Origin of the sequence: Ferrovibrio sp., assembly GCF_002796975.1 — a bacterium.
Classification (GTDB): Bacteria; Pseudomonadota; Alphaproteobacteria; order Ferrovibrionales; family Ferrovibrionaceae; genus Ferrovibrio.
In genome coordinates, this window is sequence record NZ_PEKV01000019.1 from 1 (window position 1) to 51,082 (window position 51,082).

The window sequence follows — 51,082 nt, forward strand, 5'->3', positions numbered from 1 at the left end:
GGCAAGGTGGCCGGCCAGGCGCATGCCGCCTGCCTGATCCTGAATCATTTCGTGCCGGTCGATTTCGATTCTGCCGCACTGATGGCAGAAGTCCGCGCCGACTATGCCGGCCCGGTGCTGATCGGTGAGGATCTAATGGAGTTTGATGCCGCCACCAGGATTGTCAGCCATGGCGATGCAAGGGTGGCTCTGTCATTGTAGCCGTTTCCTCGGATTCGGTTCCGGCGGGCCGGCCCAAATTCCGTTATTCACCTGCCTGAGACGCTGAGTGCATTGCAAAAAACTCCGTCCACCGAGATTTCTTGTTGGGCCCGGACGGTTCTATTAGTATGACCATCCAACAAATACATAAACAACGGAGGAAACAATCATGACCCGACATATGCATCGACTTGCCGGTGCCGCCATGCTGGCGGCAGCTGGATTGTTCGCAGCTGGCACTGCCACCGCGGCCGATATCACGCTGAAGGCCTCACACCAGTTCCCGGGCGGCAAAGGCGACGTGCGCGACGAAATGGTGCAGATGATCGCCCGTGAGGTGGCCAAGGCCAATGTCGGGATCGACGTCAAAGTGTATCCGGGCGCCAGCCTCGTGAAGGCCACTGAACAGTGGAATGCCATGCTCAAGGGGCAGATCGACATCACGTCCTTCCCGCTTGACTACGCCTCCGGCCAGCATGCCCAGTTCGGCGCCACCCTGATGCCGGGCCTGGTCAAGAACCATGACCATGCCAAGCGCATGAACTCCTCGCCCTTCATGCAGGACATCAAGAAAATCATCAATGATGCCGGTGTCGTGGTACTGGCCGACGCATGGCTTGCCGGTGCATTCGGTTCAAAGAAGGGCTGCATTCTCGAGCCCAATGATGCCAAAGGTCTGAAGGTGCGTTCGGCGGGCGCGACATTTGCCGAAATGTGGGCCGGCGCCGGGGCTTCGATCGTGTCGATCCCCTCGAACGAAGTGTACAACGCGCTGCAGACTGGCGTCGCCGACGCCACAGACACCTCCTCGGGCAGCTTCGTGTCCTTCCGCCTCTATGAGCAGGTCGCCTGCCTGACTGCCCCGGGCGACAACGCCCTGTGGTTCATGTACGAGCCGGTGCTGATGTCGAAGCGCAGCTTCGACAAGCTGAACGATGCCCAGAAGAAGGCCATCATGGCTGCGTCGAAAAAGGCCGAAGATTATTTCGCAGCCGAATCCAAGAAGCTGGACGATGAACTTGTGGCCGCCTTCAAGAAGGCCAACGTCAAGGTCGTGACCATGACCGAAGAGCAGGCTGCAAAGTGGCGCGAAGTGGCGAACAGCAGTTCGTATCGCACCTTTGCCGACAAGGTGCCGAACGGCAAGGCGCTGATCGTCAAGGCCCTGCAGGTGCGTTGAGTCTATTCAAATGAATCGCTTCGTATCCCTGGTACGAATGCTGTCGCGAGTCAGCGGGGCGGTTGCCGTCCTGCTGACTCTGCTCAGCATCGGGATTGTTTGCCAGATGATCTTCCAGCGCGCCGTCCTGGAGCAATCGACGATCTGGCAGACGGAATTCGTCATCTTCGCGCTGATAGCAGCCACCTTCGTTGGTGCGCCATATGTTCTGCTGACTCGCGGCCACGTGAATGTAGATCTTCTGCCATTGATGGCTGGGCACAGAACGCGTGTGGCAATGGCCTTGGTCTCGTCAGTCCTGGCCCTCGCATTCTGCGCGACTCTGTTCTGGAGCTCGATCTTCTGGTGGCATGACGCTTATGTCACCGACAGGCTGACTAGCTCGATGTGGCGCGCCCGCGTCTGGATTCCCTATCTGTCCCTGCCGGTCGGCATGGGATTGCTCTGCCTGCAGTACATCGCCGACATCTGGGCCATTGCCACAGGTCGCGATATGCCGTTCGGCCTCAAGCCCGAGGACCGCCCGTGAATGAACTTCATCTCGGCGCACTGATCTGCGTCGTCGCTCTTGCAGTCCTCGCTACCGGCATTCCGATTGCGTTCGGCCTTGGCATCGTCTCGCTGTTTTTCCTGATCACACTGGAAGGCTGGGGAAGCATCGACTTCCTCGCCGATACCATCTTTGCCGGCCTGGACGACTTCACCCTCGTTTCGATCCCGATGTTTGTGATCATGGGAGCTGCCGTTGCCTCGTCCCGGGCAGGTGCCGACCTTTATGAAGTCCTGAATCGGTGGCTCAATCGCGTCCCCGGTTCGCTGGTGATTTCGAATATCGGTGCCTGCGCACTCTTCGCCGCCCTGACAGGCTCATCGCCGGCCACCTGCGCCGCTATCGGCAAGATGGGTATTCCGGAAATGCGAAAGCGCGGCTATTCCGCCGATCTGGCGACCGGCGCGATTGCCGCCGGCGGCACGCTGGGCATCCTGATTCCGCCCAGCGTGACGATGATCCTCTACGGCATTGCTTCCGAAACCTCGATCGGCAAACTGTTTTTGGCCGGCGTGCTACCCGGCCTGCTGCTAACTGGCCTGTTCATGGCCTGGGCTCTGTTCATCAGCTGGTACCGCGGCGAGAAGCTGGCTGATTTCGGCCGGCGCTATTCGCTGGCGGAAAAGCTGGAATTGCTGCCCCGCGTCATCCCCTTCGTGCTGGTGATCGCCGGCGTCGTCTACTCGCTCTATGGCGGCATTGCGACGCCGTCCGAGGCCGCAGGCGTGGGCGCCATGCTGTGCCTGCTGATGGTGGTCGTGATCTATCGCGTCTGGCATCTGCATCAGCTCTGGGAAATCCTTCGCGACGGCATGCGCGAATCCGGCATGCTGCTGATGATCATCGGCACGTCGATCCTGTTCAGCTATATGATGTCCAGCCTCTTCGTTACGCAGTCGATCGCGCAGTGGATTGCGGCTCTGGAGGTGAATCGCTGGATTCTGATGCTGTTCGTCAACTTATTGCTGCTTGTGGCCGGTTGCTTCCTGCCGCCGGCCGCCATCATCCTGATGACCACGCCGATCCTGGCTCCGATCATTGCCAATGCGGGTTTCGACCCGATCTGGTTCGGCGTCATCCTGACCATCAACATGGAACTGGGGTTGATCACGCCGCCTGTCGGCCTGAACCTTTTCGTCATCAACGGTATCGCGCCGGACGTTCGGTTGCCCGTCATCCTGAAGGGTGCCATTCCGTTCATGCTCTGCATGGTCCTGGCCATCTTCCTGCTCTGCCTTTTCCCTGGCATTGCCACCTGGTTGCCTGACACGATGATGGGAAAATGATTCTCCTGGTGCCCTGATGCCCGTTGCCTGGCGCATTCTGTTCTGCGCCTGCCTCAGCTATACGATCAGCCAGTTCTACCGGTCGGCAAACGCCGTCATCGGGCCGGATCTGATGGTCGAACTGGCCCTGACGCCCGAGGATCTCGGTATCCTCACGGGAGCATTCTTCCTCACCTTCTCCGTGAGTCAGCTCCCTGTCGGTATCGCGCTCGACCGCTGGGGGCCGCGCCGCACCATCATCGCCACATTAGTGATCGCCCTGATCGGTGCGCTGGCTTTCGCCTTCGGCCGCAACCTCACCGAACTGACGCTTGCCCGCATCGTGCTGGGCTTCGGCTGTGCCGCACTGTTGACCGGCCCGATGGTACTGTTCTCGCGCTGGTTTCCGCCTGATCGCTTCGCCACCATGTCCAGCATCCTGATCGCAGTCGGCAATATCGGCGTCATCGCCTCGACCGCGCCGCTGGCATGGCTCGCAGAAGCCTATGGCTGGCGTGCCGCCTTCTTCATCACGGCAGCACTCACCGTCTGTCTGATCGCGCTGTCATACTGGGGCCTTGAGGATCATCCTGATCCGGCCAAGGCACGCAGTGGCGCAAATGAATCACTGGCCGAAACACTGCGCGGCATCGGTGCGGTGATCCGTCATCCTGCCTTCCCCAACCTCTTCGTCATCATCGCCTCGGCCTACGCCACCTTCATCACCATTATCGGCCTGTGGGGTGGCCCTTACCTGCATGATGTGCATGGCATGGATGCGGCAGCGCGCGGCAATGTGCTGATCTTCATGGCGGTAGGTGCAGCAGCCGGCTACTTCATCTGGGGCCCGCTCGACCGGGTGTTCAACACGCGGAAATGGCTGCTCGCAGTCGGGTTGGGCAGCCAGCTTTGTTGCCTGCTGGCGATCATCCTGGTGCCGGGTCTCGGCATTGTCGTGATCACAGCGCTGTTCTGCTTCATGGGCCTGATGAACGGCTGCATTGTCATGATCTTCGCCCATGCGCGTTCGGTCTTCCCGGCCGCGCTGATCGGCCGCGGCATCACGACGCTGAATATCGGCACCATGGGCGGTGGCGCCTTCCAGCAGTTCTTCACCGGTTGGCTGATGGGCCGCATGGTACCGAAAGGCACCGTGCCAACCGAACTGGATTATCGCATCATCTTCGGCGTGCAGTTCGCCATCCTGCTCACCGCGCTGCTGTTCTATCTGCGCACGCCCGATGCCAAACCGCACCAGACCGCATCATGACCGAGACAGTTCCTTTCCGCTTCAATCTTGCCCGTTATTGCCTGGCTGAGAACGCCCGGCTGCAGCCAGACAAGACGGCAATGATCCTGGTCGGCGCCGATGCTGAAGTCCGCATGAGCTTCGCCGAGGCCGACCTTGCCGTGCGCCGGCTGGCGGCCGGACTGCAGAGTCTGGGGCTGCCGCCGCAGAGCCGCATCATGATCCGCATGGCCAATGATGCGGATTACGCCCTCACCTATTTCGCCACCATGGCGGCCGGTTATGTCGCGCTGCCGTCCAGCGCGCAGCTGACGGCGAACGAGGCTGCCTATCTGCTGGAGAATTCCGGCGCCGCTGCTGTGGCTGCCAGTGCCGAACTTGCCGCCGACCTGAGCCTCCCGTCTGGCGTGCTGTTGCTCGATCCAATGAGGCTGCAGCAGCTCAAGCAGTTCGAGCCGCTGCCGGATTTTGCCGATACCGCCGCCGATGATCCGGCCTATCTGGTCTATACCTCGGGCACCACCGGCCGGCCGAAGGGCGTACTGCATGCCCATCGCGCCGCCTGGGGCCGTCGTCCGATGCATCAGGGCTGGCTGGGCCTGCGCGACAGCGACGTGATGCTGCATGCCGGCGCTTTCAACTGGACCTATACGCTGGGTGTCGGTCTGGTCGATCCCTGGGCGGTCGGCGCCACGACGGTGCTGTATAACGGCCCGCGCGATATCAATGTCTGGCCGCAACTGCTGGCGCGGCATCGCGCCACGATTTTCGCCGCCGTACCGACACTGTATCGCCAGATCCTGAAATACTGCGATCTCGACGCTTACGACCTCACTGCCCTGCGACACGGTGCGACGGCCGGCGAAGCACTGCCGCCGGCGCTGCTGCAGGAATGGCAAGACCGCACCGGCAAGCCAATGTATGAAGCACTCGGCATGTCGGAAATCTCGACCTACATCTCCACCGGCCCCGGCATGACGATCAAGCCGGGCAGCCCCGGTCGCCCGCAGCCCGGCCGTCGTATCGCCATTCTGTCACCGGACAGCGACGACGCCACGCCGCTGTCGCAAGACGAAATTGGGCTGCTGGCAGTGCATCGCAGCGACCCGTCGATGATGCTCGGTTACTGGCATCGCCCCGAGGAAGAAGCGCTGGTGTATCGTGGCGACTGGTTCTGCGGCGGCGATCTCGCCAGCTTGGATGCCGATGGCTATGTCTGGCACCATGGCCGCAATGACGACGTGATGAATGCCATGGGCTATCGCGTCTCACCGGTGGAGGTGGAGATGGCTTTGGCAGATCATCCCGCGATTGCCGAAGTGGCGGTCACCGAAATCAAGGTCCGCGCCGATGTTTCGGTGGTGGCGGCCTTCATCGTATTGCGCGAAGGCATGACGACCGATCCGGCCGAGCTTGACCGCTTCGCCGAAGGTCGTCTGGCGGGCTACAAATGCCCCCGTGAATGGCGCTTCGTTCCCGGCCTGCCGCGTACTGCCAATGGTAAGGTACAGCGCAAGAAACTGGCGGAAACCAGCCTGAAATAATGTGGCACGCGCTTTGCGACTGTCCCCTCAAGAGCAATCTATGGGGTCAGTCATGAATGCCTTAGCCACCGCATCCTCCAAAGCCGTTTTCGGCGACCTGATGACTGCACACCAGACCGTCGCCAGCAATACGCCGGCCAAACTGGCCGCAACGAAATTCGCGGATTACCTTGAAGAAAAGCAGTCGGCCAACCGCCTGCCCAGCGTATCGCCCGGCCAGCATCCGAGCCCCGAACTGCTGGGCAAGGTGCTGTTCGGCAATGCCTGGGATGCCGATACCAAGACCATCCGGCTCGACAAAATTGCCGCCGACATCCAGAAGCTCACGGCAGAATTTGCCGGGCAGTTCAGACAGGCGCTGGCGAACCGTGGCATCGACCCGAATATCCCGGCCGAGCTGAGCGTCGGCGGCGATGGCCGCATCATCGTCGACAACGGACATCCGCAGGCCGCCGAGATCAGCAAGCTGTTCGCGGCCGATCCGCAACTGGCCCAGGCCTATCGCGATGTCGCCACCCAGAACGATCACCTCACCCTGATGCAGGCCGGCGCCGCCTATGTGAAGGACTGGAATGCCGCCAAGACTGATGGCGAACGCACTGCGCTGTGGAACCGCTACAGCACGCTGATGGACAAGATGATCAGCATGTTCAGCGGCCGCATGACATTCGCTCCCAATACCGTGGTTGCCGAAAGCCAGCAGATGCTGCGCCGGATGGATCTGTCCTGATCGGTCAGGTGACCGACAGCCCGTCGTCGGCTGCGATAATCGCGCCGTTGATGAAACGCGCCTCGCCTGAAGCCAGGAGCAGCACCAGCCCGTCCAGATCCTTCACGTCACCGATACGCCGACGCGGCAACATCTCGATCAGTTTCTTGCCGCCCGGCGTCGCCCAGTAGTCGCGATTGATCTCGGTTTCAATATAGCCGGGGCAGATCGCCGAGGTGTTGATGCCGTAGCGCGCCCATTCCAGCGCCATCGCCTTGGTCATATGCACCACGGCCGCCTTCGACATGCAGTAGACCGATAGCTGCCCCAGCACCCGCATGCCGGCAACCGAGGCGATGTTGATGATCCGGCCTTCGGCCTTGCGGTCGATCATGTCCCGCGCCGCCGCCTGAGCGACAAAGAAGGCGCCCTTGGTATTGGTGTTCATGTTGAAATCGTAATCGTCAGGCGTGACGTCAACGATGCGGCCCTGCTTGCTGACGCCGGAGTTGTTGATGAGGATATCGGTGCCGCCGAGTTTCTGCCGGATTTCGGCAAAAGCCGCCTGGATATTGTCATAGTCATTCACATCCAGCTTCACGGTGATTGCCGTCCCGCCCGCGGCGCTAATCCGGTCGGCCAGTGATTTCAGCCGGTCGGTCCGGCGGGCCGCGAGGGCGACGCTCGCCCCGGCAGCGCTCAGGATTTCGGCGAACCGTTCACCCAGGCCGCTGCTGGCCCCGGTCACCACCGCCACCTTGCCCTTCAGATTGATCCCGGCGCCCATCAAATCCTCCCTGATTTTCCAATAGTTGAATGCTGGGCGGGCTGTTGCGTTCGGTCAAGGGCTGGCCGGATCGCCTGGGCTGCGCTACCGTTACGGCATGCGCATCGAAATCGTCTCCGACGTCATCTGCCCCTGGTGTTTCATCGGCAAGCGCCGCCTCGAACAGGCTATGGGTCAACGCCCCCAGATTCAGTTCGAGATCGGCTGGCGGCCGTTTCAGCTCAACCCCGACATGCCGCGCGAGGGGGCCGATCGGAAGAGCTATCTCGAGGCCAAATTCGGCGGACCGGAGCGTGCCCAGCAGATTTACGCCCGTGTCACGGCAGAAGGGGCTAAGGAAGGCATTCCCTTCAATTTCAACGGCATCAAGCGCACGCCCAACACGCTGGCCGCCCATAGCGTGCTGCGCTGGGCCCTGAATGCCGGAGTACAGAGCGAGCTGAAAGAGCGCCTGTTCAATTTCTATTTCATCCAGGGCCGCGATATCGGCAATCACGAAGTGCTGGCCGATGCGGCTGCGCTCGAAGGCATGGATGGCGCATTGGTGAAACAGCTGCTGGATGAAGGTCGCGATGCCGATGTCGTTCAGTCGGAAGACATGACGGCGCGCGAACTCGGCATCACCGGCGTGCCCTTCTTCATCTTCGAAGGCAAATACGGTGTCTCCGGTGCACAGCCGCCAGAGGCATTGCTGCAGGTGATCGATAAGATCACTGCCGAACCGGTGACCGCCGACGAGGCCTGATCGTGGTGCTGCCCCGCCCCCAGAGCACGATACCGCTTGGGCAGCCCAGCATCGAATTTATTACAGACGCCAGCCGCATCAGGGATGCCGATGTCAGGCAGTTCCTGGAATTGTGGTGGACGGCCCATATCGGTGGCCACGCGCCGGACAAGTCCTTTCTCGATCCGCTGCGCCTGCGATTCCTGCTCGGTTCGCTGTCGCTGCTCGAGGTCGAACCCGATCCGCCGCATTTCCGCTACCGGCTGGTCGGCACCGATATCGTGCAGCGGCTGGGCCGTGACCTGGCCGGNNTGCTGGAAGTGGTGGCCGTGCCCCTGCTCGGACCCGATGGCGAAGTGGCCTACGTCGGCTCGGGCCAGAACTTTCCGCCCGGCAAAACCGAGCCGTCCGGCCACGCCTGAGCGGTATCAGGCTTTCCTGACGATCCGCGTTTTCGCCTTGGTGGCGATCTCCGCCAGCCGCAGCGACGCATGCAGCACGCCCTTCAGGCGATCCTGCGGCTCCGGCCAGTCGCGGATCAGCACCACCTTGTGATCGGGCCGCAGTTTTGCGCCCCGTTCCGACTGGATGAACAGCACCAGACCTGCCGGATCGGCAAAAGTGTTGTCGCGGAAGGTGAGCGTCGCGCCCTTCGGACCAGCTTCGATCTTCAGGATATTCGCTTCCAGGCAGAATTTCTTGATCGCCACAATGTCGAGCAGATGATGGACTTCCTCAGGCAGCGGCCCGAAGCGGTCGATCAGCTCGGCAGCAAAGGCATCGATATCGGCGCGGTTCTCCAGATCGGCGACGCGACGATAGAGCTGCATGCGCAGATTCAGGTCGGCGATGTAGCTGTCCGGGATCAGCACTGCCGTACCGATCTGGATCTGCGGCGACCACTTCTCGCTCAGCGCGCTGGCATCGCCGCGTGCCGCAGAGCGCGCCGCCGCAATCGCCTCCTGCAGCATCTCCTGATAAAGTTCAAAACCGACTTCGCGGATATGGCCGGACTGTTCCTCACCCAGCAGATTACCAGAGCCGCGCAGATCGAGATCATGCGAAGCCAGACTGAATCCCGCGCCCAAGGTATCCAGACTCTGCAGCACATGCAGGCGCTGCTCTGCCGAAGTGCTCAGCAGGCGGCCGGGCTGGTAAGTGAAATAGGAATAGGCACGCAGCTTGGAGCGCCCGACGCGACCGCGTAGCTGATACATCTGCGCCAGGCCGAACAGATCGGCGCGATAGACCACCAGCGTATTGGCCGAGGGGATGTCGAGGCCGCTTTCCACGATATTGGTCGCCACCAGCACATCATAGCGTCGGTCGTAGAAGGCGTTCATCACGTCGTCCAGATCCGTTGGCGCCATCTGGCCATGCGCCACCACGGCTTTCAGTTCCGGCACATCGTCGCGGATGAAAGCCATCACGGTATCGAGATATTCGATGCGCGGGCAGACGAAGAAGCTCTGGCCACCACGGAAATGCTCGCGCAGCAGCGCCTCGCGGATTACCACGCCGTCGAAGGGCGTGACGAAAGTGCGCACTGCCAGACGGTCGACCGGTGGCGTGGCGATCAGGCTGAGCTCGCGCACGCCCGACAAGGCCAGCTGTAGCGTGCGCGGGATCGGCGTCGCCGACATGGTCAGCACATGGACTTCAGCTTTGAGCTGCTTCAGCCGTTCCTTGTGCTTGACACCGAAATGCTGCTCTTCGTCGATAATCAGCAGACCGAGCCGCTTGAACTCGATACTCTTCGACAGCACGGCATGCGTGCCGATCACAATGTCGACCGTACCGTCGCTCAGGCCCGCCTTGGTGTCCTTGGCTGACTTGGCCGTCACCATGCGCGACAGTTGTTCGATACGCAGCGGCAGGCCGCGGAAACGCTCGAAGAAGGTGCGGTAGTGCTGGCGGCAAAGCAATGTGGTGGGGCAGACCAGGACGACCTGCTGACCCGACATGGCAGCCGCAAAAGCAGCACGCAATGCCACTTCGGTCTTGCCGAAACCGACATCGCCGCAGATCAGGCGATCCATCGGTTTGCCGCTGGACAGGTCGTCCAGTGTTTCGTTGATGGCGCGTTCCTGGTCTTCAGTCTCGTCGTAAGCGAAGCGGGCGCAGAATTCTTCGTACAGGCCTTCCTGCGGAATGACCCGCTCACCCTGCCGCAACTCCCGCTCGGCCGCGATCTTCATCAGCTCGCCGGCCATATCCTTCAGGCGCTTCTTCATGCGCGCCTTACGGTTCTGCCAGCCGACACCTCCGAGCTTGTCGAGCGTTACTTCGGCTTCCGGCGAACCGTAGCGCGACAGCATCTCGATATTCTCGACCGGCAGATACAGCCGGTCGCCGCCTTCGTAATGCAGCAGCAGGCAGTCGTGCGGCGCGCCGGCCACATCCAGTGTCACCAGATCCTTGTACTGGCCGATGCCGTGGTCGATATGCACGACATAGTCGCCCGGCTGCAGCGCGCTGGCCTGGGCGATGAAATTCTCGGCCCGACGCTTCTTCTGGCGCGGCCGTACCAGACGGTCGCCGAGGATATCCTGCTCGGCCACCACACAGAGGTCGGCAGCTTCGAAACCATGCTCGATCGGCAGCACGGCAATCGCCGGCGTCGCCTTGGGCAGAGTCTCGATCTGGCTTGCGACTTCAATGGCCTGCGGCATCGGCAAACCATGGTCTTTCAGCACCAGGGCGAGACGCTCGCGTGCACCGGCCGAGAAAGTGGCGAATAGAACTCGCCGCCCTTGCGCGATCTGCTTCGCAACATGGCCGCCCAGCGCGTCGTAGACGCTGACGACCGAAGCCTTTTTCTCGGCCACTTGCGCCGCCTGGGTACGTTCGGGCGCAAAATCGCGACCCGGCCGGGCCGCCAGATCGACCACCTTCACATCCGGGCCACCCACGGCTTCAAATGGGAATAGCGAGCCAACCGGGAATTTCTCCAGTCGCGCGGTCCATTCGCCGGCGGTCAGATACAGCCGGTCCGGCGGCAGCGGCTTGTAAGGCGAACCGCCCTCTTCCAGCCCGCGCTTCATCGCCGACTTGCGCGCATCGTAATGATCGGCAATCGCCTTGAACCGCTCGTCGACAGCGTCGCCGGTCAAGTGATCCAGCGTCACTGCTGCTTGCGGCAGATAGTCGAAAACCGTTGCCAGCCGTTCGAAGAACAGCGGCAGCCAGTGTTCCATGCCGATCTGGCGCCGGCCGGCCGACACCGCCTCGTAGAGCGGGTCTTCCTTGGTGACCGTGCCGAAGAGTTCGCGATAGCCGCTGCGGAAGCGTGCGATCGACTCTTCGTCCATCGGAACTTCGCTCATCGCGGTGAGCGAAAGCTCCGCCACCGCATCGATGGTGCGCTGGGTAGCGGGATCGAAGCGACGGATGTTCTCGACCTCATCGCCAAAGAAATCCAGCCGATACGGCGCCTCGGTGCCGGGCGGGAACAGGTCAACCAGGCCGCCGCGTACAGCATATTCGCCCGGCTCGTTCACCGTGGAGACACGGCTGTAGCCGTTGCGGCCGAGATACCCGATCAGGGTTTCCGGTTTGACGCGGCCGCCCTTCGCGGCATTGAAGCCGGTGCCCTTGAACCAATCCGGCTGCGGCAGGCGCTGCAGGGCCGCATTCACCGTGGTCAGCAGCAGCCAGGGTACATCCGGCCGCTCGCCCGACAGGCGGTTGAGCGTATCCATGCGCCGGGCGGCGATCTCGGCATTGGGCGAGACACGGTCGTAGGGCTGACAGTCCCAGGCCGGCAGCGTGAGAACCGGCAGATCGGGCCCGAAGAACCTGAGCGCGGCTTCCAGCGTGGCCATACGGGCGTCATCGCGGCAGATATGCAGCACGCCGCGGCCCTTCTGCCGCTGCGCCAGCGCCGTCAGCAGGCGCGCATCCTGCCCTTCCGGGCTGCCGGCCAATGCCCAGCGGCCCGGCCGGGTCAGGATATCCGGCAGCACAAAAGTCATTAGATCAGAAGGGCAGCTTGTAGGACTTGAGAAGTTTCATCACCCCGGTATCGAGATGCGGCGGCACCGGATCGCGTCCAATCGCCCAGGCATAGATCTGCGGATCGTCGTAATTCTCCAGCAGTGCCTCATACTGGTCGAGTTCGACCTCGGTGAAAGTCTGCAGATGCCGCCGGGCAAAGCTGCCGAGCAGGATGTCGACCTCTTTCATGCCGGTATAGAGGCTGCGATGCAGCAGGCGCTTGCGGCGGATTTCGATATCCTCGGCCATGGGGCGACAGTCCTTGGGGGTGTTTCCAGAACGTGGGCAGGATATAGTACGTGAAGTGCCAGATTCTCAAGAATCCCAAGGAATTTTTCCCACCTCATGCGTCCGGAATCGCTGTTTACCGCCTTCGCGCCGATCACCAGCCTGAAAGGCTGCGGCCCCAAGCTCGCCCCGCTGGTGGAAAAGCTGGTCGGCGGCGGCCGCGTGCTGGACCTGTGGTGGCATCTGCCCAGCGGCCTGATCGACCGGCGCTACCGCCCGGCAGTGGCCGAGGCCGAGCCCGGTCGCATCGCTACGCTGCAGGTCACAGTGGACCGGCATCTGCCGCCGCGCAACAACCGCATGCCCTACAAGGTGCAGTGCCATGACGGCAGCGGCCGGCTGACGCTGGTCTTCTTCAACGGCCGCGAAGACTTCCTCCGGAAGAGTTTGCCCGAAGGGGAAACGCGTGCCGTCAGCGGCATGATCGAACTGTTCGACGGCCAGGTGCAGATGACGCACCCGGATCGCATGGGCACGCTGGAAGAGATCGAGCAGATGGCGGCCGTCGAACCGATCTATCCGCTCACTGCCGGCGTGGCGCCGCGGACTCTGGGCAAGATCATCGAGGGCGCCCTGACGCGGGCGACCGATCTGCCCGAATGGCTCGACCCGGCGTATCAGCAGCGCGAAGGCTGGCCGGCCTGGCGCGACGCGCTGCTGGCCGCGCACCGGCCCGAGGGCATGGCGGACCTGGAAAAAGATACGCCGGCCCGACAGCGGCTCGCCTTTGACGAACTGCTGTCGAACCAGCTGGCGCTGCTGCTGGTGCGGCGGCGACTGAAACGCCAGACCGGACGCGTGTTGACGGGCGACGGGCGGCTGCGGGACGCGCTGGAAAAGCTGCTGCCCTGGCCGCTGACCAATGCCCAGCGTCAGGCCAATGCCGAAATCGCCGGAGACATGGCGAGCGAACGCCGTATGCTGCGCCTCCTTCAGGGCGATGTCGGCAGTGGCAAGACTATGGTGGCGCTGAATGCCCTGCTGCTCTGTGTGGAAGATGGCGCGCAGGGTGCGTTGATGGCGCCGACCGAAATCCTCGCCCGCCAGCATGCCGAAACACTGGAACCTTACTGCGCTAAACTTGGTGTGAAGATTGCACTGCTGACCGGCCGCGACAAGGGCAAGGCACGCGCAGCATTGTTGCAACGGCTGGCCGATGGCGAAGTGAATATCCTGATCGGTACACATGCCCTGTTCCAGGACGATGTGGTGTTCAAGGATCTGGCACTGGCGGTGATCGACGAGCAGCATCGCTTCGGCGTCAGCCAGCGGCTCGGTCTGGCCGCCAAGGGCCAGCGCGACCCCATTTCTTCAGAGAGAGGGGGCGGTGTCGATATCCTGGTGATGACGGCAACCCCAATCCCGCGCACGCTCTCGCTCACCGCCTATGGCGACATGGATGTCTCAAAGCTGACCGAGAAGCCGCCAGGCCGCAGTCCGGTCGACACGCGCACCGTGGCATCGGACCGCTATCTCGACGTGGTCGCCGCCGTGACGCGCAAGATCCAGTCCGGCGAGCAGGTCTACTGGGTCTGCCCGCTGGTGGAGGAAAACGAACAGCTCGATCTGGCCGCCGCAGCTGAGCGCCATTCGGCCCTCAGGCTGGCGCTGGAACCGGAACTGGGCGACGGCAGCATCGGGCTGGTGCATGGCAAGATGACACCGTCCGAAAAAGACGCCGCGATGGAGGCCTTCTCCGCCGGTCGCTCAAAACTGCTGGTGGCCACCACGGTGATCGAGGTCGGCGTCGATGTGCCGAATGCGACCCTGATCGTGATCGAACATGCCGAACGCTTCGGTCTGGCCCAATTGCACCAGCTGCGCGGCCGGGTCGGGCGCGGCGGCAAACCCGGCGCCTGCCTCCTCGTCTACAGCGGACCGCTGGGTGAGACGGCGAAATCCCGTCTGAAGATCATCCGCGAAACCGATGACGGCTTCCTGATTGCCGAGGAAGACCTGCGCCTGCGCGGTGCGGGCGAAGTGCTGGGCACGCGCCAGAGCGGCCTGCCGGACTTCCGCGTCGCCGATCTGGCAGCCCATGCCGACCTGCTGGTAGCGGCGCGCGACGACGCGCGGCTGATTCTCGAACGCGACCCGAAACTGGCCAGCGAACGCGGCAAGGCCTTGCTGACGCTGCTCTATCTGTTCGAGCGCGACGCCGCCATCCAGTATCTGCAATCCGGCTAAACAGCGCCCATCAAGGCATGCCGCGCGATTGATCGCTGGTATCCTTCGGCCGCATAGACGCGGCTGCCACCGGCAGGAACTCCTTTACCGTGTAGCCACCGGCCTGCTGCTGCACGGCGTATCTCACATAAATCGAGAAAGGCTGCAGGCCACCGGTGTAAATATTCCGGGGGAAAGGATAGCTCCCGTGCAGTACGAACACGGCCTCAATATCTCCGGTATCTGTAACCGAAACCGGATCGTAGTAGTTCACCACGTTGACCCTCAGAGGATAACTCGTCATCACCTGGATATGGCTGGCATAGAACCATTTGTTTTCGGGATCGTCGAAATGCGTCCGCACAGCCTGCTCGATCGCTTTCCAGTTTGACTTCATCTCGACGCCGGGCGCCTGCCTGTTCACGGTCGATACCGGTGCCGAGGACAGCGATGCAGTCTGCACCGGTGCGGTGGCAGTGGTGATTTTCGCCTGCGCCGTCTGGCTATCCTTGGCAGCTTCGGCTTCGCGCCGCTGCGCCTGCAACAAAGCCTCACGCGCCGCCTTATCGGCGGCGTCTCGGGCGACGCGGGAAATCTCCGTCTCCCGCACCGACGTCAATATGTTAATGCGGCTTTGCGCCAAGCTGGCATAGAAGCCCTGCGGAAAATTCTTCAGATATGTTTCATAGTCTGCCGGGTTGCCACTGTCCTTCACCGCCGACCAGAAAGTTGCGTCGGCGGCGCTGACAACCGGAGCAACAGCTTGAGGGCGAAAAATAAAGTCACCGATAACCGATGATGACTCCCAGGGGGTCTGCTTGCCGGACGATTTCGTCACCACTTCCGCGCGGGCGTATTTGAATGTCTGCTCCAGCGGCAGATTGGCCATCTTCAGCGCATTGACCAACTCGCCGGTATAAAGCCCGTTGGTGCCCTGCCCGTCTGCTGCCACGGAACCGGGCGCAGTGGCATAGGCGATCAGCGTGCCACGCGGCGCACTGATGGCGGCAAGGCCATTGGTACTGGAACGGAAACTGCGTTCGAATGGATTGTTGCGGCAGGCATCGAGGATGACGATGTTGAACCGATTTTTCGCCACCGCCATGCGGGCAAGGACGTAGTTCACATCCATCGCCTCAACTTCGACTTCTTCTTCGGTGCCCACCTGAGCCTGAACCGGAATCAGGTAGTTGACCCCACGCACTTGCATGCCGTGGCCTGAAAAATAAAACAGTCCTACTGCATCCTGATTCAGCTTCCTGCCAAATTCGAGCGCGGCCCGTTGCATTCGGGTCCGGTCGGCATTTTCAAGCAGGGTTACATCGAAATCGAGTTCTCGCAGGACGGAGGCCATGGCGCGGGCGTCGTTGACTGGGTTCCGCAACGGTGCATCGGCATAAGCGCTATTGCCAATAATGAGGGCCACGCGTTTCTCTACGGCCGACACGGTCGGCGCGATTAAGAAAATGACCAGGAATGCGCCGATCACGCACCCCCTGATTTTGAGGTATCGCCCCCAAACGCCCGCCATTACCGGAATCCCCCCCTTGTAAAGAAAGTATACCTTAAGTTGTACAACCAGTAAAGAAGGGCTGAATTCCCTGACGCGGCAGGACCTCGGCATCCGGTTCCCCGTTTTTCCAAACTCGGATACCGGCTGTCGTGGGCACAATCCGCGACCGAAGGATCACAGCCGTTTGCCGGAATTCTGGACGGTTTTCGACACAAAGCCGCCATGACTGCCGCGTGGAATCTGGATGCGGACCGCCCTCATGAGTCGGCGGTCGCTTCCCAGGAGCAAGCATGTCCATGCATCGAGGGTTCAAGGTCGTAGCGACAGCCGCGCGGCGGACTCTTGCCGTCTGTGCGACTTCCGCGCTGATCACCAGCACGACGTTCACCCCGCTCGCCTCCGTCTTTGCGCAAACGCCACAGACCGCCCAGAACCAGACGAGTCAGGGCGACGCCGCCAAGCCGTGGCCGGGCCCGCCGATCACGGCGCAGAATTCCGCTGGCGATCCGCCGGCGCGCGTCGGGCGCATCGCCAGGATGAATGGCACAGTGTCATTTCACACCACCGACGAAGACCAGTGGGGCCCGGCGAAACTCAATTATCCGCTGACCTCGGGCAACGCGCTGTGGACAGAGCCAAATGCCCGCGCCGAACTGCAGATCGGCAGCGGCAACCGCCTGGTCATGGACAGCAAGACCGAACTGAATGTCATCGCGCTGGACGACACCCGCTTTGAAGCCGGCCTGCCGCAGGGCACCGCCTATCTGAATGTCGATGACGTCGCCCCCGGTGAGAGCTATACGCTGCAGACCCCACGCGGCAGCGTTCAGATCACCGAACCCGGCCGCTATGTGATCGCCGCCGGCGACGACGACACGCCAACCACTGTCACGGCGCTCGATGGCGGCAAGGCACAGTTGAGCGGTCGCAACCTGAACCAGGCTGTACCTGCCGGCCAGCAGGCCGCACTCACGGGCCCGCTGGACGGCGATGAACCGGTCAAGCCCAGTCTCGCCCCTGCAGCCCCGCAAAGCACTTTCGTACAGTCGGTACTGGCCGACGAGAAGGCACCGCAGACGGCTGCAGCTCCCGCGTCGGCTGCACCGCCGGCCGCACCTGCAGCCACAACACAGACCCCTCGCCCTCCGGCACCGGCCGCCGTGCCGGCGCAGGTACAGGGCATGACGGGTGCGCAGGACCTCTCGTCTTACGGTTCATGGTCGACCGCGCCTGACTATGGCGCCGTCTGGTATCCACCGGTGGAAACCGGCTGGGTGCCCTATCGTCACGGCCATTGGGCTTATGTGCCGCCCTGGGGTTGGACCTGGGTGGCCGACGAACCCTGGGGCTTCGCGCCCTTCCACTATGGCCGCTGGGTCATGGTGCGCGACCGCTGGGCCTGGAGTCCGGGCGTGGTGGTGACGGTCCGTCGCCCGCATCACCATCATCACTACAGGCCGGTTTATGCGCCGGCACTGGTCGCCTTCTTCGGTACTGGCAGCGGCGTCTCGATCAGCATTACGGCCGGCAATGTCGGCTGGGTGCCGCTGGGCTGGCATGAAGCCTACTATCCGCCCTACCGCGTCAGCCGCACCTATATCCGCAATGTCAACGTCACTCATGTCACCAACATCACGAAAGTGACGAACGTGACAAATGTCAACAATGTCACCGTCAACCGCTTTGTGAACCGGAACAGCGCCACTGTTGTCTCGGCGGATGCAATGCGTCGTTCGGAACCGGTACAACGTGCAGTCCAGCGCCCCGACCGCCAGCAGATTGAGTCTGCGCGGATTGACCGTCGCGCCCGCATCGAACCCACTGCCATGACGGCCGGCATGTCGCCGAAGACGGCGGAACGGATGGGCATCCGGAGCAACGACAGCCGCGGCTCAGAACGCCGCGACGCGCCGGGCCCGCAGATCCGCCAGACCGAACGGCGCGCGACAGACCTGAAGCCGGTCGAGACGCGTCAGGTCGATGCACGTCGGACGGAGCCGCAGTCGCGCAACCGGCAACAGGCGCAACCCCGCCAGGAACAGGCCAGACCGGAGCAACCCCGGCAGGAGATGCAGCAGCGCGCCGCGCGTGAGCAGCAGCGCGCCGCGCGTGAGCAGCAGCGGCAGCCGGCTGAACGCCAGCAGAATGTACAGGATCGCCAGCGTCAGGAGTTGCAACGTCAGGACAATATGCGTCAGCAACGCGAGAACCAGGAACGCCAGACACAGGATCATCGCCGCCAGCAGCAGGAGCTGCAGCGCCAGACTCAGCAGCGCCAGCAGCAGGATGTCCAACGGCAGCATGGAGACCAGCAGCAGCGCGAAGCCCAGCGTCGTCAGAAGGAGGCGCAGCCGCAAAGCCGTCCGCAGGACGTCCGGCGCCAGCAGCAGGACGCCGACGACCAGCGGCGGCAACGCCGCGAGCAGAACTAGGTCAGGTGATGCGGAGGTCGATCAGGCGAATTCGAGAATGACCTGATCGACGGCGAGGCTGTCGCCCTTCTTGGCATTGACCTTCTTCACCGTGCCGTCGCGCTCGGCGCGCAGCACGTTTTCCATCTTCATCGCCTCGACCACGGCCAATGCCTGACCGGCCTTGACCGGTTCGCCTTCGGCCACGGCAATTGACACCACCAGACCCGGCATCGGGCAGAGCAGATACTTCGACATATCCGGCGGCAGCTTCTCGGGCATCAGCCGCGCCAGTTCGGCGGCGCGCGGCGTGCGGACTGCGATATCCAGTTCAGCACCGCCATGCACGACGCGAACGCCATCCGGCCGCGCCGAAATGCGGGCCACGACCGGCGCACCGTTCACCGTCCCACGGAAGAAAGGCTCGCCCGGTTTCCAGCCGCTGCGCACCTTCAGCGCCTTACCCTTCCCTACCCTGACATCGCAACCGCCCTCGGCATCCGACACCGTCAGCTTGTAGTCCTGCTTGTTCAGGGTTGCGATCCAGTCGGCGCCCGGCTGCCATTCCGGCAGACCCAGCTTGCCGCCCAGATGACGTGCCCGCAGCTCATTGCGGATATGGATCAGGGTTGCGACGGCCAGTGCGCTGTTCTGCCGGTCCTCCGGCAGCACGGTACCGCCATAGCCGTTGGGCCATTCCTCGGCGATGAAATTGGTCGAGATATCACCTGAGCGGAAGCGCGGATGATCCAGCACGGCCGAGAGGAAATTGACGTTATGGCCGATACCGGCGATCCAGGTCTCGTCCAGCGCCGCCGACAGCGTCTCGATCGCCTCGGCGCGGTCCTTGCCGTAGGAACACAGCTTGGAGATCATCGGATCGTAGAACATGCTGATCTCGCTGCCCTCGACCACGCCGGTGTCGTTGCGGATCACCTTCGACTCTTCGGCCGTGCGCCAACGCGCCAGGCGGCCGGTGCTGGGCAGGAAGCCGCGTAGCGGATCTTCCGCATAGATGCGCACTTCGACAGCCCAGCCGTTCAGCTTCACGTCGTCCTGGCTGATCGTTAGCTTCTCGTTCGCCGCGACACGGATCATCTGTTCGACCAGGTCGATACCGGTGATCAGTTCAGTGACCGGGTGCTCCACCTGCAGGCGGGTGTTCATTTCCAGGAAGTAGAAACTGCGATCCGGGCCGACGATGAACTCCACCGTGCCAGCGCTGTCGTAATTCACCGTCTTCGCCAGCGCGACAGCCTGCTCGCCCATCGCCTTGCGGGTCTTCTCGTCCAGGAACGAGCTGGGCGCTTCTTCGACAACCTTCTGATGGCGACGCTGGATCGAGCATTCGCGTTCGCCCAGATAGATCACATTGCCATGCTTGTCGCCCAGCACCTGGATTTCGATATGGCGCGGCTGCTCGATATACTTCTCGATGAAGACGCGATCATCGCCGAACGAATTCTTCGCCTCGTTGGTGGCGGACGAAAAGCCCTGCGCCACTTCGTCGGCTGAGCGCGCGATGCGCATGCCCTTGCCGCCGCCGCCGGCCGAGGCCTTGATCATCACCGGGAAGCCGATCTCGGTGGCGATCTTCACGGCTTCTTCGGTGCCGCCAATGGCGCCTAGATACCCCGGCACGGTGCTGACGCCGGCCTGCTTGGCGAGTTTCTTGGACTCGATCTTGTCGCCCATGGCGAAGATCGCCTCGGGGTTCGGCCCGATGAAAGCGATGCCTGCCTCTTTCAGCGCGGCAGCGAATTTGCGGTTCTCCGACAGGAATCCGTACCCCGGATGTACCGCCTGCGCGCCCGTCTTTTTGCAGGCGGCGACGATCTTCTCGATCACGAGATAGCTTTCGGCTGCCGCCGGCGGGCCGATATGTACGGCCTCGTCGGCCATCCGCATATGCAGTGCGCCATCATCGGCATCGGAATAGACCGCCACGGTCTTGATACCCAGCTTGCGGCAGGTCTTGATCACGCGGCAGGCGATTTCACCGCGATTGGCGATCAGGATCTTGTCGAACAATTTATTGGCCATGATCTCTGATCTCACAACGGAATGTTGTCGTGCTTCTTCCAGGGATTCTCCAGCTTCTTGTCGCGCAGCATGGCGAGCGAGCGGGCAATCCGGAAGCGCGTATTGTGCGGCATGATCACATCGTCGATGAAACCGCGATGGCCGGCCACGAACGGATTGGCGAACTTCTGGCGGTATTCCTCGGTGCGCGCGGCGATCTTCTCGGCGTCGCCGATCTCGCCGCGGAAGATGATTTCCACTGCGCCCTTCGGCCCCATTACGGCGATTTCGGCCGAGGGCCAGGCGTAGTTGACGTCGCCGCGCAGATGTTTGGATGCCATCACGTCATAAGCGCCGCCATAGGCCTTGCGCGTAATGACGGTGACCTTCGGCGTGGTGGCTTCGGCATAGGCGAACAGCAGCTTGGCGCCATGCTTGATAATGCCGCCGTATTCCTGCGCGGTGCCAGGCAGGAAGCCGGGCACGTCGACGAAGGTGACGATCGGGATGTCGTAGCAGTCGCAGAAGCGCACGAAGCGCGCACCCTTGCGGCTTGAATCGATATCGAGACAGCCGGCTAGCACCATCGGCTGGTTGGCGACGATGCCCACCGTCTGGCCGCCGATGCGGGCAAAGCCGGTCAGGATGTTCTTGGCATAATTCGGCTGGATCTCGAAGAAGTCGCCCTCGTCGACCACCTTCTCGATCAGCTCCTTCATGTCATAGGGCTTGTTCGGATTGGGCGGCACCAGCGTATCGAGCGAGGCTTCCTGGCGGTTGACCGGATCCCAGGTCTCGCGCACCGGCGGCTTTTCGCGATTGTTCAGCGGCAGGAAATCGAACAGGCGGCGGGTCTGCGCCAGCGCCTCGACGTCGTTCTCGAAGGCATTGTCGGCGACCGAAGACTTCGTCGTATGCGTGATGGCACCGCCAAGCTGTTCCTGCGTCACCACTTCCTGCGTCACTGTCTTCACCACGTCAGGCCCGGTGACGAACATGTAGCTGCTGTCCTTCACCATGAAGATGAAGTCGGTCATCGCCGGCGAATAGACCGCACCGCCGGCGCAGGGCCCCATGATCACCGAAATCTGCGGCACCACGCCCGAAGCCAGCACGTTGCGCTGGAAAACTTCGGCATAGCCGGCAAGGCTGTCGACGCCTTCCTGGATGCGCGCACCGCCGGAATCGTTCAGGCCAATGACCGGCGCGCCCGCCTTCATCGCCGTGTCCATGATCTTGCAGATCTTGCCGGCATGGCTGGCCGAGAGCGAGCCGCCGAACACCGTGAAATCCTGGCTGAAGACGAAGGTCGGGCGGCCATGGATGGTGCCATAACCGGTGACGACGCCATCGCCGGCCACCTTCTGGCTCTCCATGCCGAAATCGGTGCAGTCATGCTCGACGAACATGTCCCACTCCTCGAAGGAGCCGGGATCGAGCAGGAGTTCCAGCCTTTCGCGCGCTGTCAGCTTGCCCTTGGCATGCTGCGCCTCGACGCGTTTGGCACCGCCGCCCTGACGGGCCTGGGTGCGCTTTTCTTCCAACTGGCGGATGATGTCCTGCATGCAACTCCCCACTGCAAGGCTTTACGCCAAGTGCCTATTCTGGCGCTTATGACGCGCCGATGACATGACCGTGACCTAAGGCCTTAGCATATCGCGCGACAGGGGCAAATAGTCTGGGGTGCAGTGCAAAATACCAGCGATAAGCGGAGTTTATCGAGGCTGATATATGAGTTGGGCGCCCAGCACCCGCAGATGTCAGACCTGTCGCTGCGGAAGCCGGGCTTCCGACAGGTCAGCGCCCTCCAACAGGGCACGCGACATGTCGGCTTCATCCAGCCATGCCTGCCTCAGCTTGGCACCGCGCAGATCGGCACTGCGCAACACGCTGCGCATCAGATTGACCGGGAAAGCGCGGTCTAGACTCACTGTCAGCGGGCCGAGATCGGCATCGCGCAGGTCGGCACGCACCAGCATCGCGCCGCTCAGATTGGCGCCACGCAGATCGGCACCGGAAAGATTGCAGTCGCGCAGATCGGCTTCCGCCAGCTTGGCACCCTGCAGCGATGCGCGCGCCAGATCCAGCCCCTGCAGGATGACGCCGTCCATGCTGGCACCGGTGAGCACAATGCCCGGCCGGGCACCGATATGCCGCAGGTCGAGACGGCTGAAATCGAACAACCGCCCCTGGCGGCCACCGGTCTCCACCCACATGCGATACAGGCGGAAGGCCTCCTCGATCGGCACGCCTAGTTCGGCCAGCGGCCGGCCGCGCGGCTTGTCGTCCAGCACGCCCTGCGTATCCGTACCGGCCATCATGGCGTTTTCGAGCTTCACGCCCACCAGCACCGCGCCGCGCAGGCGCGCATCCTTGAGATTGGCACCGCTGAGATCGGCACCCGACAGATTGGCGCCATCCAGCTTTGCAGACGTGAGATTGGCGCGCGTCAACACGCAATTGACCAGCACGGCATCGGTGAAATCGGTGCGGCCAGCGGCAACACCGGTCATGTTGGCGCCGGTGAGATCGGCGGCCACCAGACGCGCACCGCCGAGATCGACGGCATCGTGATCCGGCTTCTTCAGCCGCATGTTGCCGCTGGTGTCGCGTTCAGCGATCACGCCGTCGCGCATGTCGGCGTCCTGCAGCCGCGCACCGGTGAGGTCCGCGCCACGCAAGGACGCACCGCGCAGGTCGGCGCGATCGAGCCGCGCACCATGCAGCACGGCACCGCGCAGATCGGCGCCATACAGCACCGCACTGCTCAGGTTCGTATCGGAGAAGTTGGCGGATTGCAGATTGCAGCCGGTGAAGTCGGCGCCCGACAGATCAGCGCCTGCCATCGTCAGATGCGAGAGATCGCGAAACTGAAAGATCGCCCGTTTACCGCCAGGCAACCGCTGGCGGTATTTCTCATGGTCGGCGATGGTGGCCAGCAATTCGCCATACCCCACCTTCGGCCGCTGACGTTTGGTGATATCTGTACCTGCCATGTCGGACCCCCTGGCCGACACTGAAACCCTGTAATCGGCCAATTATAGCAAGCCGACTCGCATTAGGGTAGCACAGGCTAAGCTTCGAATCAGTCCGTAGCCAGTGACAGTATCGTTAGCGACGGGCGGGGAGCAGCGCCAAAAAACGGGCAGCTGCCTGCAGGTCGGCCAGCAACCCGGTACGGCGGGCGACGGCTTCAGCATCCTCCCCCCAGCGCTCGGCCTGGTGCATCTCGTCCAGCAGGGCCACCCGATGGGCGCCATCGGCGTCCAGACGGCCATCCAGAAGGGCCAGACCGATCACGACCGACCCCGAGTTGGTGGTGGCGCCGTGCAGCGCCGTCAGCCGCCAGGCGTCCAGCCCGGCGCAGACCCTTTCCAGCCGCGGCTTCAGCTCGGTGGGTTGTGCCACCGCGATGATGCCCGAGGTAACGTTCATCTGAACGTCATACCGGTCGCGGAACCAGTCGAGCAGCGGCTGCCATTCCGCCGCCTGCCGCTCAGCCAGAGTAGCCGGCTCGTCGGCACGGTAGGATAACAGGTCGGTCTCGCCGTAACGCACCAAGTCGTTGCTGGCAAAACTGGCATCAACCATCACGCGGTCAATTGCCGTTGCGGCAAGCTGCATCAGCGGCATCGACTGCGGCCGGATCTCGTCCTGCTGGGCCTGCCATTCGCCGGCAATCGCCTCGGCCAGCGCCAGCGTCGGCAGGTGCATCTCGGCCTTGGCAGGCGTTTTCAGCACCCGGCCATCGAGGCGGACGATGGCGCCGCCCTCGGCCTGCTCCGCCGTGGCGAGCTTGTAGAAACGTTTCATGACGCCGGCTTATAGCGGCGGGTCAGCGGCCCAGCAAGTTGCCCAGGCCGCGCCGGATCGCATCGCCCCGGCTTTCGGGTTTTTGCTGTTCCTGCGTCTGCGAGCCCGTCGCAGGCTTCGCCGATTGCGGCACCTGCCGACCCTCCGCCAGCGCCACAGCCTTGGCGCAGGCCGTGGCAGCATCATCGCCACCCGAGCCCATGGCCGGCGACAACAGCGCCAGCGGACCCAGCGCCGCCACACCGGCAACGGTGCCCAGCACGCCTTTGGCCAGCGCCGCACTATCCGGCGTGAAGCTGGGATCGGTCAGACTGCCGCGCACATTCACCGGCGGCAGCATCGCCGCCAGACCGCTGTCGCGCGAAGACGGCACCAGCTTCAGATCGAGCCGCTCGGTGCCGAGATTGACGGTGCCGTCGCCGGTCATGGTCATGCTGCCGGTCTCAGCCAGTATTGCTTTTGGCGTCACCACCCCGGCCTTGAAATCGAGGCCGCTGACCACGCAATGCAGCTTGGTCTTCGCGGTAGCGCGGTCGAGCGCCGCCACCGCGCGGGCCAGGCCAGGCAGGAAGTCGCGGATGTATTCCTGCTTCAGCTCGCCCTCGCCGACCTTCAGCACCATCTTGCCATTAAGGCCGGCCATCATCTGCTGCACAGAGGCTGCGCTGCTGGTGACATCGAGCACCAGATCGGTCGCGCCGCCGCGGCGCACGATATCGGTGATGCCGTTCTTCTGCAGATACTCGCTCAGCACCACGCCTTTGCCATCCAGCTTGGCACTCAGCGCCTTGGACTTGGCATTCACCGTGATATCGCCGTTCAGGCTGCCATTCGCCAGATTTGCGACAGCCGGCTTGGCATTCAGCACGCCGTCTTTCAACGTCAGATTCAGCGCAACGCCCTGCACATCGAACATCGGCGCTTTCAGCCGTTCGGCCTTGTAGCTGCCGGCGGCATCCACGGCATTCAGACCATCGAGCGGCAGTGGGTCGCTGCTGAACAGGCGCTTCTGCCCGCCTGCACCGCCGGCCGAACCGCCAGCCGCAGTCCCGCCGCCGGCCGCCGGCTTGGCGGCGGCGCTGTCCTTCGGCATCAGCTGCGTGACATCCATATTCTTCGACGCCAGATCGAAGCGCACGGACGGCTTCGCACCGGCCAGATTTACCTCGCCATTGCCCGAAAGATCGCTGTCGGCAACCTTGGCGACGATATTGTTCAGTGCATAGCGCTGCGGCCCGGTGTCTTTCACATCGGCCTGCAGGGTTAGCGGCACGGCCGGCGCGCTGGCGCCAGCGAGTTCGGCCACCTTCGCAAGATCCGGCGCATCGACATTCAGCTTGAGTGCAATGCCCTTGGCCTGCATCGGCTGCGCGATGCTGCCGTCCACGCTGGCTTTCGCACCCGGCAATGTCACGGCCATTTTGACCGGCCAGGGCCGGCTGCCCGACATCAGGACGTCGAAGCTGCCGAGCGTGCCATCGGCGGTGATCGCCTTGCCGTCGACATCGGCGGCCATCTTCACCGCCAGCAGGCCGCCGCTGGCCTGCTTTACGGTCAGTTCCTTCAGTACGACGTTATTCTGGCTGTTGGCCTGGGCGTCGCGCCAGGCGAGCCGGACATTCTTCAGCGAAACATTCTGAATCGAGGGTATGACCGCACCGCCGCCGGACTGCTGGGCGGGCTGACTCTGGGGCTGTTGCTGCGGCGCCGGCTTCTGGCCGGCAAAATCCCAGTTGGCCCGGCCCTGCCGGTCTTTCTCCAGCAGCAGATCGACATCGTTCAGCACCAGGCTGTCGATCTTCACCTGGCTGCTGAGCAGCGCGATCAGGTCGACCTGGGCGGTGAACTCACCGACGGTTGCCATCTGCGGGCGACTGCCCCAGCTGGCATTGGCGAAGCTGACCTGCTTCACGCCGATGCCCAGCGGCCAGAGGCTGAGCTTCATGTCCTGCGCGATGTCGAGCTTGCGGCCGGTGACGCTCTCGACGGCGGCGACGATCTGCGGCTTGAAGCGGTTCACATCCACCGTTAGCGCGGCGATCACCACGCCGGCGACCAGCAGCACGACGACGGCCACGACCCATTTCAGAATACGCATTGCGGTCCCTCCTCAGGCGGCTGATGAGGATCTGGCGAGCAGCTTGCCCACCAGATCGGGAAGTTCCCCGAAGTTTTTGATAATACTTGCAGCCCCGCTTTCGAGCAGGATGCGCTCGTCGTGATAGCCCCAGGCTACGCCAATCGACTGGACGCCAGCGTTACGCGCCATCTCGATGTCGTAAGTTGTGTCGCCGACCACGATTGTCGAGGCCGGCACCGCGCCGGTTTCGGCCATCGCCTGCAGCACCATGTCGGGCGCCGGCTTGCCGGAGACCACCACATCGCAGGTCTGCAGGGTGACGAAACGCTCGGTCAGGCCATGGGTCGCCAGCGTGAAGTTCAGGCCGCGCCGCGCCTTGCCGGTGGCGACACCGAGCAGGAAGCCGGCCTGCCCGAGGCGGTCCAGCGTCGCGACGAGGCCGGGGAACAGCGGCTCATGGTGATCGGGTTCCAGCCGCTGGGCGACGGCGGCAGTCTTGTAGGCATCGACCACAGGCATGAGCGCCTGCGAACCGAGCGGCAGCAGCAGGCGCTCGATGGCCACTTCCAGCGGCAGGCCGACGGTACGCCGCACGGCGTCCGCTTCGGGCAGCGCCAGGCCGTTGGCGGCGAAGGCGCTGTGCATGGCGCTGACGATATGATGCTGGCTGTCGACCAGGGTGCCGTCGCAGTCGAAGATCACCAGACGCGGCGGGTCGAAGTCGGCGGCTAACGGAAGCGGATCGGCACTCATGGCGCCAGAATCGCACGCCCGGACCCGCCGCTCAACCGTGTCAGCCGCCAGAAACAAATATTTGATATATTTAAGAAAACAGAAGGCCCTCCGCTGCGGTACAGCGAAGGGCCTTCCTCATTCAGCCGGTCAGGCTGGGTCAGTTCACGCGGCGGGCCTTGTCGTCGGCCTTGCGCTGCTGCTTGCGGGCGTCAGCCTTCTTTTCGTCGGCCTGACGCTGGGCCGCGGCCTTGTCGCTGTTGGCGTCGCGCTGCGCATCGGCTTTCTTCTCGTCGGCCTTGCGCTGCGCCTTCTTGGCGTCAGCCTTCTTTTCGTCAGCCTTGCGCTGCTCCTTGCGCGCATCGGTCTGGGTCTGCTGGGCCGTGGCATCGCCGGCCGGTGTGCTGGGCGTCGTGCTCTGCGCCCAGGCACCGCCCGCCGCGCCCAGTGCTACGGTACCGGCGACAGTCAGGGCAGTGGCAAGGGACTTCAGCGAAATGGGGGTCGACATGGGGGTACCTCCTGGTACTGGTAAACTCAAAGTCAGGCGGTTTGCCGCCTCACCCCGTTAAGATGGCCGCCGAAAATGGCCACACAAGGCTGCAAAAAAGGTCATGCTGTGTCATAAGTTAGGCATGAAACGCACAGCCAAGACTCCCGGCAAGACCGCCTCCTCCGCTTCCGTCACCAAAGGCCTGACGCAGCTCGGCCATAGCGCCGCGCAGCCGCAGAGCCCCGATGAAGCGAAGCTGGAGACCGTGCCCAACCCCCAGCCGGGCACGACCTACCTGATCCGCTTCACCCAGCCAGAATTCACCAGCCTGTGTCCGATGACCGGCCAGCCGGATTTCGCGCATCTGGTGATCGACTATGTGCCGAACCGGCAGATCGTTGAATCGAAGTCGCTCAAACTCTTCCTCAACAGCTTCCGCAATCACGGCGCCTTCCACGAAGACTGCACCATCGGTATCGCCAGGCGGCTGGTCGCGGCGATGAAGCCGCGCTGGCTGCGCATCGGCGGCTACTGGTATCCGCGCGGCGGCATGCCGATCGATGTGTTCTGGCAGACCGGAAAACCGCCGGCCGATCTGTGGCTGCCCGACCAGGGCGTCGCCTCCTATCGCGGCCGCGGCTGATCCAACGATGCGGCGCGGCGCTCCTGTCTTCGCGCTGATCATTCTCGCCGCCGGACTCGCCGGCTGCGACGGCATGCGCGACCTGAACCGCAGCCTGTATCGCGGCCTCGGCGGCGAAACCCGCAGCCGTCCCATCGAAGGCGGCGTCACCAGCAGCAGCGCCGGCACGCCCTGCTTCAGCGCCGAGACCGGCCTGCTCTACACCAGCCAGACCGGCCGCTGTGCGCCGGGCTATGCGCCGATCGGCAACACGGAAGCGCAGCGCCAGTTCCAGACCGCAACACAACGCGGCCCGGTCGCCGGCCGTGGCGCGCCCGAGATCGCGCCCCTGCCACAGCAAAACCCACAACAGGCCGCACGCCCCGGCATCGGCAGCATTCCGCAATCCAACGTGCCGCCATCCAGCCCCGGTGGCGTGCCGAGCGCGCCTTATGCGGTGAACGACGCCCGCGTCGGCGAAGGCGTGTTCGCGCTCTGCTACAACGACAGCGCCGGGCATGTCTTCGAAGCGCAGAGCTGCCCGCCCGGCAGCCGCTGGATCAATACCGAGGAAGCCGAGCTGCTGCAGCGCGCGCAGCTGGCGGAAGCCTCGTGGTGTTTCTTCCCCGGCCGCAGCGTGCTGTATCGCAGCCGCGCCTGCCGACCGGGCGACCGGCAACTCAACGTCGCCGAAGCTGACCGCGTCTGGGAGACGCTGCCGGCCGACCGCCGCACACGCAACCGGCCGTCGGCGACCGGCGGCGGCGCGGGCGCGCCCATCCCGGCGGTGGACGCGGCGCCGCGCGGCGGCGTCAACGCGACGCCGCTGCCGCCCAGCCGATAGACGCCTACGAGATCGCAGCCGCGTTCGGGATCACCAGCGCGAAACGGTCGTTCAGCGCCGCCATGGTGATGCGGTGCATCTCGGCCGCCGCAATCGTGCCTGTCCCTGCCGGATCCGGCAGGTCGCGGTCGGCGCAGGCGGCATTCACCACCACGCCGCGATAGCCATGGTCGATGGCATTGCGCGCCGTGGCACTGACGCACATATGGGTCTGGAAGCCGGCGATGATCAGTTCCTTGCGGCCCAGTTCCTTCAGCACGGCATCAAGGTCGGTACCGGCGAAGCTGTTGGGCAGGCCCTTGGTGACGACACGTTCGTTGCCCTGCGGGCCCACGCCGGCGATGAACTCCGCCTTCGGACCCTCGGGGTTGAACAGCGCGCCACCCGGCTTGCCGTGATGGCGCACATGCACGATGGGGGCGCCGGCCTTGCGCGCAGCCGCCAGCAACTTGCCGATCTCGGCGACGGCCGCATCCATGCCGGTCAGCGGCAGGCCGCCATCGGCGAGATATTCGTTCTGGTGATCGATCAGCAGCAGGGTGGACTTCTCCCAGGCCACCGGGATCCCGGCAGCGCCGGCCATTTCCAGCAGGGTCTTCGGACGCGACATTTCACTCTCCATTCGTAACGATGTGGCCCTAGATAGCGGCTGGCGCCATCTGTGCATATTCCATAAGATCGCGCGATGCCTGTTCACAAACGCACAGAGGCCCCTGTCCCCGGGAATCTGGACTGGAACGACCTGCGCTACGTGCTGGCGCTGGCCCGTCATGGCAGCCTGTCGGCCACGGCCCGGCTGCTGAAGGTCAATCACGCCACGGTGGCCCGGCGCATCGCGGCGCTGGAAAGCAGCCTGGGCATGACGCTGTTCGAGCGCCGTGCGCGCGGCTATGTGCCAACGCCGGCCGCCGCCCCCGTGCTGCAGGCCGCCGAGCAGATCGAGGCACCGCTGCTGCGGCTCGCCCGGCTCGGCGATGCCAAAGCCGGCGCGCAGATCACCGGCACCGTGCGCATCACCTGCACCGAAGGCGTCGCCAGCCATACCGTGGCGCCGCAACTCGCCAGCCTGCGCCAGCGCTGGCCCGGCCTGCAGATCGAGCTGGTGGTGGAACACCGCTCGCTCAGCCTGGCCCGCCGCGAGGCCGATATCGCGATCCGCTGGGCGCGGCCCAAAACCGGCGAACTCTATGCCAGCAGGCTCGGCGCCGTGCCCTACCGGCTCTATCGCGCGCCTTCCGCCGTCGACCGCAATGCCGTCGCCGCCTTCGACGAGAGCCTGGCCGAAATCCCGGAATCGCTCTGGCTCAGGACATCCGGCCTGACCCAGGCGATCCGCAGCAACAGCATGATCCCGCTGGTGGCCGCCGCCCGCGCCGGGGCCTGTGCCGTGCTGCTGCCGGAATATATCGGCCGGCAGTATCCCGAACTGGCGCCCGAGCCCGGCAAGCCGCCGGTGACGCGCGAACTCTGGCTGGTGCTGCACCGCGACCTGCGGCATACGCCGCGGGTGCGTGCCGTGGCCGACCATCTCGCCAGCGCCATCCGGCAGATGCTGCGCGGGTGATGCCGCTGACGCCTTCTGTCTCCTGAACCCTCCCTTTGCAGGCCCCTTATTCGTGCAGGCCCCTTATTCGGGCGGTCATTCCGCTAACTCGTTGTGATTCCAACCTTATGACTCCGCTGGCCTGGCTTGCTGTCGTCTTATTCAGTGCTTATTCCGTCTTATAACGTGCTTATTTTTGCTTATTTGACTCTTATTCCGGCTTATTGGATGCCCCTTTCCGGCAGACCGCACTCTTGGTTTCCGCTTGTGCTTAGTGGCAAAGAATGCTAAGAACATAATAGCAACACTAACATGGTCCTGCAAGTTGGTTTTTTGCCAGTGCAGGTCGTTGTTGCTTAGATCGATCCTCCGGGCAGGATCAAAGTGGCACTGCTTTTAGTTCCATTATCTGACTGTTGGATAGCTGTCCGTCAGATAGCTGTCCGTGTTCAAACTTGTGCCAGACAACATCCATCTTCGGATAATTCTGAAAAAGATATCTGAACACCTCAGCTACCTCTTCGGAGAGTTGTAAGTAATGAACACGTCTGAGAGTAGCCCTCAGCACTGGCAAGGCAACACGGCTATGGGGACCGAGCAGACGAAGTTCTTGCTCATGTTGCCAATCAGTATGTTTGATCGACACCGAGCGAGCGGCGGACCTTATCCCATAACGTCTTCGGAAATCCTTTTCGAGGATGTAGTCCAGCAACTCTTCTAGGGACTTCTCAGGATATCTCACTGGCAACTGAAGAAATTCCGCTCTCCAATCCTCGGCTCGGTTAAGAATCCTTGGAGCATTCGTATAGTGCACAGGGTGCAGCCAGAGCTGATGCATCTCCATAAGCTCATGGGTCCATTCAAGCTCGAAGCACACGCCTCTACCCCAGTCGGAATAGTAGGCCCACATGGCTTGATGATCCGGGCGCTGCGCGAGTGAGCATATGCCAATATTTTCGCAGAAGGAGCGGAAGTTCTCATCTTCCTTCCGAGTAACCTCTGCAAACTCTTGAGTACTGGTCGCCCGAAGAGACCATCGTCTTTCTCTTCGCATCCGGGCGACTTCATTGACCGTCTTAAGCGCGACATCCAGAAACGCCTCGGAGTCAACAAGATCGAAGCGGGCTTCCAGCGTGTCATTCAATTGATCTCGGTGGGCCAGATAGACTGATCCCTCACGCAGATTCCGCAATGCTCCGGCCGCGCTCAGGTATTTATAAGTTGTGAGAGTTGTGGGGTTAGTCTCGGTGGAGGGTTCCATGCCTTTTTTGCCCCACTCCCTGACGAAGACGCCCCTTGGATTACAAGCGGATTCGAACAAGGCGAGCAACGAGCCCGCCTGGTAGATCACTCCTCCAGCCACGCATCTGCGCTCTTGTCGAGCGTCAGTCCGAGGAAATCCCAGGTCGCGGCCATATGCGGCGAGAGCGGCGCGCGCACTTCCAGCTTGCCGCCATCGGGATGCGCCAGCTTTATCCCGCGCGCATGCAGGTGCAGCTTGCGGCTCACGCCGCCGGTGAGAAATGCTTCCGCCGCACCGTATTTGCCGTCGCCCACAATCGGCGTGCCCATCGCCGCGGCATGCACGCGCAGCTGATGCGTGCGGCCGGTCAGCGGCGCCATGCCGAGCCAGGCGGCGCGCTTGCCGGCCGTATCAATCGTGCGATAGAGCGAGACGGCATTCTTGCCCTCGTCCTCGTCATAGACCATGCGCTCGCCGGCGCCGCCCGCCAGCTTGGCCAGCGGCAGATCGATCTTGCCCATGCGCTGGTCCGGCACGCCCATCACCAGTGCCCAGTAGAGCTTGTGCGCATCGCGCTTGCGCAGCGCCTCGGCCAGTTTCGCTGCCGCCTTCGCGCTGCGCGCCAGCAGCAGAACGCCCGAGGTATCCTTGTCGAGGCGATGCACCAGACGCGGGCGTTCGGCCGCGCCGAATTTCAGATAGCCGAGCAAACAGTCGAGATGTTCGGTCAGGCCGGTGCCGCCCTGCGTGGCCAGACCCGCCGGCTTGTTCAGCACGATCACCGCATCGTCCTTGTGCAGCACGGCGGCTTCCAGTTCGGCGATCCGTTCGGGGCTGGCCCTGGCGACCCTGGGCGCACGCGGCTCGTCCGTGTCCTTCGGCGGCTCGCCCAGCGGCGGGATGCGGATGGTCTGGCCGACTTCCAGCCGGGCCGCCGCCTTGACGCGGCCGCCATCGACGCGGACCTGGCCGGTGCGCAGCAGCTTTTCCAGCTTGGCGTGGCCGAGCCACGGATAATGACGCTTGAACCAGCGGTCGAGACGCAGGTCGGCTTCGTCGGCAACGACGGTACGGGTGATCACCTGGGACATGGNNCCTTCGACCGACTGCACCTCGATTTCGCATTCCTGCGCCGCGGCATAGAGGATCTGCCGCGTCAGATTCTTGAACTGCGCCAGCTTGCCGTAGAAGCAGTCGTCGCGGCTCTGCACCACGCCGGGCGTGTAGAACGGCTTTTCCTTCGGCATGCTGAGGAAAAACGTATACACCCCCGCTCCGAGCAGGAGCAGAAGTGCGACGATGCCGAAAAAGCCCATCCGTTGCAGCACGGAAAAACGCTCCATGAAATAAGCGACAGGTGATCTGCTGCGAGGCCGTGCCATACCGCAATTTTACATCAGATTTATACGACGGTCAGCGTTAGGACTTGGTTAACGGATCAGAGCCGCATGCCCCGGATCAATCCTGTTCGTTCAGTCCTGTTCATCCTGGCGGCGACTGCGCAACTTCTGCCAGTAATCCAGCCTTTTAATGATGTCGCGCTCGAAACCGCGCTCCACCGGGCGGTAGAAAGTCTGCCGGTCCATTCCCTCGGGGAAATAGTTCTGGCCGGAAAAGCCGTCGGCGGCATCATGGTCGTAGGCATACCCCGCGCTGTAGCCCAGCTCCTTCATCATTTTGGTCGGCGCGTTCAGGATATGCATCGGCGGCGCCAGCGACCCATGCTCGCGCGCTGCGCGTTTGGCGCCCTTCTCGGCCTTGTAAGCGGCATTCGATTTCGGCGCCGTGGCGAGATAGATCACTGCCTGCACCAGGCCGAGTTCGCCTTCCGGCGAGCCGAGGAAATCGTACATGTCCTTGGCCGCCAGTGCCTGCACCAGCGCATTCGGATCGGCCATGCCGATATCCTCGGCGGCGAAGCGCACCAGGCGACGGAGGATATAAAGCGGATCTTCGCCGCCCACCAGCATGCGCGCCATCCAGTAGAGCGCGGCATCGACATCGGAGCCGCGCAAGGACTTATGCAAGGCCGAGATCAGGTTGTAGTGCTCGTCCTGACTCTTGTCGTAGATCGGCGCGCGCTTTTGCAATGTCTCTGCGAGCCTTGCAGGATCGAGCGGCTCTGTCTCGGGCGGCAGGGTGTAGATCTGCTCGGCCATGTTGAGCAGGTAACGGCCATCGCCATCGGCCATGGCGCGCAATGCGGCGCGGGCCTCCGGCGTCAGCGGCAACGGACGTTCGATGGCTTCGGCGCGCGACAGCAGCTTTTCCTGCGCCTCGTCATCCAGCCGGTGCAGCACGATGACGGCGGCGCGCGACAGCAGCGCCGAGTTCAGTGCGAAGCTGGGATTCTCCGTGGTCGCGCCGACCAGCACCACCGTGCCATCCTCGACGTAAGGCAGAAAGCCATCCTGCTGCGCGCGGTTGAAGCGATGGATTTCATCGACGAACAGCAAGGTGCGCTTGCCCAGCGCACGGCGTTCGCGGGCCGCTTCAAACACCTTGCGCAGATCGGCCACGCCCGAGAACACCGCCGACAGCGGTGCGAATTCCAGATCGGTGGCATCGGCCAGCAAACGCGCAATCGAGGTCTTGCCGGTGCCCGGCGGGCCCCACAGGATCAGGCTGGACAGCTTCTTCGCCTGCACCATGCGGGCCAGCGGCCCCTCGCCGTGCAGCAGATGGTCCTGGCCGATCACGTCGGCAAGCGTCTGCGGGCGCAGGCGATCGGCGAGAGGTCCTGCCGCTTCCATGCCGGCGACCGCGAACAGGCTTTCGCCCGTACCGCCCATGGGGCCGCCTGCTGCCGGGGCGCTGCGTTTGGCCATGCTCAGATCCGCACCGTAAACGACAGCACCTGCTTGTTACGCCGCAGCGTCACGGTCCACTGGCTGCCGCCGCGCAGCAGGCCCTGCAGCGACTTCACGTCGTCGACCTCGCGGTCATTGATCTTCATGATGATGTCGCCGGTGCGCAGGCGCAGCCGGGCCGCGGTCGATCCCGGCGCGATCTCGGTGACGATGACGCCACGCTCCAGCATGTCGAGGCCGAGTTCATCGGCAAAAGCCGGCGAGAGGTTGCCAACCGTGGCGCCGGCGAGCGGCTGGTTGCCGCTGAGCAGGGTCAGGCTGCGCGGCGGCGTCTCGGGCGCATCCTGCAGGGCGATCTTCAGGTTCAGCCGCTGGCCGCGCCGCAGCACATCGAGGGCCGCCGTGTCGCCCAGCTTGCGGGTGGCGATGCGGAAACGCAGCGCCTGCGGATCGTTCACCTCGCGGCCGTCGATGGACAGCACGACATCGCCCGCTTTCAGCCCGGCGCGATCGGCCGGTCCGCCGCGCCAGACCTCGCCGACCAGCACGCCGTTGGGTCGTGCCATGCCTAACCCTTGCGCGATCTCGCTGGTGACGGTCTCGCCATTGGCGCCGAACCACGGCCGCTTGATCCCCTTCCCGGCCATGGCGCTGGCCACGGTGGACGAAACGAGGTTGGCCGGGATGGCAAAGCCGATGCCGATCGAACCGCCGGAGCGCGAGAAGATCGCCGTATTGATGCCGACCAGCTTGCCGTCCATGCCGAGCAGCGCGCCGCCGGAATTGCCGGGATTGATCGCCGCATCGGTCTGGATGAAGGACTGCGCCGTCATGTCATCCGAGATCGCGCGGCCGACCGCAGAGATAATGCCCTGTGTCACCGTCTGGCCGACGCCGAAAGGATTGCCGATCGCCAGCACCAGGTCGCCGACCTGCATCTCGTCGGAATCGCGGAATTCGAGATATGGCAGGGTTTCGCCGCGCGTGTCGATGCGCAGCACGGCCAGGTCCGAACGCGGATCGGCGGCAATCACGCGCGCCTCGAATTCGCGGCGGTCGCTGAGCGCCACGACGATCTCGGTGGCGCCCTCGATCACATGGTTGTTGGTGACGATCACGCCCTCGGCCTCGACGATCACGCCCGAGCCGAGCGACTGCGCGATACGCTCGCGCGGCATGCCGAAGGGCGACTGGTTGCCGAAGAAGCGGCGGAAGAACGGGTCGTCGGCAAAGGGCGAGGCCACGCGCTCGACGCGGCGGCTGTAGACGTTGACCACGGCTGGTGCGGCGCGCTGCACCAGCGGCGCGAAACTCAGCTGGATCTCGGCCCGGCTCGCCGGCAGGCGGGTCTGACCTGTCTGGGCGGAGGCGACGACGGGCAGCGCGGCCAAGACCGCGGCCAGCGCCAGTTTCAGGACAGTGCAGAGAGAGAATTGCGCCATGGCTGTTTTACATAGGGGGCTCGGCGGGTGCTTTTCAATGGCCGGTCGCCGGGGGACTGAGGGTTAACGCGGTATTCACCGCTTACGGCCATTCTGCCCGACCATGAAGCTGGAAAAGCCGATCCTGCAGCAGCTGCAGGCCTACTGGGAGGACAAGCGCGGCGACCGCCCCTATCCGGGGCGCGAGGATATCGATCCTCTGGAGCTGCGCTTCATCATCGGTCATCTGATCCTGGTCGATATCGAGCCGACCCCGCTGCGTTTCCGCTATCGCCTGTTCGGCACCGCCATTGCGCAGCGCCAGGGCTTCGACATGACCGGCAAATATCTCGACCAGCATCCCTGGCCGGATCTCGCCGAGATGGCGCGGCAGACCTATTGCGAGGTGATGGCCACCAGCAAGCCGACACTGATCCGCCGCCACGGCCTGGTCAGCGACGGCTATGTCGATCACCAGTCGCTGATCCTGCCGCTGGGCCACAGCCAGGTGGACATGATCATGGCCGGCGTGGCTTTCACGCCCGCAGCCGAACGCCACCTGTCTTAAAGCGAGCCCCGGAATCGAAAACGGCGGCCCGGAAACCGGACCGCCGCTTTCAGATATTCTATGCGTCAGCCGATCAGGCTGCAGCTTCCTCGGTCGCTTCCGCCACCGGACCCGAATCCTGGCCCTTGGCCGACACGTCGCGGTCGACCAGTTCAACCACGGCCATCGGCGCGGCATCGCCATAGCGGAAGCCGGCCTTCAGCACGCGGCTGTAGCCGCCGTTGCGCGAGGCATAGCGCTGGTTGAGCGTCGAGAACAGCTTGTCGACAGCCGACTTCTCCGGGATGAAGGAGAGCGCCTGGCGACGGGCATGCAGATCGCCGCGCTTGCCGAGCGTGATCAGCTTGTCGATCAGCGGCTTCAGCTCCTTGGCCTTCGGCAGCGTGGTCGTGATCTGCTCATGCTTGATCAGCGAGGCAACCATGTTGCCGAACATGGCGCGACGATGCGCGCTGGACTTATTCAGTTTGCGGCCGGCATTGCGGTGACGCATGGGACTCTCCTCGATCTTCCTTTAGGCGGACAGGATCAGTACTGATCCTGCAGCTTCTTCGCCAGTTCCTCGATATTCTCCGGCGGCCAGTTGGGGACATGCATGCCGAGATGCAGACCCATCTGAGCCAGAACTTCCTTGATCTCGTTGAGCGACTTGCGGCCGAAATTCGGCGTGCGCAGCATCTCTGCTTCGGTCTTCTGGATCAGATCACCGATGTAGACGATGTTGTCGTTCTTCAGGCAGTTGGCCGAACGCACCGACAGCTCGAGCTCGTCGACACGGCGCAGCAGGTTCGGATTGAATTCCGGCTCGCTGGTGACCTTCTCGCGGCTCTCCGCCTTCGGCTCTTCGAAGTTGATGAAGAGCTGCAGCTGGTCCTGCAGGATGCGCGCGGCATAGGCCAGCGCGTCATCCGGCTTGATCGCGCCGTTGGTTTCCATCTGCATGGTCAGCTTGTCATAGTCGAGAATCTGGCCCTCGCGGGTGTTCTCGACCTTGTACGAAACCTTGCGCACCGGGCTGTACAGCGCATCGACCGGGATCAGGCCGATCGGCGCATCTTCCGGACGGTTGGCCGAAGCCGGCACATAGCCCTTGCCGGTCTCGACGGTCAGTTCCATGCGGATGCTGGCGCCGGCGTCGAGCGTGCAGAGCACGTGGGTCGGGTCCATGACTTCGATGTCATGGCCGGTCTCGATCATCTTGGCGGTCACCTCGACCGGACCCTGCGCATTCAGATGCATGCGCTTCGGGCCCTCGCCGTGCATCTTCAGCGCCATCGACTTGATGTTCAGCACGATGTCGGTGACGTCTTCGCGCACGCCCGGGATGGACGAGAATTCATGCAGCACGCCGTCGATCTTGATCGACGTGACGGCAGCGCCCTGCAGCGACGACAGCAGCACGCGACGCAGCGCGTTGCCCAGCGTCAGACCGAAACCACGCTCCAGCGGTTCGGCGACAATGGTCGCGGTACGGCCCGGCACGGCGCCCGGCTCGATAACCAGCTTGTTCGGCTTAATCAGATCGGTCCAATTCTTCTGGATCACCTGTAACCTCGTTCGGTTGCGGCGGCAGCGGTAATTCCGCCTAGGCCACCTCGGGTGCGGCATCGGCCGCCCGTGACGGCGGCCGGCCTCATTGTTCTTTTCTGCGCCGGACCTGAATCCGGCGCGGACCGTTTAGATGCGGCGGCGCTTCGGCGGACGGCAGCCGTTGTGCGGGATCGGCGTGACGTCGCGGATGCTGGTGATGACGAAGCCGACGGCCTGCAGAGCGCGCAGCGCAGACTCGCGACCCGAACCCGGGCCCTTCACCTCGACCTCGATGGTCCGCACGCCATGCTCGGCAGCGCGACGGCCGGCAGTATCGGCAGCGACCTGCGCGGCATACGGCGTCGACTTGCGCGAGCCCTTGAAGCCCTGGCTGCCAGCCGACGACCAGGCGATGGTGTTGCCCTGCGCGTCGGTGATGGTGATCATCGTGTTGTTGAACGAAGCATTCACATGCGCAACGGCAGAGGTGATGTTCTTCTTTTCCTTGCGCCGGGGGCGCGCGGCCTTGTCCTTGACCATGAGTATCCTGCAGTCCTTAAAACGGGGGCTAACGGTTTAGCGCGCGGCCTTCTTCTTGCCGGCGATGGCGACCGCCTTGCCCTTGCGGGTGCGGGCGTTGGTATGGGTACGCTGACCGCGGACCGGCAGGCCCTTGCGGTGACGCAGGCCGCGATAGCAGCCCAGGTCCATCAGACGCTTGATGTCCATGGCGATTCCACGACGCAGGTCGCCTTCGACCTTGTAGTCGCGATCGATGGTTTCGCGGATCTGCAGCACTTCGGCGTCAGTCAGCTGATTGACGCGGCGCTCAGCCGGAAGGCCCACCTTTTCGCAAATCTCTTTCGCCTTCACCCGGCCGATGCCGTAGATGTAGGTCAGTGCGATCTCGACCCGCTTGTTGGTCGGAATATTCACGCCAGCGATACGCGCCACGTTCTTCTCCTCGAATCACCCGCTCCGACCTTGCCGAAGCGTTCACCTTGGCACCGATGAGACATGAGCAAAACCCAACGAAGTCATAGACTTACGTCGGGATCCGCAGCCTCAATTGTCGCTCGCGCCCGTTGCCAAGGGGCGCGATTATAGAAACTTCCTCTACTCAGTCAACCACTTAAAGGCAGTCAAAGCGAAGCTAAAACGTCCTCGATCTGCCGCGTTACATCGTCGATTTCTGCCATCCCATCGACCTTCCGCAGGATACCCCGCCCCTCGTAATACGGGAGAAGCGGCGCCGTCTGCTCGTGATAGGCCTTGAGCCGGGGCACCACGGTCTCGGCCTTGTCGTCCGCCCGGCGGGTGAACTCGGTCGAGCCGCAGCGGTCGCATATACCTGGCTGCTTGGTCGGCTGGAACTTGTCGTGATAGCCCGCGCCACACTTGGCACAGGTGAATCGGCCAGTGATACGCTCAACCAGAATGGAGTCGTTCACCTGCATCTCGATCACGGCGTCCAGCTTGAGCTTGCGCTCGGCCAGCATCTTGTCGAGCGCTTCGGCCTGCTTGGTGGTGCGCGGGAAGCCGTCCAGGATAAAGCCCTTGCGGCAGTCCGGCTGATCGATGCGGTCGGCGATGATGCCCACCACGATCTCGTCCGAGACCAGGGCGCCACTATCCATGATCGCCTTGGCCTTCAGGCCGATGGCAGTGCCGGCCTTGACGGCGGCACGCAGCATGTCGCCGGTCGACAGCTGGACCAGACCATGATTGGCGGTCAGACGCTGGGCCTGGGTGCCTTTGCCGGCGCCCGGCGGTCCGAGCAGGATCAGCCTCATTATTTGCGCGCTCCCCTCAGTTTGGCCTTCTTGATAAGGCCCTCGTACTGGTGCGCCAGCAGATGCGACTGGATCTGGGCGACGGTATCCATGGTCACGCTGACCACGATCAGCAACGATGTGCCGCCGAAATAGAACGGAACCGAGTACTGGGAAATCAGGAATTCAGGCAGCAGACAGACGCCGGCGATGTAGGCGGCACCGACCACGGTCAGACGGGTCAGCACATAGTCGAAATACTCCGCCGTACGCTGGCCAGGACGGATGCCCGGCACAAAGCCGCCGTATTTCTTCAGGTTGTCGGCCGTCTCGTTCGGATTGAACACGACCGAGGTATAGAAGAAACAGAAGAATACGATCAATCCGACATAGGTCGCCATATAAAGCGGCTGGCCATGGCCGAGCAGGGTCGTGATCGTGGTAACCCAGCCGGGTGCGCCGGAACTGGCAGTAAACTGCGCGACCGTCGCCGGCATCAGCAGCAGCGAGGATGCGAAGATCGGCGGGATCACGCCCGAGGTGTTCAGCTTCAGCGGCAGGTGCGAACTTTCGCCGCCGAACATGCGGGCGCCCTGCTGTCGCTTGGGATACTGCACCAGGATGCGGCGCTGGGCGCGCTCCATGAAGACGATGAAGGTGATAACGGCAACGATCAGCACCAACAGGAACAGGATGAAGAAGGTGCTGAGCGCACCGGTGCGGCCGAGTTCCAGCGTCGCGGCCAGAGCGCGCGGTAGTTCGGCGACGATACCGGCGAAGATAATCAGCGAGGTGCCCTGGCCGACGCCGCGCTGGGTGATCTGCTCGCCCAGCCACATCAGGAACAGCGTACCGCCGGTCAGCGTCACCACGGTGGTGAGACGGAAGAACATGCCCGGATCCATCACCGCGCCGCCGCGGCTGCCGGTCATGCCTTCAAGGCCGACTGCGATACCGTAGGACTGGATGAGGGCCAGGAAGACTGTGCCGTAGCGGGTATACTGGTTGAGCTTCTTGCGGCCCGCCTCGCCTTCCTTCTTCAGCGCTTCCATCTGCGGGGTCACCGCAGTCAGCAGCTGAACGATAATGGAGGCCGAGATATACGGCATGATGTTGAGCGCGAAGATGGTCATGCGCTCGAGCGCGCCACCCGCGAACACGTTGAACATCCCGAGGATGCCGCCGGCCTGCTGGCGGAAGATGTCGGCCATGATCTGCGGGTCGATGCCCGGCAGTGGAATATAGGTGCCAAGCCGGTACACGATCAGAGCGCCGATCGTGAACCAGATACGCTTCTTCAATTCGGTCGCTTTGGCGAACGCCCCGAGATTGAGGCTGCCTGCCATGCGTTCCGCTGCCGATGCCATGCCCGAGTCCTAAATCCGACCGCGTGAACCTGAAAACTGGCGACGGGGCCAAAGCCCCGTCGCTGAGACCTGAAAGGCCTGACTTACTTCTTCTTACCCTTGGCCTTCTTCTCGGCCTTCGGCTCGGCTTCCGCCTTCGGAGCAATCAGCACGGTGAGGCTGCCACCAGCCTTCTCGACTGCCGCCTTGGCGGTGCCAGAGGCGCCGCTGACGGTGATGGTCACCTTGGCCTTCAGTTCACCGGTGCCGAGCAGGCGCACGCCGCCGGCCTTGCGCGAGCACAGGCCAGCAGCCTTCAGCGCTGCTTCGTCGATCGGCTGCGAAGCATCGATCTTCTTCTTGTCGATGGCCGACTGCAGGCGCCCGATGTTCACGGTCTCGAAATGGACCGGGTTCAGCGGATTGAAGCCTCGCTTCGGCAGACGACGGTAGATCGGGGTCTGACCGCCTTCGAAGCCCTTGATGCTGACGCCGGTGCGGGCCTTCTGACCCTTCACGCCGCGGCCCGAGGTCTTGCCCTTGCCGGAACCAATGCCGCGACCAACGCGCATACGGTCCTTGCGGGCGCCCTCGTTATCGGCAATCTGATTGAGACGCATGTTCCTAACCCTTCCGCTCGGGCCCGCCAACTAAAGAGCGAGCCCAGTGATCCTTAGCCTTCGACCTGAATCAGGTGCTGCACCTTGGCGATCATGCCGCGCACCGAAGGAGTGTCCTCCAGCTCGCGGGTCTGATGCAGCTTGCGCAGGCCCAGACCGACCAGCGTGCCCTGCTGATCGGCAGTCCGCTTGTTGGCTGAACGGATCCAGGTGACCTTGACAGTCTTGCCGGCCGCCTTGGCGGCCTTCTTCTTCGCAGCAGCCATGGGGCTTACTCCTCAGTCTCGGACTTGCGACCGAGCAGATCGGCGACTTTCTTGCCGCGCTTGGACGCGATATGGCGCGGCGCATTCAGGCCCTTGAGAGCCTCGAAAGTAGCCTTCACCATGTTATGCGGGTTCGACGAACCGAGCGACTTGGTCACCACGTCGGCGACGCCCAGCGTCTCGAACACAGCGCGCATCGGACCGCCGGCAATGATGCCGGTACCGGCCGGAGCCGTGCGCAGCAAGACTTTACCGGCGCCATGACGGCCCTCGATGTCGTGATGCAGCGTGCGACCTTCGCGCAGGTTGACGCGGATCAGGTTGCGCTTGGCATGTTCGGTGGCCTTGCGGATCGCTTCCGGCACTTCGCGGGCCTTGCCCGAACCGTAACCGACGCGGCCCTTCTGATCGCCGACGACGACGAGAGCAGCGAAACCGAAGCGACGACCGCCCTTCACCACCTTGGCGACGCGATTGATGCTGACCAGCTTGTCGACGAGATCGCCCTCGCCGCGGTCGCGGTCACCACCGCGGTCGCCACGTTCCCGATCGCCCCGTTCACCCCGTTGAGTAGCAGCCATGGTACCCAAACCTTTCTTAGAATTTCAGACCGGCTTCACGCGCTGCTTCCGCAAGCGCCTTGATGCGGCCGTGATAGAGATAGGCTCCGCGATCGAAGGTGACATCGGTGACGCCGGCGGCCTTCGCGCGCTCGGCGATCAGCTTGCCAACTTCGGAGGCAGCCTTGCTGTCGGCACCGGTCTTCAGCGAGCCACGCAGGCCGGCTTCCAGCGACGAGGCAGCGGCAACAGTCACGCCCTTCACGTCGTCGATGACCTGGGCGTAGATGTAGCGCGAGGAACGATGCACGCTCAGGCGCGGACGACCATGCGCGGCGGCAACGATCTTGGTCCGGTTGCGCTGCTTGCGGCGCTCGTTCAGAGCGTTCAGGCGAGTCTTGAGGCTCATAGCGGCATCCCTTACTTCTTCTTGCCTTCCTTGCGCAGGATGGTCTCGGAGGCATACTTGATGCCCTTGCCCTTGTAGGGCTCCGGCGGCTTGACGCTGCGGATGTCCGCCGCGACCTTGCCGACCAACTGCTTGTCCGCACCCGAGATCTTGATCGAGGTGGGCTTTTCCACCTTGATTTCGATGCCGGCCGGGATCGGATAGATGACTTCGTGGCTAAAGCCCATGTTCAGCTGCAGGTTCTTGCCCTGCATCGCCGCACGCAGACCGACGCCGTTGATTTCCAGCTCTTCGCTGTAACCGTCCTTGACGCCCTTCACCAGGTTGTTCACCAGCGTGCGCTGCATGCCCCACATGGAGCGTGCGCGACGGGTGACCTGGCGCGGCTTCACGGTGATCTTGCCGTCCGCCATGGTGACGTCGAGATCTTCCACGATGGTGAGCTTGAGCTCGCCCTTCGGGCCCTTGGCAGTCAGGGTCTGGCCGGTCAACTGAACCTGCACGCCCTGCGGCACTGGAACCGGATGTTTGCCGATACGCGACATGATCAGCTCCTTAGAACACGCGGCAGAGGACTTCGCCGCCGACATTGGCGGAGCGAGCCTCGGTGTCGGACATCACGCCGCGCGGGGTGGACAGGATCGAAATCCCGAGACCGCCACGCACCTTGCCGAGATCCTTGATTGCCGAATACACGCGACGGCCGGGCTTCGACACGCGGTCGATGGTCTTGATGACCGGCTCGCCTTCGAAATACTTCAGCTCAATCTTCAGATTGCGCTTGTTGCCATCTTCCACGACTTCGTAGCCGCGGATATAGCCTTCCTTCTTGAGCACTTCGAGCACGTTCATACGCAGCTTCGAAGCCGGGCTGGCGATCGCCGCCTTACCCGCCTGCTGCCCGTTACGAATACGGGCAAGCATATCACCCAGGGGATCGGTAAGAGCCATTTCCTACTCTCCTTACCAGCTCGACTTGACCATGCCCGGGATCTGGCCGGCAGAGGCCAGTTCACGCAGCATGTTGCGCGACAGTTTCAGCTTGCGATAGGTACCGCGCGGGCGGCCCGTCAGTTCGCAGCGATTGCGCACACGGATCTTTGCGGAGTTACGCGGCAGTTCGGCCAACTTCAGGGCCGCCTCAAAGCGCTCTTCCGGGGTGACGTTCTTGTTCTTGATCGTCGCCTTCAGCTTCGCGCGCTTGGCGGCGAACTGGACCGACATGCGGCGGCGGCGCTCGTTTTTCTCGACAGAACTGGTTTTTGCCATATCCGGCGTCCCTTCTCGGCTCAGTTCGTGAACGGCATGCGGAAACCGGCCAGCAGGGCCTTGGCTTCCTCATCCGTCTTCGCCGTGGTGCAAATGATGATGTCCATGCCGCGCGGAGCATCGACCTTGTCGTAGTCGATTTCCGGGAAGATGAACTGCTCCTTCAGGCCCAGCGCGTAATTGCCGCGACCGTCGAAGCTCTTGCCGCTGACACCGCGGAAGTCGCGCACGCGCGGCAGGGCGATGTTGATCAGGCGATCAAGGAATTCATACATGTGCTCGCGGCGCAGCGTGACCTTGCAGCCGACGCCCTGGTTTTCGCGAAGCTTGAAATTCGCGATCGCCTTGCGCGACTTGGTAATCACCGGCTTCTGGCCGGTGATCGCGGCCATTTCGGTGGCAGCCGCAGTCAGCTTCTTCGAATCCTGGGCGGCTTCGCCCACACCCATGTTGACGACGATCTTGGTGATCTTCGGCACTTCCAAGGTGTTCTTGTAGCCGAACTTCTCGGTCAGCTGCTTGCGGACCTGCTGTTCGTAGATGTCTTTCATACGCGGATTGGCCACATCAGCCTCCATCAGCGATCGATGATCTCGCCGGAGCGCTTGGCGAAGCGCACCTTGCGGCCATCGTCGAGAGTCTTGACACCAACGCGGGTCGGCTTGCCGTCCTTCGGATCGGCAAGCATCACGTTGGAAACATGCAGCGGGGCTTCGCGCTGCTCGATGCCGCCCGCAGCAGTGCGGCTCGGCTTGACATGCTTGGTCACCTTGTTGGCGCCCGAGACGGTCACGCGCGAAGTCTCGCGGCTCACGCTCAGCACCTCACCGGACGCGCCCTTCGAGCGGCCGGTAATCACGACGACCTTGTCGCCCTTCTTGATCTTCATAGCTTCGGCCATGGCTTACAGAACCTCCGGCGCCAGCGAAATGATCTTCATATGGCCCTTGCCGCGCAGCTCGCGGGTGACCGGCCCGAAGATACGGGTGCCGATCGGCTCTTCCTGCTTGTTGATCAGGACGGCGGCATTGCGGTCGAAGCGGATGGCGCTGCCATCGGCGCGGCGGATTTCCTTCGCGGTGCGAACGATGACGGCGCGATGCACGTCACCCTTTTTCACCTTGCCGCGCGGGATCGCGTCCTTGACGGACACGACGATCACGTCGCCGACCTGGGCCGTCCGGCGCTTCGCGCCACCCAGCACCTTGATGCACTGGACTCGGCGTGCGCCTGAATTGTCGGCGACGTCGAGATTGGTTTCCACTTGGATCATTGGACCTGTACCTCGCTAACTATCTATGTGCGGTTCAGGACGGATTCTCGACGACGATCCAGCGCTTCAGCTTGGAGATCGGCTTCGATTCCTGAATCGACACAACCTCGCCCTCTTTCCGAGAATTGTTCTCGTCATGGGCGTGGTAATTCTTCGAACGGCGGATGAACTTCTTGTACACCGGGTCCATGATGCGGCGCTCAACCTTCACAACAATGGTCTTGTTGCCCTTGTTGCTCACCACGACGCCCTGCAATACGCGCTTCGGCATCTCTTCTCTCCTTACGCCTTCTTGGCGCCGGCCTGCTTATGCAGGGCGGTGCGCACTCGGGCGACGTCGCGGCGCACTTGTTTCACGCGCGCGGTGTTTTCCAGCTGACCGGTCGCCTTCTGGAAGCGCAGGTTGAACTGCTCCTTCTTCAGGTCGACAAGCTTGGTGTTCAGCTCGTCCTTGGTCTTACCGACCAGTTCATTGCTCTTCATGGCTTACGCTCCCTCACCCAGGCGGGTGACGACCTTGGTCTTGATCGGCAGCTTGGCAGCGCCGAGCACGAAAGCTTCCTTGGCGAGAGCCGCCGGGATGCCATCGAGCTCGAACATGATGCGGCCGGGCTTCACGCGGGCCACCCACAATTCGGGCGAGCCCTTGCCGGAACCCATGCGGACTTCGGCCGGCTTCTTCGACACCGGCACATCCGGGAACACGCGGATCCACATGCGACCCTGGCGCTTGATGTGACGGGTGATCGCACGGCGGCAGGCCTCGATCTGGCGGGCGGTGACGCGCGCCGGCTCCAGGGCCTTCAGGCCGAAGGCGCCGAAATTGAGGTCGGTACCACCCTTGGCCACGCCATGGATGCGGCCCTTAAAGGCCTTGCGGAACTTGGTACGCTTCGGTTGCAACATCTCTCGTTACTCCCGGCTCAGCCCTGACGGCCGCCCTGATGGCTCGGCCCCTGGCTCTGTTCAGCCATGCGCTTGTCCTGCGCCATCGGGTCATGAGCCATGATCTCACCCTTGAACACCCACACCTTCACGCCGCAGCTGCCATAGGCAGTCTTGGCAGTGCCGCGGGCGAAGTCGACGTCGGCGCGCAGCGTATGCAGCGGCACGCGACCTTCGCGATACCACTCGACGCGGGCGATTTCGGCGCCGCCGAGACGGCCGCTGCAGGTGATACGAATGCCGCCGGCGCCCAGACGCATCGCCGACTGCACGGCGCGCTTCATCGCACGGCGGAAGGCCACGCGGCGCTCCAGCTGCTGGGCGATATTCTCGGCCACCAGCTTGGCATCGAGTTCCGGCTTGCGGATTTCGACGATGTTCAGATGCACTTCGGACTTGGTCATCTTGGCCAGGTCGGAGCGCAGCTTCTCGATGTCGGCGCCCTTCTTGCCGATCACCACGCCCGGACGTGCCGAGTGAATGGTGATGCGGGCTTTCTTGGCCGGACGCTCGATCACGATGCGCGCAACACCGGCCTGAGCCAGGCGCTTCTCGAGATACGCGCGGATCTTCAGATCTTCATGCAACAGACCGGCGTATTCCTTGTCGCTGGAATACCAGCGGGAATCCCAAGTGCGGTTGATGCCGAGACGAAGCCCGATCGGATTGACTTTCTGACCCATTACGCCTGCTCCCCGCTCTGCGCTTCAGCCTTCTTCGCCTTCGGAGCCGACTTGGCGCCCTTCGGCTTGGCGGCCTTGGCCGGAGCCTTCTTCTCTTCTTCGCGCTCACGCACCACGATGGTGATGTGGCTGAACGGCTTCAGGATCGCTGCACCGCGGCCGCGGGCGCGGGCATGGAAGCGCCGCATCACCAGGCCCTTGCCGACGCTGGCTTCGGCGACGACCAGACGGTCGACGTCGAGCTGATGGTTGTTCTCGGCATTGGCGATCGCCGACTGGAGGACCTTGCGGACATCCTGGGCGATACGACGCTTGGAGAAGGTCAGCTCGGACAGGGCAGCCTCGACCCGCTTGCCGCGGATCAGACCGGCCACCACACCAAGCTTCCGAGGGCTCACACGGATGTTGCGCCCCACGGCCATGGCCTCGTTCTCGCCGAGGCGGGTTTCGCGCGCCTGCTTGCTCATGGTTACTTCTTCGCCTTCTTGTCGCCGGCCGTATGACCAGGGAAGGTGCGGGTCGGCGAGAACTCACCGAACTTGTGCCCGACCATATCCTCAGTCACGTTCACCGGGATGAACTTGTTGCCGTTGTGGACACCGAAGGTCAGGCCGACGAACTGCGGCATGATCGTCGAGCGGCGCGACCAGGTCTTGATGACCTCCTTGCGGCCCGACGTTGCGACCTTGTCGGCCTTATTCAGCAGATACCCGTCAACGAACGGGCCTTTCCAGACAGAACGTGTCACGATCGACCTCCTAGCCCGTTAGCTATGCTTGCCCGGCGGGCGACGGCGCAGAATCATGTTCTGCGTCCGCTTGTTGTTACGCGTGCGCTTACCCTTGGTGTTCTTGCCCCACGGGGTCACCGGATGACGGCCACCCGAGGTACGACCTTCACCACCACCATGCGGGTGATCGATCGGGTTCATGGCAACACCGCGCACGGTCGGGCGGATGCCCATCCAGCGCTTGCGGCCAGCCTTGCCCAGCTTGGTGTTCTGGTTGTCCGAGTTGGACACGGCGCCGATGGTGGCCATGCACTCGGCCTGCACCAGACGCTGTTCACCCGAGGCCAGACGCACCAGCGCCATGCCCTGATCCTTGCCGACCAGCTGCACGAAGGTGCCGGCCGAACGCGCCATCTGACCACCCTTGCCCGGCTTCATCTCCACATTGTGGATGATGGTGCCGACCGGGATCGACTTCAGCGGCATCGCATTGCCCGGCTTGATGTCGGCCTTCTCGCCCGACACCACACGGTCGCCAGCCTTCAGGCGCTGCGGAGCCAGGATGTAGTTCAGCTCACCGTCATCATACTTGATGAGCGCGATGAACGCGGTGCGGTTCGGGTCATACTCGATCCGCTCGACCGTGGCGCCGACATCGAACTTGCGGCGCTTGAAGTCGATCATGCGATAGCGGCGCTTGTGGCCGCCACCGATGTGACGGGTCGTGATACGACCGAAATGATTGCGGCCGCCAGTCTTCTTCAGGCCCTCGGTCAGTTCCTTGACCGGGCGGCCCTTGTGGAGCTGCGAACGGTCGATGAGCACGAGGCCGCGGGTCGACGGCGTAACTGGCTTATAAGTCTTCAACGCCATGGCTTAGATCCCCGTCGTCACGTCGATCTTGTGGCCGTCGGCGAGGGTGACCATCGCCTTCTTCCAATCCGAGCGCTGGCCCGGTTCGCCACGAAACAGTTTTACCTTGCCCTTGCTGCGCAGGGTGTTGACCGCCGTCACCTTGACCTTGAACAGCGCCTCAACGGCGGCCTTGATCTGCGGCTTGGTGGCAGTCAGCGGCACCTTGAAGGTGACCTGGTTGTACTCGGAAGTACGGGTCGCCTTTTCGGTGATCACCGGCGAGAGGATCACATCGTAATGGTTCACGTTGCTCATTTCAGGCGAGCCTCCAGAGCCTCGACCGCGGCCTTGGTCAGAACCAGGGTGTCACGGCGCAGGATGTCGTAAACGTTGGCGCCCTGCTCCGGCAGAACGTCGACGTTGTGGATCGCACGGATGGCGCGGGCGAAATTCTCGTCCAGCACCTTGCCGTCGATGACCAGCGCGCTCTCCAGGCCCATGACCTTCAGCTTGCTGGCCAGATCCTTGGTCTTGCCAACGGTCAGCGTGGCGGCGTCGACAATCTTCAGCTTGCCTTCGGCCAGCTTGGTCGACAGCGCGGTCTTGAGCGCCAGCTTGCGAACCTTCTTCGGCAGGTCGATGGCGTGGCTACGCGGCACCGGGCCGAAAGCCTTACCACCGCCGCGGAACTGCGGAGCGCGGATACCGCCGTGGCGGGCGCCGCCCGAGCCCTTCTGCTTGACGATCTTGCGGGTCGAGCCGGCAACTTCGCCATAGGTCTTGGTCTTGTGAGTGCCCTGCTGGCGCTTCGCGAGCTGCCAGATGACATAACGCTGCAGCAGGTCCGCACGCGGCGGCAGACCGAACACGTCCTTGGACAGCGTGAGCTTGCCCGAGTCCTTGTTCTCCAGCGTCGTCACGGCGATTTCGATTTTATCGGCCATGATCCTATACCCTTACTTGGCGGCCTTGAGAGCGGCCGGCATCGGCAGGTCCTTGGCGCGCGGCTTCTTCACCGCATCGCGAACCACCACATACTGACCCTCTGAGCCCGGAATGCTGCCCTTGACCATGATCAGGCCGCGGTCGGCATCGGTGCGCACGATCTGCAGGTTCTGCTGGGTGCGCTGACGGTCGCCCATATGGCCGGCCATCTTCTTACCCTTGAACACCTTGCCCGGATCCTGGCGCTGACCGGTCGAACCATGCGAACGGTGACTGACCGACACGCCGTGGCTGGCTTCCAGGCCACGGAAATTGTGCCGCTTCATGACACCGGCAAAGCCCTTACCGATCGTGGTGCCGGTCACGTCGACGAACTGGCCGACAATGAAATGCTCCACCGACAGTTCGGCGCCAACTTCCACCATGGCGTCAGCCGGAACGCGGAACTCAACGAGCTTGCGCTTCGGTTCGACATTCGCCTTGGCGAAGTGGCCGCGCAGGGCCTTGGTGACGTTCTTCGGCTTGGCGGCATCGACGCCGAGCTGGAGGGCCGTGTAGCCGTCCTTCTCGGCAGTGCGCTGCTGCACCACCTGCAAGTTGTCCACCTTCAGCACGGTGACGGGCACGTGCGTGCCGTCCTCCGAGAACAGCCGGGTCATCCCCAGCTTGCGTGCAACCAATCCGGTCCGCATCGGTCCAGTTCCTTACAGCTTGATCTCGACATCCACGCCGGCGGCGAGGTCGAGCTTCATCAGCGCGTCCACCGTCTGCGGGGTCGGGTCCACAATGTCCAGGAGCCGCTTGTGGGTGCGGATCTCGAACTGCTCGCGCGACTTCTTGTCGACGTGCGGCGAGCGATTCACGGTGAAGCGTTCGATATGGGTCGGCAGCGGGATCGGGCCACGCACGCGCGCACCGGTGCGCTTCGCGGTCGACACGATCTCGCTGGTGCTCTGGTCGAGCACCCGATGATCGAACGCCTTGAGGCGGATGCGGATATTCTGACTATCCATTGTCCTGTGTCCTGTCTGACGCTCGATACTTACGCGATGACCTTGGCGACGACGCCTGCGCCGACGGTACGACCGCCTTCGCGGATGGCGAA

Annotated in this window: 57 protein-coding genes and 1 pseudogene; 15 read left to right on the plus strand and 43 right to left on the minus strand. The window is 63.2% G+C overall.

The window, feature by feature from the left end; translation table 11 throughout:
• From CTR53_RS19010 to CTR53_RS19040, 7 genes and pseudogenes are all read left to right on the plus strand, one after another.
• Positions 1-201: pseudogene (locus CTR53_RS19010) on the plus strand (MBL fold metallo-hydrolase); the annotation flags it as partial.
• A gap of 169 nt (positions 202-370) precedes the next feature.
• Positions 371-1,381 carry a TRAP transporter substrate-binding protein DctP gene (gene dctP / locus CTR53_RS19015; RefSeq protein ID WP_290817251.1) on the plus strand — a complete coding sequence of 337 codons (1,011 nt, stop codon included), beginning with the start codon at positions 371-373 and terminating at the stop codon, positions 1,379-1,381.
• A gap of 10 nt (positions 1,382-1,391) precedes the next feature.
• Positions 1,392-1,910 carry a TRAP transporter small permease gene (locus tag CTR53_RS19020; RefSeq protein WP_290817254.1) on the plus strand — a complete coding sequence of 173 codons (519 nt, stop codon included), beginning with the start codon at positions 1,392-1,394 and terminating at the stop codon, positions 1,908-1,910.
• Entirely contained in the window at positions 1,907-3,217 is a 1,311-nt protein-coding gene (locus tag CTR53_RS19025; RefSeq protein WP_290817257.1) for a TRAP transporter large permease, read from the plus strand. The genes CTR53_RS19020 and CTR53_RS19025 overlap by 4 nt, the downstream gene beginning before the upstream one ends.
• A 16-nt stretch (positions 3,218-3,233) precedes the next feature.
• Complete coding sequence (locus tag CTR53_RS19030; RefSeq protein WP_290817259.1) at positions 3,234-4,466, plus strand: MFS transporter; 1,233 nt, start codon at positions 3,234-3,236, stop codon at positions 4,464-4,466.
• On the plus strand, positions 4,463-5,989 hold the full coding sequence (locus CTR53_RS19035) for a class I adenylate-forming enzyme family protein (RefSeq protein ID WP_290817262.1): 1,527 nt from the start codon (positions 4,463-4,465) through the stop codon (positions 5,987-5,989). Before CTR53_RS19030 ends, CTR53_RS19035 begins: the two co-directional genes overlap by 4 nt.
• Positions 5,990-6,041: 52 nt before the next feature.
• Positions 6,042-6,719 carry a hypothetical protein gene (locus CTR53_RS19040; protein WP_290817264.1) on the plus strand — a complete coding sequence of 226 codons (678 nt, stop codon included), beginning with the start codon at positions 6,042-6,044 and terminating at the stop codon, positions 6,717-6,719.
• Between the two features lie 4 nt (positions 6,720-6,723).
• Here CTR53_RS19040 and CTR53_RS19045 read toward each other — a convergent pair whose 3' ends face one another.
• The gene (locus CTR53_RS19045; RefSeq protein WP_290817267.1) at positions 6,724-7,485 is read right to left on the minus strand and encodes an SDR family oxidoreductase; all 762 of its coding nucleotides are present in this window, start codon (positions 7,483-7,485) and stop codon (positions 6,724-6,726) included.
• Between the two features lie 97 nt (positions 7,486-7,582).
• Here CTR53_RS19045 and CTR53_RS19050 point away from each other — a divergent pair, with 97 nt between their 5' ends.
• On the plus strand, positions 7,583-8,230 hold the full coding sequence (locus CTR53_RS19050) for a DsbA family oxidoreductase (protein ID WP_290817269.1): 648 nt from the start codon (positions 7,583-7,585) through the stop codon (positions 8,228-8,230).
• A 2-nt stretch (positions 8,231-8,232) separates the two neighbouring features.
• Positions 8,233-8,631, plus strand: coding sequence for a PAS domain-containing protein (locus CTR53_RS19055; RefSeq protein WP_290817271.1), 399 nt, complete (start codon positions 8,233-8,235; stop codon positions 8,629-8,631).
• A 6-nt stretch (positions 8,632-8,637) separates the two neighbouring features.
• On the opposite strand, the gene mfd is transcribed toward CTR53_RS19055, so the two are convergent.
• The gene (mfd, locus tag CTR53_RS19060) at positions 8,638-12,183 is read right to left on the minus strand and encodes a transcription-repair coupling factor (protein ID WP_290817273.1); all 3,546 of its coding nucleotides are present in this window, start codon (positions 12,181-12,183) and stop codon (positions 8,638-8,640) included.
• A gap of 4 nt (positions 12,184-12,187) precedes the next feature.
• Complete coding sequence (locus CTR53_RS19065; RefSeq protein WP_290817275.1) at positions 12,188-12,454, minus strand: succinate dehydrogenase assembly factor 2; 267 nt, start codon at positions 12,452-12,454, stop codon at positions 12,188-12,190.
• A 96-nt stretch (positions 12,455-12,550) separates the two neighbouring features.
• On the opposite strand from CTR53_RS19065, the gene recG reads away from it, so the two are divergent.
• Entirely contained in the window at positions 12,551-14,680 is a 2,130-nt protein-coding gene (gene recG, locus CTR53_RS19070) for an ATP-dependent DNA helicase RecG (RefSeq protein WP_290817278.1), read from the plus strand.
• 10 nt (positions 14,681-14,690) lie between these two features.
• On the opposite strand, the gene CTR53_RS19075 is transcribed toward recG, so the two are convergent.
• The gene (locus CTR53_RS19075; protein ID WP_290817280.1) at positions 14,691-16,148 is read right to left on the minus strand and encodes a caspase family protein; all 1,458 of its coding nucleotides are present in this window, start codon (positions 16,146-16,148) and stop codon (positions 14,691-14,693) included.
• Between the two features lie 314 nt (positions 16,149-16,462).
• On the opposite strand from CTR53_RS19075, the gene CTR53_RS19080 reads away from it, so the two are divergent.
• The gene (locus tag CTR53_RS19080; RefSeq protein WP_290817282.1) at positions 16,463-18,604 is read left to right on the plus strand and encodes a DUF6600 domain-containing protein; all 2,142 of its coding nucleotides are present in this window, start codon (positions 16,463-16,465) and stop codon (positions 18,602-18,604) included.
• Between the two features lie 21 nt (positions 18,605-18,625).
• On the opposite strand, the gene CTR53_RS19085 is transcribed toward CTR53_RS19080, so the two are convergent.
• From CTR53_RS19085 to CTR53_RS19115, 7 genes are all read right to left on the minus strand, one after another.
• Positions 18,626-20,626, minus strand: a complete 2,001-nt coding sequence (locus CTR53_RS19085; RefSeq protein WP_290817284.1) for an acetyl/propionyl/methylcrotonyl-CoA carboxylase subunit alpha — start codon at positions 20,624-20,626, stop codon at positions 18,626-18,628.
• Positions 20,627-20,637: 11 nt separating this feature from the next.
• Complete coding sequence (locus CTR53_RS19090) at positions 20,638-22,170, minus strand: acyl-CoA carboxylase subunit beta (protein ID WP_290817287.1); 1,533 nt, start codon at positions 22,168-22,170, stop codon at positions 20,638-20,640.
• A 195-nt stretch (positions 22,171-22,365) separates the two neighbouring features.
• The gene (locus CTR53_RS19095; RefSeq protein WP_290817290.1) at positions 22,366-23,601 is read right to left on the minus strand and encodes a pentapeptide repeat-containing protein; all 1,236 of its coding nucleotides are present in this window, start codon (positions 23,599-23,601) and stop codon (positions 22,366-22,368) included.
• A 115-nt stretch (positions 23,602-23,716) separates the two neighbouring features.
• Positions 23,717-24,418 (minus strand): ATP12 family chaperone protein, encoded by a 702-nt coding sequence (locus CTR53_RS19100; protein WP_290817293.1) that lies wholly within the window; start codon positions 24,416-24,418, stop codon positions 23,717-23,719.
• 22 nt (positions 24,419-24,440) lie between these two features.
• A complete protein-coding gene (locus tag CTR53_RS19105; RefSeq protein WP_290817297.1) occupies positions 24,441-26,516 on the minus strand; it encodes an AsmA family protein in 2,076 nt (691 codons plus the stop codon).
• A gap of 12 nt (positions 26,517-26,528) precedes the next feature.
• Positions 26,529-27,251 (minus strand): HAD-IA family hydrolase, encoded by a 723-nt coding sequence (locus CTR53_RS19110; RefSeq protein ID WP_290817300.1) that lies wholly within the window; start codon positions 27,249-27,251, stop codon positions 26,529-26,531.
• A 139-nt stretch (positions 27,252-27,390) separates the two neighbouring features.
• Positions 27,391-27,741 (minus strand): hypothetical protein, encoded by a 351-nt coding sequence (locus tag CTR53_RS19115; protein WP_290817303.1) that lies wholly within the window; start codon positions 27,739-27,741, stop codon positions 27,391-27,393.
• A 124-nt stretch (positions 27,742-27,865) separates the two neighbouring features.
• Between CTR53_RS19115 and queF the strand changes: the two genes are divergently transcribed.
• Positions 27,866-28,366 (plus strand): preQ(1) synthase, encoded by a 501-nt coding sequence (gene queF, locus CTR53_RS19120; protein ID WP_290817306.1) that lies wholly within the window; start codon positions 27,866-27,868, stop codon positions 28,364-28,366.
• 7 nt (positions 28,367-28,373) lie between these two features.
• Positions 28,374-29,189: a hypothetical protein gene (locus CTR53_RS19125; protein ID WP_290817309.1), complete on the plus strand. Its 816-nt coding sequence runs from the start codon at positions 28,374-28,376 to the stop codon at positions 29,187-29,189.
• A gap of 4 nt (positions 29,190-29,193) precedes the next feature.
• Here CTR53_RS19125 and CTR53_RS19130 read toward each other — a convergent pair whose 3' ends face one another.
• Positions 29,194-29,799, minus strand: coding sequence for a cysteine hydrolase family protein (locus CTR53_RS19130; RefSeq protein WP_290817313.1), 606 nt, complete (start codon positions 29,797-29,799; stop codon positions 29,194-29,196).
• Between the two features lie 75 nt (positions 29,800-29,874).
• Between CTR53_RS19130 and CTR53_RS19135 the strand changes: the two genes are divergently transcribed.
• Positions 29,875-30,753 carry a LysR family transcriptional regulator gene (locus CTR53_RS19135; protein ID WP_290817316.1) on the plus strand — a complete coding sequence of 293 codons (879 nt, stop codon included), beginning with the start codon at positions 29,875-29,877 and terminating at the stop codon, positions 30,751-30,753.
• 358 nt (positions 30,754-31,111) lie between these two features.
• Here the strand turns inward: CTR53_RS19135 and CTR53_RS19140 are convergent, their stop codons facing one another.
• The 4 genes from CTR53_RS19140 to CTR53_RS19155 form a co-directional block, all read right to left on the minus strand.
• Positions 31,112-32,083 carry a DUF2971 domain-containing protein gene (locus CTR53_RS19140; protein ID WP_290817319.1) on the minus strand — a complete coding sequence of 324 codons (972 nt, stop codon included), beginning with the start codon at positions 32,081-32,083 and terminating at the stop codon, positions 31,112-31,114.
• Positions 32,080-33,318, minus strand: coding sequence for an RluA family pseudouridine synthase (locus CTR53_RS19145; protein ID WP_367159004.1), 1,239 nt, complete (start codon positions 33,316-33,318; stop codon positions 32,080-32,082). Before CTR53_RS19145 ends, CTR53_RS19140 begins: the two co-directional genes overlap by 4 nt.
• Before the next feature lie 129 nt (positions 33,319-33,447).
• Positions 33,448-34,767: a replication-associated recombination protein A gene (locus CTR53_RS19150; protein WP_290817388.1), complete on the minus strand. Its 1,320-nt coding sequence runs from the start codon at positions 34,765-34,767 to the stop codon at positions 33,448-33,450.
• Positions 34,768-34,805: 38 nt separating this feature from the next.
• On the minus strand, positions 34,806-36,227 hold the full coding sequence (locus tag CTR53_RS19155; protein ID WP_290817321.1) for a DegQ family serine endoprotease: 1,422 nt from the start codon (positions 36,225-36,227) through the stop codon (positions 34,806-34,808).
• Positions 36,228-36,330: 103 nt separating this feature from the next.
• Here CTR53_RS19155 and CTR53_RS19160 point away from each other — a divergent pair, with 103 nt between their 5' ends.
• On the plus strand, positions 36,331-36,774 hold the full coding sequence (locus tag CTR53_RS19160; RefSeq protein ID WP_290817323.1) for a PAS domain-containing protein: 444 nt from the start codon (positions 36,331-36,333) through the stop codon (positions 36,772-36,774).
• Positions 36,775-36,847: 73 nt separating this feature from the next.
• Here the strand turns inward: CTR53_RS19160 and rplQ are convergent, their stop codons facing one another.
• The 27 genes from rplQ to rpsJ all read right to left on the minus strand — a co-directional run bounded on the left by rplQ (position 36,848) and on the right by rpsJ (position 50,990).
• Positions 36,848-37,267 (minus strand): 50S ribosomal protein L17, encoded by a 420-nt coding sequence (rplQ, locus tag CTR53_RS19165; protein WP_144257920.1) that lies wholly within the window; start codon positions 37,265-37,267, stop codon positions 36,848-36,850.
• A gap of 35 nt (positions 37,268-37,302) precedes the next feature.
• Complete coding sequence (locus CTR53_RS19170; protein WP_290817327.1) at positions 37,303-38,319, minus strand: DNA-directed RNA polymerase subunit alpha; 1,017 nt, start codon at positions 38,317-38,319, stop codon at positions 37,303-37,305.
• Positions 38,320-38,451: 132 nt separating this feature from the next.
• The gene (rpsK, locus tag CTR53_RS19175; protein WP_290817330.1) at positions 38,452-38,844 is read right to left on the minus strand and encodes a 30S ribosomal protein S11; all 393 of its coding nucleotides are present in this window, start codon (positions 38,842-38,844) and stop codon (positions 38,452-38,454) included.
• A gap of 36 nt (positions 38,845-38,880) precedes the next feature.
• Positions 38,881-39,258, minus strand: coding sequence for a 30S ribosomal protein S13 (gene rpsM / locus CTR53_RS19180; protein ID WP_290817332.1), 378 nt, complete (start codon positions 39,256-39,258; stop codon positions 38,881-38,883).
• Between the two features lie 188 nt (positions 39,259-39,446).
• On the minus strand, positions 39,447-40,097 hold the full coding sequence (locus CTR53_RS19185) for an adenylate kinase (protein ID WP_290817334.1): 651 nt from the start codon (positions 40,095-40,097) through the stop codon (positions 39,447-39,449).
• Positions 40,097-41,443, minus strand: a complete 1,347-nt coding sequence (gene secY, locus CTR53_RS19190; protein WP_290817337.1) for a preprotein translocase subunit SecY — start codon at positions 41,441-41,443, stop codon at positions 40,097-40,099. The genes CTR53_RS19185 and secY overlap by 1 nt, the downstream gene beginning before the upstream one ends.
• A gap of 83 nt (positions 41,444-41,526) precedes the next feature.
• A complete protein-coding gene (gene rplO, locus CTR53_RS19195; protein ID WP_290817340.1) occupies positions 41,527-42,042 on the minus strand; it encodes a 50S ribosomal protein L15 in 516 nt (171 codons plus the stop codon).
• Positions 42,043-42,095: 53 nt separating this feature from the next.
• A complete protein-coding gene (rpmD, locus tag CTR53_RS19200) occupies positions 42,096-42,308 on the minus strand; it encodes a 50S ribosomal protein L30 (RefSeq protein ID WP_290817343.1) in 213 nt (70 codons plus the stop codon).
• A 5-nt stretch (positions 42,309-42,313) separates the two neighbouring features.
• Positions 42,314-42,889 carry a 30S ribosomal protein S5 gene (gene rpsE, locus CTR53_RS19205; RefSeq protein ID WP_290817346.1) on the minus strand — a complete coding sequence of 192 codons (576 nt, stop codon included), beginning with the start codon at positions 42,887-42,889 and terminating at the stop codon, positions 42,314-42,316.
• 16 nt (positions 42,890-42,905) lie between these two features.
• Positions 42,906-43,259 carry a 50S ribosomal protein L18 gene (gene rplR / locus CTR53_RS19210; protein ID WP_290817390.1) on the minus strand — a complete coding sequence of 118 codons (354 nt, stop codon included), beginning with the start codon at positions 43,257-43,259 and terminating at the stop codon, positions 42,906-42,908.
• 29 nt (positions 43,260-43,288) lie between these two features.
• Positions 43,289-43,822 carry a 50S ribosomal protein L6 gene (gene rplF / locus CTR53_RS19215; RefSeq protein ID WP_290817349.1) on the minus strand — a complete coding sequence of 178 codons (534 nt, stop codon included), beginning with the start codon at positions 43,820-43,822 and terminating at the stop codon, positions 43,289-43,291.
• A gap of 10 nt (positions 43,823-43,832) precedes the next feature.
• Positions 43,833-44,228 carry a 30S ribosomal protein S8 gene (gene rpsH / locus CTR53_RS19220; RefSeq protein WP_290817351.1) on the minus strand — a complete coding sequence of 132 codons (396 nt, stop codon included), beginning with the start codon at positions 44,226-44,228 and terminating at the stop codon, positions 43,833-43,835.
• A 12-nt stretch (positions 44,229-44,240) separates the two neighbouring features.
• A complete protein-coding gene (gene rpsN / locus CTR53_RS19225) occupies positions 44,241-44,546 on the minus strand; it encodes a 30S ribosomal protein S14 (protein WP_290817354.1) in 306 nt (101 codons plus the stop codon).
• Positions 44,547-44,566: 20 nt separating this feature from the next.
• Positions 44,567-45,097 (minus strand): 50S ribosomal protein L5, encoded by a 531-nt coding sequence (rplE, locus tag CTR53_RS19230; RefSeq protein ID WP_290817393.1) that lies wholly within the window; start codon positions 45,095-45,097, stop codon positions 44,567-44,569.
• Between the two features lie 26 nt (positions 45,098-45,123).
• Complete coding sequence (gene rplX / locus CTR53_RS19235; RefSeq protein ID WP_290817356.1) at positions 45,124-45,447, minus strand: 50S ribosomal protein L24; 324 nt, start codon at positions 45,445-45,447, stop codon at positions 45,124-45,126.
• 3 nt (positions 45,448-45,450) lie between these two features.
• A complete protein-coding gene (gene rplN / locus CTR53_RS19240; RefSeq protein WP_144257933.1) occupies positions 45,451-45,819 on the minus strand; it encodes a 50S ribosomal protein L14 in 369 nt (122 codons plus the stop codon).
• A gap of 34 nt (positions 45,820-45,853) precedes the next feature.
• On the minus strand, positions 45,854-46,090 hold the full coding sequence (gene rpsQ, locus CTR53_RS19245; protein WP_290817360.1) for a 30S ribosomal protein S17: 237 nt from the start codon (positions 46,088-46,090) through the stop codon (positions 45,854-45,856).
• An 11-nt stretch (positions 46,091-46,101) separates the two neighbouring features.
• A complete protein-coding gene (gene rpmC, locus CTR53_RS19250) occupies positions 46,102-46,302 on the minus strand; it encodes a 50S ribosomal protein L29 (protein ID WP_144257935.1) in 201 nt (66 codons plus the stop codon).
• Positions 46,303-46,305: 3 nt separating this feature from the next.
• The gene (rplP, locus tag CTR53_RS19255) at positions 46,306-46,725 is read right to left on the minus strand and encodes a 50S ribosomal protein L16 (protein ID WP_290817364.1); all 420 of its coding nucleotides are present in this window, start codon (positions 46,723-46,725) and stop codon (positions 46,306-46,308) included.
• A 17-nt stretch (positions 46,726-46,742) separates the two neighbouring features.
• Complete coding sequence (gene rpsC / locus CTR53_RS19260) at positions 46,743-47,447, minus strand: 30S ribosomal protein S3 (RefSeq protein ID WP_290817367.1); 705 nt, start codon at positions 47,445-47,447, stop codon at positions 46,743-46,745.
• Positions 47,447-47,914: a 50S ribosomal protein L22 gene (rplV, locus tag CTR53_RS19265; protein ID WP_290817370.1), complete on the minus strand. Its 468-nt coding sequence runs from the start codon at positions 47,912-47,914 to the stop codon at positions 47,447-47,449. The genes rpsC and rplV overlap by 1 nt, the downstream gene beginning before the upstream one ends.
• 2 nt (positions 47,915-47,916) lie before the next feature.
• Entirely contained in the window at positions 47,917-48,195 is a 279-nt protein-coding gene (gene rpsS / locus CTR53_RS19270) for a 30S ribosomal protein S19 (protein WP_290817373.1), read from the minus strand.
• 18 nt (positions 48,196-48,213) lie between these two features.
• Positions 48,214-49,050, minus strand: a complete 837-nt coding sequence (gene rplB, locus CTR53_RS19275; RefSeq protein WP_290817377.1) for a 50S ribosomal protein L2 — start codon at positions 49,048-49,050, stop codon at positions 48,214-48,216.
• Between the two features lie 3 nt (positions 49,051-49,053).
• Complete coding sequence (locus tag CTR53_RS19280) at positions 49,054-49,347, minus strand: 50S ribosomal protein L23 (protein WP_290817380.1); 294 nt, start codon at positions 49,345-49,347, stop codon at positions 49,054-49,056.
• Entirely contained in the window at positions 49,344-49,964 is a 621-nt protein-coding gene (gene rplD / locus CTR53_RS19285) for a 50S ribosomal protein L4 (protein ID WP_290817395.1), read from the minus strand. Before rplD ends, CTR53_RS19280 begins: the two co-directional genes overlap by 4 nt.
• Before the next feature lie 24 nt (positions 49,965-49,988).
• Entirely contained in the window at positions 49,989-50,669 is a 681-nt protein-coding gene (gene rplC, locus CTR53_RS19290) for a 50S ribosomal protein L3 (RefSeq protein ID WP_290817383.1), read from the minus strand.
• 12 nt (positions 50,670-50,681) lie between these two features.
• Positions 50,682-50,990, minus strand: coding sequence for a 30S ribosomal protein S10 (rpsJ, locus tag CTR53_RS19295; RefSeq protein WP_144257943.1), 309 nt, complete (start codon positions 50,988-50,990; stop codon positions 50,682-50,684).
• Positions 50,991-51,082 lie beyond the last annotated feature (92 nt).

Excerpts from the sequence above, each read along its gene's own strand:
- CTR53_RS19155 (WP_290817321.1), bottom strand. The coding sequence starts at position 36,227 with ATGGCGCAATTCTCTCTCTGCACTGTCCTGAAACTGGCGCTGGCCGCG.
- rpsE (WP_290817346.1), bottom strand. The coding sequence starts at position 42,889 with ATGGCTGCTACTCAACGGGGTGAACGGGGCGATCGGGAACGTGGCGAC.
- CTR53_RS19150 (WP_290817388.1), bottom strand. The coding sequence starts at position 34,767 with ATGGGCGGTACGGGCGAAAGCCTGTTCGCGGTCGCCGGCATGGAAGCG.
- secY (WP_290817337.1), bottom strand. The coding sequence starts at position 41,443 with ATGGCATCGGCAGCGGAACGCATGGCAGGCAGCCTCAATCTCGGGGCG.
- CTR53_RS19095 (WP_290817290.1), bottom strand. The coding sequence starts at position 23,601 with ATGGCAGGTACAGATATCACCAAACGTCAGCGGCCGAAGGTGGGGTAT.
- rpmC (WP_144257935.1), bottom strand. The coding sequence starts at position 46,302 with ATGAAGAGCAATGAACTGGTCGGTAAGACCAAGGACGAGCTGAACACC.
- rpsN (WP_290817354.1), bottom strand. The coding sequence starts at position 44,546 with ATGGCAAAAACCAGTTCTGTCGAGAAAAACGAGCGCCGCCGCCGCATG.
- mfd (WP_290817273.1), bottom strand. The coding sequence starts at position 12,183 with ATGACTTTTGTGCTGCCGGATATCCTGACCCGGCCGGGCCGCTGGGCA.
- CTR53_RS19035 (WP_290817262.1), top strand. The coding sequence starts at position 4,463 with ATGACCGAGACAGTTCCTTTCCGCTTCAATCTTGCCCGTTATTGCCTG.
- CTR53_RS19185 (WP_290817334.1), bottom strand. The coding sequence starts at position 40,097 with ATGAGGCTGATCCTGCTCGGACCGCCGGGCGCCGGCAAAGGCACCCAG.
- CTR53_RS19125 (WP_290817309.1), top strand. The coding sequence starts at position 28,374 with ATGCGGCGCGGCGCTCCTGTCTTCGCGCTGATCATTCTCGCCGCCGGA.
- CTR53_RS19080 (WP_290817282.1), top strand. The coding sequence starts at position 16,463 with ATGTCCATGCATCGAGGGTTCAAGGTCGTAGCGACAGCCGCGCGGCGG.
- CTR53_RS19115 (WP_290817303.1), bottom strand. The coding sequence starts at position 27,741 with ATGTCGACCCCCATTTCGCTGAAGTCCCTTGCCACTGCCCTGACTGTC.
- CTR53_RS19065 (WP_290817275.1), bottom strand. The coding sequence starts at position 12,454 with ATGGCCGAGGATATCGAAATCCGCCGCAAGCGCCTGCTGCATCGCAGC.
- rpsC (WP_290817367.1), bottom strand. The coding sequence starts at position 47,447 with ATGGGTCAGAAAGTCAATCCGATCGGGCTTCGTCTCGGCATCAACCGC.
- rpsQ (WP_290817360.1), bottom strand. The coding sequence starts at position 46,090 with ATGCCGAAGCGCGTATTGCAGGGCGTCGTGGTGAGCAACAAGGGCAAC.
- CTR53_RS19110 (WP_290817300.1), bottom strand. The coding sequence starts at position 27,251 with ATGAGTGCCGATCCGCTTCCGTTAGCCGCCGACTTCGACCCGCCGCGT.
- CTR53_RS19020 (WP_290817254.1), top strand. The coding sequence starts at position 1,392 with ATGAATCGCTTCGTATCCCTGGTACGAATGCTGTCGCGAGTCAGCGGG.
- CTR53_RS19135 (WP_290817316.1), top strand. The coding sequence starts at position 29,875 with ATGCCTGTTCACAAACGCACAGAGGCCCCTGTCCCCGGGAATCTGGAC.
- rplQ (WP_144257920.1), bottom strand. The coding sequence starts at position 37,267 with ATGCGTCACCGCAATGCCGGCCGCAAACTGAATAAGTCCAGCGCGCAT.
- CTR53_RS19045 (WP_290817267.1), bottom strand. The coding sequence starts at position 7,485 with ATGGGCGCCGGGATCAATCTGAAGGGCAAGGTGGCGGTGGTGACCGGG.
- queF (WP_290817306.1), top strand. The coding sequence starts at position 27,866 with ATGAAACGCACAGCCAAGACTCCCGGCAAGACCGCCTCCTCCGCTTCC.
- CTR53_RS19100 (WP_290817293.1), bottom strand. The coding sequence starts at position 24,418 with ATGAAACGTTTCTACAAGCTCGCCACGGCGGAGCAGGCCGAGGGCGGC.
- CTR53_RS19280 (WP_290817380.1), bottom strand. The coding sequence starts at position 49,347 with ATGAGCAACGTGAACCATTACGATGTGATCCTCTCGCCGGTGATCACC.
- CTR53_RS19160 (WP_290817323.1), top strand. The coding sequence starts at position 36,331 with ATGAAGCTGGAAAAGCCGATCCTGCAGCAGCTGCAGGCCTACTGGGAG.
- rplX (WP_290817356.1), bottom strand. The coding sequence starts at position 45,447 with ATGGCCGAAGCTATGAAGATCAAGAAGGGCGACAAGGTCGTCGTGATT.
- CTR53_RS19130 (WP_290817313.1), bottom strand. The coding sequence starts at position 29,799 with ATGTCGCGTCCGAAGACCCTGCTGGAAATGGCCGGCGCTGCCGGGATC.
- rpsJ (WP_144257943.1), bottom strand. The coding sequence starts at position 50,990 with ATGGATAGTCAGAATATCCGCATCCGCCTCAAGGCGTTCGATCATCGG.
- rpmD (WP_290817343.1), bottom strand. The coding sequence starts at position 42,308 with ATGGCTGCTGCGAAGAAGAAGGCCGCCAAGGCGGCCGGCAAGACTGTC.
- rpsK (WP_290817330.1), bottom strand. The coding sequence starts at position 38,844 with ATGGTCAAGGACAAGGCCGCGCGCCCCCGGCGCAAGGAAAAGAAGAAC.
- recG (WP_290817278.1), top strand. The coding sequence starts at position 12,551 with ATGCGTCCGGAATCGCTGTTTACCGCCTTCGCGCCGATCACCAGCCTG.
- rplE (WP_290817393.1), bottom strand. The coding sequence starts at position 45,097 with ATGAAAGACATCTACGAACAGCAGGTCCGCAAGCAGCTGACCGAGAAG.
- rplC (WP_290817383.1), bottom strand. The coding sequence starts at position 50,669 with ATGCGGACCGGATTGGTTGCACGCAAGCTGGGGATGACCCGGCTGTTC.
- CTR53_RS19090 (WP_290817287.1), bottom strand. The coding sequence starts at position 22,170 with ATGCAGGACATCATCCGCCAGTTGGAAGAAAAGCGCACCCAGGCCCGT.
- rplV (WP_290817370.1), bottom strand. The coding sequence starts at position 47,914 with ATGAGCAAGCAGGCGCGCGAAACCCGCCTCGGCGAGAACGAGGCCATG.
- CTR53_RS19050 (WP_290817269.1), top strand. The coding sequence starts at position 7,583 with ATGCGCATCGAAATCGTCTCCGACGTCATCTGCCCCTGGTGTTTCATC.
- CTR53_RS19030 (WP_290817259.1), top strand. The coding sequence starts at position 3,234 with ATGCCCGTTGCCTGGCGCATTCTGTTCTGCGCCTGCCTCAGCTATACG.
- CTR53_RS19085 (WP_290817284.1), bottom strand. The coding sequence starts at position 20,626 with ATGGCCAATAAATTGTTCGACAAGATCCTGATCGCCAATCGCGGTGAA.
- rpsH (WP_290817351.1), bottom strand. The coding sequence starts at position 44,228 with ATGGCTCTTACCGATCCCCTGGGTGATATGCTTGCCCGTATTCGTAAC.
- dctP (WP_290817251.1), top strand. The coding sequence starts at position 371 with ATGACCCGACATATGCATCGACTTGCCGGTGCCGCCATGCTGGCGGCA.
- rplB (WP_290817377.1), bottom strand. The coding sequence starts at position 49,050 with ATGGCGTTGAAGACTTATAAGCCAGTTACGCCGTCGACCCGCGGCCTC.
- rplN (WP_144257933.1), bottom strand. The coding sequence starts at position 45,819 with ATGATCCAAGTGGAAACCAATCTCGACGTCGCCGACAATTCAGGCGCA.
- CTR53_RS19105 (WP_290817297.1), bottom strand. The coding sequence starts at position 26,516 with ATGCGTATTCTGAAATGGGTCGTGGCCGTCGTCGTGCTGCTGGTCGCC.
- rplP (WP_290817364.1), bottom strand. The coding sequence starts at position 46,725 with ATGTTGCAACCGAAGCGTACCAAGTTCCGCAAGGCCTTTAAGGGCCGC.
- CTR53_RS19040 (WP_290817264.1), top strand. The coding sequence starts at position 6,042 with ATGAATGCCTTAGCCACCGCATCCTCCAAAGCCGTTTTCGGCGACCTG.
- rplF (WP_290817349.1), bottom strand. The coding sequence starts at position 43,822 with ATGTCGCGTATCGGCAAACATCCGGTTCCAGTGCCGCAGGGCGTGCAG.
- rplO (WP_290817340.1), bottom strand. The coding sequence starts at position 42,042 with ATGCGTCTCAATCAGATTGCCGATAACGAGGGCGCCCGCAAGGACCGT.